We start from the raw sequence: 57,671 nt of genomic DNA on the forward strand, positions 1-57,671 counted from the left end.
CCGCAATGTGACGGACGGGCAGAAGGACTTCACGCGCGTCGTCTTCGACAATCTCACGACGACCGGCGTGACCGAGCGGGTGCTGGTTGTCCCGCTGCTCATGGGCGTGAACAAGAACCCCTCCAATTTCAACGGGTTCATCGTGGCGGCCTACGGCGACAGCAACGCCGTGGATGACCTCTCGATGGGGTACTACGTGCCGCAGATGAGTGACAATTTCGATCATTATCAGTCTGGCGTCGCCATGGACAGTCAGGCTGTTCCGCAGCTGGTGTGGAAGGGTCCGGCCTCCGGCGGGCCGGGGCAGCTCACGGCTTCTGCGCCGTACGGTACAGGCAACACCTCGACGCTCGCGGTTCGTCCGACGGGGGCGAGCGCGGCCAGCGCCTGGTGGGAGACCGAGCTGACCGACCACGACGCGAGCGACCTGACGGTTTATTCCGGCCAGCTGTACGGCACCACAGGTGTTTACTTCGCTCCTGTCAACACGGTCGCCAGCGCGAGCAACGGCCTCACCCCGAACAACTACGTCGGGTTCCTTGTGCAGTTCGAGCAGGGGCAGCTGCGCCTCCGGGGGTCGCGGGACAGCGGCGAGCTGTACAAGGCGACCAACTTCGCGCCGGCTTCGGGCAAGTGGTATGAACTTCAGGTGCAGGTCGACCCGAGCCGCGACATCGACGGCGTCGCGGGCGGTGACTTCGGCGCTGCGCGTGTCTGGGTGAAGAACCTGACGGACAACACCGCTCCGGTCCTCGTCGATTTTGACAAGATGTCCACGACCGGCGTCGTGGAGTCATTGCTGGAGGTGCCGCTGTTCTTGAACGCGACGACCCGGAACCCGTCCAAGTGGAACGGGTGGGAGGTCGGCGGTATCAACTCGAGTGTTCAGGTGGATAACCTGCGTTCGGCGTTGTACCCGTATCTCGATTTCGTTGGTCGAAACCAGTATATCGCCGATTGAGGGCCCGTCAGGGCGGCCCGGAGCGCCGTGAGCCCTAGGCGCTCGCGCGGGCCCCTCCCTGGCCCGGGCGCCCTCCGCTCAGCCGCTGTCCGAGGAGGTGCTTCGCGCGCTCCGCGAGCCGCAGCTCCTCCTGCCGGACCTCGCTGAAGAAGGAGGCGAGCTCTTGATCCCCCTCCTTCTTCGCATCCTGGATGTACTGTGAGTGGGTCTCCGCGCCCTTGAGCACATGGTAGAGCACGCTGACCAGGTTGTAGTCCTTGTCGGGGACCACGGTGCTCTCGCTGCGGCCCTCCTGTAGGCCAGCGCCCTGCTGCCCCTGTGCGCCCATTCCCTGCTTCTGCTCGGTCGCCATATCGAACCTCCTCGACTCCCCCCACCGGGGCCGGGCAATGCAAGCGGGAGACCGCGCAGCGGGGAGCCCCTGTGTCGAGGGTTCCGCGCCAGCAGCGTGGTCGTTCCACCCCGCCTGTCGCGTCCTGCTACAGCAGGCAGACGCTCGCGCAGGATCGCACCACCCTGCGCGAGCGCGGCCCGTCGCGCGGAGAAGGCCGCGGGCGCGCTCGACGCAGCCCGCGCCAGGCGATCGCAACAGGCACGGCTCAGCTCGCAGGACACGCTCCCCGGGGCGCCTGCCGGGCTGATCCTGGCGAGCTCACAGAAGGCTCCTCCTCTCCCGCATTCCCCTCGCGACCGCGCGTCGCCAGCGTTGTTCTCTCCGCTCTGGTCGGATCTTCCGGCGTGTCGGCGGCTGCCGAGACTGCCCATCGTGGACATGTGGTGATCGCCCCCACGGCAGCGAGAACTCGGGCGGCCCCAGGCCGGGACGAGCTGATACGCTGCGCCTCACGCACCAGCTCGTCCCTCTGAGCCCTCGCCCCCTCCTTCCATGAAATCACTGTCTCGCGGCTTTCCTCTCCCTCTTCACACCCTCGCTCCGGCGCTCGCGTGCTTCGCGCTCGCGGCCGCGGCGTGCGGCACGGACGCCACCGGGCCGAGCGAGCCGCGGGACACCGGCGTTCATCCGCGGCTCCTCGCGCGCCCGGAGCACCGCGACCTCCTGCGCTCGCGCGTCGATCGCGAGCCCTACGCCTCGATCCTCGCCACCCTGAAGCGCCGCGCCGACCGCCCCTACGAGGAAGAGCCCGACCCCGCTTCATGGGACCACAAGACGAACGGCAACAACGCCTCGACCGCGCAGGCGAATGCCCTCCTCGCCTGGGCCTTCGAGGACCGGGCGGCGGCCGACAAGGCGCGCGAGTTCCTGCGCCGCCTGGAGACCCACTGGGACACGAACACGGTCCTCGACATGAACATCCGGATGGCGAAGATCCTCATGGGGTACACGAACACGTGGGACCTCCTGAGCGCCACGCCGTGGTTCCCCGACGAGGAGTCCGCCCAGGCCGAGAGGAAGATCACCGACATCACCGGTCAGTTTTTCGCCAAGTACCTCGAGCAGGATTTCTATCGAGATCTCCTGCTGCGCCCCGCGCAGAACAACCACCCGATCCGGACCGCCGACGCGCTCGGTTATGTGGCGCTCGCGTTCCCCGAGCACCCGGCCGCCGCGACCTGGTGGAGCTGGTCGATCTCGGAGCTCGATTACCTCTGGGGCCCGGACGGCCAGTACGTGCAGCCCGACGGCGGGGCGTCCGAGGGCCCGTATTACTCCGGCTTCGCCTGGGGCCCCACGGCGGCGTTCTTCATCGCCCTCGACAACGCGCTCGAGGGCGAGGTGGCCTTCACCCGCGACTGCCGTACCCGCTCCGACGAGGACCCGTGGGCCGGACATGGCTGCGTCGACGGCGAGCAGGGCGCGCTCAAGGTCCCGCTGCGCGGCGGGCTCTTCACGAAGGCCGTCGACTGGTCGCTCTCGCTGCGCCTCCCCTGGGGCAGCCGGCCCCCCGTCGACGACGGGGTCTTCACCCCGTTCAACGGGAGCCCGCTGCTCACGTCCTTCGGCGGAAGCGGGGAGTACCTGTGGGACTGGGAGCAGAACCGCGACCCCCAGGCCATGGAGTTCGGCGCCGACCTCATCGCCCATCACCTGCTCTACGTCGACGACGCAGTGGCCCCCGAGGCGCCGCGCTTCCTCACGCGCTTCTTCCCCGACACCGGCCACGCGGTGTTCCGCTCGGACTGGGGCGACGACGCGCGCTGGCTCCTGCTCCTCGCGGAGCACGGCTCGGCGCGCAAGGCGATCCACGACCACGTGGACGGCACGTCGTTCTCCCTCGCGGCCTACGGAGAGTACCTGTTGATCGACGCCGGCTACTACAAGCCCGATTCGCTCGACAACGCCAAGACCAGCCAGTCGCCGTCGCACAACGTGGTCCTCATCGACGGCCGATCCGCGCCCGACAAGGGGCTCTTCAACGATTTCGGCGACGCGGACGCCTTCCTCCGGAACACCCACGACGGCGACGCCGTCGACTACGCGGAGGCGCACCAGGACTACCAGGACACGCACGTCGAGCGATCGGTGGCCTTCATCGACGGCCGCTACTTCGTGGTCGGCGACCGCCTCTCGACGTCGCACCCGGCGGCCCGCGCCCACGCGTGGCGGCTGCACGGCTACGCGGGGCTGACGTCCGGAGGCACCTTCGAGCTCCTCCCCGACGGCGGCCGATGGGAGCGGGCGCGGGCGGGCGTCGAGGCGCGCGTGTTGTCGACGTCGCCGGGGCTCGCCGTCGTGGAGCCGCCGTACACGCCGCTCACCGCGCCCCACGTCCACGAGTTCGAGGAGGACCGCAAGGCCGCCGACCACGCCGTCATCGACGCAGCCGTGCAAGCCGAGGCGCCGGGGTTCCTGGCGGTGCTCCTGCCCTACAAGGTCGGCGTGGACGCGGGCCCCGACGCGCCGCTCCAGGCGGCGCCGATCGCGGCGGAGCCCGGCGTCGTCGCGTGGCAGATCGAGAGCGAAGGAGGGACCGACGTCGCGGTGCTGCGGAGCAAGGGAGCCCCGGAGGCGCTGGCGCTGCCTGGGGGGCGGGTCCTCGAGACCGACGCGGAGCTCGTCGTGCTGCGGATCGAGGGCGACCGGCCGTTCGCGCTGATGGCGCGGGGTACCAGGGTGCTCCTCGACGGGAGCCCCCTCGTCACCGCGCCCGACGCCACCGGCCTCGCCGTGGAGGAGTGAGATGCCCCGTCGCGAACGTGGATCGCGCCTCCGCGCGTTGCTCGTCGCTGCCGCCGCGTGCGCCGCGGCGGCCAGCGGGTGCTCGGGGGACCCGAACGCCGGGCCGCCGGGCACCTCCGGGGCGGAGTGCATGCCGACGTCACCGTCGGCGGAGGACGCGTTCGCGCGCGAGCGCGCACCCGACTCCGAGAGCATCACGCTGGCGCGCGCCATCGCCGACCGCTGGATCACCGAGCACCCGGCGGAGTCGCTGCCGTGGGACTGGGGCGAGGGCACGGTCATGCTCTCGCTGGTCGAGCTGTACCGCGTCACGCAGCACTCCCCGTACCGGGACTACTACCGGCGCACCATCGACCGCCACATCGAGTACGGCTACGAGATCACGACCAGCGACCGCTGCCCGCCGGCCATGGCCGCGCTCGCGCTCCACGAGGAAACGTGCGCGGCTCCCTATGCGAAGGTCGTCGACGACGTGCTCCGCTACCTCTACGAGGAAGCGCGCCGGACGGAGCAGGGCGGCATCAACCACCTCGGCGTGTCGCCGCTGTTCGAGCCCACCCTCTGGGTCGACTCGCTGTTCATGTTCGGCAACGTGCTCGTCCGCGCCGGCGAGCGCTCGGGCGAGGCGCGTCCGCTCGACGAATTCTCGAATCAATTCCAGATCTTCGCCTCGCTCCTCCAGGACGAGCCCGGGCTGTTCCGGCACGCGTACAACTGGGCGGCGCCGCAGGATCCGGACGTGTACTGGGCGCGCGGCAACGCCTGGATCACGGCGGCCGGCTACGAGTACCTCCGCGTGCGCGCGGCGCGCGGCGAGCGCGACGACGCCGTGGCCGGGGCGCTCGAGCGGCAGGTCGCGGCGGTCCTGGGCGCGCAGGACCAGGACAGCGGCCTGTGGTGGACGATCATGAACCGCCCCGGCGAGATCTACCTGGAGACGAGCGCGACGGCCCTCTTCGCCGTCGGGCTCGCGCGCGGGTTGCGCCACGGCTTCCTCGACGCCTCGGTGCGCCCCGCGATCGACCGCGCCATGGCGGGCGTGCGCTCGCGCATCGAGGAGGACGACTCCGGGCGGCCGGTGGTGACCGGAATCTCCGGGCCCACGACGGTCGGCAAGCTCGAGGATTACGCGGCGGTCGAGCTCCGCGACGACCTCTCGTACGGCGTCGGAGCCGTGGTCCTGGCGCTCGTCGAAACGTCCGGGCTGTAGCTCTGCCAGCGCCACGCTCGCCGCGGCCTCGGCGCGCGACCGCCGCGCTCCTGCGCCGCGGTTGCCTTGCTGCTGCGCTTCGCCTACGCCTCAGCGCGTCCGCCGGCCTTCGCAGCGCGATGGCCGGAGCGACGAGAGCGGCGCACCCTGGTGCGTCACGCGCGGGTCAGGTGAACCGGGCTCGCGCGCGCCGCGGCCGTCCCTGGGGACGGCGCGCAGGCCACCGCCGAGGACCCTCATGTCTGCACTCGTGAAGCTCGACGCGATCACCAAGGTCTACTGGATGGGCGAGGTGGAGGTGCAGGCGCTCCGCGGCGTCTCGCTGGAGCTCTCGCGGGGCGAGATGGTCGCCATCATGGGCGCCTCGGGGTCGGGCAAATCGACGACCCTGAACGTCATCGGCACGCTCGACCGCCCCACCGGCGGCCGTTACCTCCTCGACGACGAGCCGGTCGAGGAGCTCGACGAGGTCGAGCTGGCCCAGCTCCGCAACCGCAAGATCGGGTTCGTTTTCCAGTCGTTCAACCTCCTTCCGCGCGACACCGCCCTCGCGAACGTCGAGCTGCCCATGGTCTACGCCGGCGTCCGGCCGGCCGACCGGCGGGCGCGGGCCGCGCGGGCGCTCGCGCGCGTCGGCCTCGAGGACCGGGCGCACCACCTGCCGAACCAGCTGTCCGGCGGCCAGCAGCAGCGCGTGGCGATCGCCCGCGCCATCGTCAACGAGCCGCCGCTCCTCCTCGCGGACGAGCCGACCGGCGCGCTCGACTCCGCCACCACCGGGCAGGTCATGGAGCTCTTCTGCGCGCTGCACGCGCAGGGGATGACGGTCGTCGTCGTGACCCACGACCGCTCGATCGCCGACTACGCCACCCGCGTCGTCACCTTCAGGGACGGCGCCATCGTCGAGGACACCGGCCCTCGCGGCCGGCGCGTTGACGTCTCGTCGCCGGTTCCTGGACCGTCGTCATCGGTTCCAGGACCAGCGTCGCCGGTTCCAGGACCAGCGTCGTCCCCTCCCGGAGGCCTCTCGTGAGCGCCCGGCGTCGGCGGCGCCTCTGGCCGTGGCTCGTCGGGGCGCTGGCGCTCGCCGGGGGCGGCGCCGCCGTCCTCGCGAAGGCCGGCGCCGGCCCCGCGCCCATCGACCCCGCGCTCGTCGTGACCGCGAAGCGCGGCGACCTCGCCGTCGAGATCCTCGAGACCGGGCGCATCGAGGCCCGCGAGCAGGTCGAGCTCAAGTCCAAGGTCGCGGGCCAGGTCGCCGAGGTGCTCGCGGACGAGGGCGCCCGGGTCCAGAAGGACCAGCTGCTGCTCGTGCTCGACCCGACCGACTACGAGCGCGAGGTCGCCCGCGCCGAGGCCGAGCTCGCCCGGGCCAGGGCCGCCGCGGGCTTCGCCAAGCGCGTGGTCGCGCAGCGGACCGCCGGCGTCGAGGCCAGCGTCGTCCCCGCGCAGGAGCTCGACACGGCCAAGCACGACCTCACCGAGAAGACCGTCGCCATCCGGCTCGCCGAGGTCGCGCTCAGCGCCGCCAGGGACCAGCTCCGGTACACGAAGATCTCCTCGCCCCTCGACGGCACCGTCATCCAGCGCAACATCGAGCCCGGCGAGGTCGTCACGCCGGGCGTGCAGTCGACCTTCAACGGCAAGGCGCTGCTCACCGTGGCCGACCTCTCGACGCTCGTGGTCAAGGTGGACCTCAACCAGATCGACGTGGCCAAGGTCGCGCTCGGCCAGACGGCGACCCTGACGCTCGACGCCCTGCCCGGCAAGACGTACGCGGCCAGGGTCACCAAGATCGCGCCCGCCTCGGTGAAGCTCGAGGGCCGCGAGGTCGACGTCTTCCCGGTCGAGGCCGAGCTCACCCAGATCGACGGCCTCATCAAGCCCGGCATGACCGCCGACGTGCGCATCCGGCTCGACAGCAGGCCAGGCGTGGTCTCCCTGCCCATCGAGGCCGTCGCCGACGAGGGCGGCAAGCAGCTCGTCACGCGCGTCGTCGACGGCCCCGACGGCAAGCAGACGACCGAGAAGGTCGAGGTCGCGCTCGGCGCGCGCAACGATCGCGACGTCGAGATCGTGAACGGCGTCCCGGAGGGGGCCCGCGTGCTCATCAACCCGCCCTCGGCGGCCGCGAACGAGACGAAGATGTGAGGTGGTCCGCCTACCTCGCGATCGCCGCGAAGGCCCTCTCGGCGCACAAGCTGCGGTCGCTCCTGACCGTCCTCAGCATCACCCTGGGCGCCTTCGCCATCGTGCTCATGACCTCGCTCGCGGAGGGCGGCCTGCTCACGCTGGGCCGCGGCATCGAGCAGCTCGGCGGGGCGCGGCTCATCCTCGTCGTCCCGAAGGAGCCGGAGCGCGCCGAGCGGAAGAAGACGATGTACGTCACCGGCTTCACCCGCCGGGATCGCGATCGGCTCGCGCGCGGCGTCCCCCACGTCGCCGAGCACACCATGTACGCCATGCTCGGCTCGCGCGACGTCACCTCCGACGAGGGCAAGGAGGATCGCACCGACTTCATCGCGGCCGACAGCGGCTTCCTCGACGCCTTCCGGATGCCCGTCGCGCGCGGCCGGACGTTCTCCGACGAGGAGGACCGCCGCCGGGCCCGGGTCTGCGTCGCCGGCCCGAAGCTCGCGGCGCGGCTCTGGCGCGGCGACCCGATCGGCCGGTGGGTGACGGTCGGGGCCCTGCGCTGCCGCGTGATCGGCGTGCTGGCCGACGCCGATCGGATGGGCGTCAACTTCGGCTTCAGCTGGGTCGACCTGCTCGTCGCCCCGCTCGACACGGCGGCGGACGTCGAGAAGGCGGTGAGCACCTCGGCGCTGCTCGTCATCAAGACCGACGACGTCCGCAACAACGACCCGGTGAAGCGCATCATCAACGCGCTCCTCGTCGACCGCCACCACGGCGTCGACGACTTCACCCTCCTCGATTTCAGCAGCATCATGCAGAAATTCGAGGCCATGTTCACCACGATGAAGGCGATCGTCGGCCTCATCGCGGGCGTCGCGCTGCTCATCGGCGGCGTGGGCGTGATGAACATGATGCTCGTCAGCGTGTCCGAGCGCGTGCGTGAGATCGGCATCCGCAAGGCGCTCGGGGCGTCGCCGCGCGACATCAGCGCGCAGTTCCTGGCCGAGGCGGCGCTGCTCTCGGGCTTCGGCGGCCTGCTCGGGGTCGCCGGCGGCGCCGCCGCGGCCGAGCTCGCCTCGGCGGTCATCCGCCGCTTCACGCCGAGCTGGATCGGCGCGGTCTCCACGCCGGCCGTGATCGCGGCGCTGCTCGTCTCCTCCGGCGTGGGCGTGGTCTTCGGGTGGCTGCCGGCCCAGCGCGCGGGCCGGCTCGACCCCGTGGCGGCGATGCGGCGATGAGGCTCGACGATCTCCTCCACTCGACGCGCGCCGTGGTCGCCGACCGGACCCGCGCCGCGCTCACGCTGCTCGGCATCATCATCGGCACCGGCTCGATCGTGCTGCTCGCCTCGCTGCTCGCGGGCGGCGAGGAGGCGCTCCTCCGGGCGAGCCAGCAGGCCGTGGAGGCCGACCTCATCCAGGTCCACCCCGCGGAGGTGAGCGTCGGCGATCGGCGCCGCACCCGGCGCGATCTCTCGCGGGACGACGCCCGCGCGCTCGCCGCCTCGCGCGCCCTCGGCGGCGCCTCTGCCCTGAGCGAGTCGGTGCGCCCGACCGAGGCCCGCGCCGGCGGCAAGAAGAAGCGGATCTCCCTCGTCAGCGCCGTGCCGGCGGCGCCGGCCCTCTACGACCTGGAGCTCGCGGCGGGCCGTTTCCTCGTCGAGGCGGATCTCGCGGCGCGGCGGCGCGTGTGCGTGGTCGGCCACGAGGTCTGGGCCGAGCTCTTCGGCGGCCCTCCTGCGCGGGCCGCGCAGGCCGAGCCGCTGCACATGACGGCCGACGGCCACGTGTGGACGGTGGTCGGCGTGCTCCGGGACCGGCCGATCCTCGGCTCCACGGACGACACGAACATCTGGAACCGCAAGGTCCTCGTCCCGGAGACCACCTACGACGCGCTCTATGCGCCGTCGCACAGGACCGACCGCCTGTACGTCCGGCAGGATCCGCTCGTCACCGTCCGGACGCCGCTCGCCGCGCTCCGCGGCGTCATCGACGCGACGCTCCAGCGCCGCCATCACGGGGTCAAGAACTTCAGGATCGAGGACGAGGACAGCCACGGCCAGGAGAAGCTCGTCCTCGACATCATCAAGATGCTGCTGCTCAGCACCGGCGTTGTCGCGCTGATCGTGGGGGGCATCAACATCATGAACATCATGCTGGTCACCGTGACCGAGCGGACGCGGGAGATCGGCATCCGCCGCGCGGTCGGGGCCTCGCCGCGCGCGATCCTGCTGCAGTTCCTGTGCGAGGCGGCGGCCGTCTCGCTGCTCGGCGGCGTGCTCGGCGTGCTCTCGGGGCTCGCCCTCTCCTGGCTCGCCAGCGCGCTGCTCGCGCAGATGGTCGGCCGCTGGGCGTTCCAGGTCGAGCCCTGGTCGCTCTTCCTCGGCCTCGGCCTCTCGGTCACGATCGGCGTGGTCTTCGGCTTCTACCCGGCCTGGCGCGCCTCGCGGCTCGACCCGATCGAGGCCCTCCGCTCGGAGTAGCGCGGCTCCCGAGGACGCTCACGTCGTCGCGGCGGCCTCGTCCGCTCCGCCGCCGTCCGCGCTCTGCTCGGGATCTCGCTTCGCGTGCGGGAAGCGGTCCATGCGGCTGAGCACGGGGAAGCCGAGGGCCCACAGCGCGGCGACCACGAGGGTGGCGCTGCCGCCGAGGAGGATGGCGGGCAGCAGGCCGAGCCAGCTGGCGGTGAGGCCGGACTCGAACTCGCCGAGCTCGTTGGAGGCGCCGATGAACACCGCGTTGACCGCGCTCACCCGCCCTCGGATGGAGTCCGGCGTCTCGAACTGCACGAGGATGTGACGGATATAGACGCTCACCATGTCGCCTGCGCCGACGAGGAACAGGGCGATGAGCGCGACGGTGAAGCTCCGGGTCTGCCCGAGGGCGATGGTGGCGAGCCCGAACACGGCGACGCCGCCGAACATCCAGCGGCCCACCTGGCGCGTGATCGGCCGGAAGGCGAGGACGCCGGCGGTGATCGCGGCGCCCGCGGCCGGCGCCGTGCGGAGCAGGCCGAGGCCGGTCGGGCCGGCGTGGAGCACGTCGCGCGCAACCGCGGGCAGGAGCGCGACCGCCCCGCCGAACAGCACCGCGAACAGGTCGAGCGAGATGGCGCCGAGCACCGCCGGCTTCGACCAGACGAAGCGAAGCCCCTCCAGCACCGCGCTCCACGACGTCGGCTCGGCGCGCCTCGCCTGCCGGGCCGCGCGCACGAGGCTCATGAGCACGAGCGAGACGAGGAGCAGCGCCGCGACGATCGAATACACGATCGTCGACCCGGCGAGGTAAAGGAGCCCGCCGAGCGTCGGCCCGACGATGACCGCGACATGGAAGCTCGATGAGCTGAGCGCGACCGCCTTGCTGAAGCTGTCCTGCGGCACCAGGTTCATCAGGATCGCCTGCTGCGCCGGCATCATGAAGGCGCGCGCGCTGCCGAACAGCACCAGCACCGCGAACACGGGCCACACCACCGTCAGGCCCGACACCGTGAACGCGAGCAGCAGGAGGGAGCAGAGCAGCTCCACGCCGAGGCCGACCGTGATGATGCGGCGCCGGTCGAACCGATCCGCCGCCTGGCCGGCGAAGAGGATCAGCGCGAAGAAGGGCGCGAACTGGGCGAGGCCGATGAGGCCCAGATCGAAGACATCGCCGGTCAGCGCGTAGACCTGCCAGCCGATCGCGACGCTCTGCATCTGCACCGCGACCGCGGAGAGCAGCCTGGCCGCGAGGTAGAACGCGAAGCTCCGGTGGCGCAGCACGCCGAGCCCGGTGAGGTTGTTGGAAGACATCTCGGCGCCTGCGGCGGCCCTGGTGGGGCGTTGTGGACTCTCGCTCAACCACGATGAGCAGTAGGGCATGTCGCGACCGAGTCCAGGAGTCGCGACGCCGTTATCAGCCCACGCGGCGTGTGTGATGGGCGATTCGCAATCCGCCATTTGCCATGAATCGCAACATCCGTACCAAGATCCCCGCGCCCGCGGTGGTCGTCTGGACGGCGCGCCTCGGGCGTGATCAGGCCAAGAGCGCGCCGAGGGGTCGCGGCCGCTGCTGCTCCAGCAGCAGCCGGTGGTGCTCGGCTGCGCCGCCACGAGCAATGCCCGTGGCGAGCGCGTCAGCCCTGCGCGAGCCGGGCGAGCGCCTCGCCGGTGAGGCGGTGGACGGTCCACTCGTCCATGGGCTTGGCGCCGAGCTTCCGGTAAAAGCCGAGCGCCGGCTCGTTCCAGTCGAGAACGGACCACTCGAAGCGCCCGCAGCCGCGCTCCACCGCGAGCTTCGCGAGGTGCACGAGCAGGGCCTTGCCGTGGCCTCCTCCGCGGTGCTCCGGGAGCACGAAGAGGTCTTCGAGGTAGATCCCGGGCTTGCCGAGGAAGGTGGAGAAGCTCTGGAAGAAGAGCGCGAATCCCACCGGGATCCCCTCCGCTTCGGCCAGGACGACCTCGGCTGCCGGCCTCGGGCCGAAGAGGTGCGCTTCGAGCTCTCGCTCGTCGAAGGTGACCTCGTGCGCGAGACGCTCGTACTCGGCGAGCATCCGGATGAGGCGGGCGATGATGGGGATGTCGGCGGCGGTGGCGGGGCGGATCATGGCGTCTCTCCCGCGGGTCATACCGCATCGTCGCGCCGCGGTGGAGGGAGTAGGCTCCCCGCCTGCATGACCATGACGACGCCGCCCTCCGCCGCCGGCCCGCGCTGGCTGTACCTGCACGGCTTCGCCTCGGGCCCGAGCTCCACCAAGGGCGTCCGGATCGCCGCGCACTTCGAGGGGCGCGGGGTCGCCGTCGAGCGGCTCAACCTGCGGGTGCCCTCGTTCGAGCGCCTGCGCCTGAGCGTGATGATCGGCGCCGTGAAGCAGGCGATCGGCGGAGAGCGCGACCGGGCGGTGGTGATGGGATCGAGCCTCGGCGGCCTCACCGCGAGCCGCGTCGCCGAGGAGGACGCGCGGGTGTGCGCGCTGGTGCTGCTCGCGCCCGCGTTCCGGATCATGGAGCGATGGCGGCTGCGGCTGGGTGAGGAGGACTTCCGGGCGTGGGAGGAGCGGGGGTGGCTCGAGGTCGACGACTACGCGGAGAGGAAGCGAGCCCGGGTGGACTTCGGCTTCGCCGCCGACGCGGCCGAGGTGGATGAGCGCTCGGGGGGCTGGCCGGACGTGCGTGTACCCACGCTGATCGTCCATGGCCGGAACGACGAGGTGGTGGACATCGAGCTCTCGCGGACGTTCGCCGCAGGGAAGCGGCATGTCCGGCTCATCGAGGTGGACGACGGCCACGAGCTCGTCGCCTCGATCCCACGCATCCTCCGCGAGGTGGACGATTTCCTGCGCCACTTCCTCGTCGGCTGACGAACACGCGTTGTCGTCAGGACCGCGGACGCTGAGCGTCTGTTCAGCGCGTTCAGCTCGATACGCCGGTTGGCCGTCCCCTCACCAGCCGACTGGCATTCTATGCGAGAAGGTCACAGCTATCAAGAGCGAAGAGCGCCGCTTACAGATCGTGTGCGACCGGCCGCGGATCGGCCGCGGTCGAGCGATCGGAGGAGCAAATGGCGACAGCGACGGCCACCGGGCGCACCGCGCCCGTCAACGACATCGAGATGTACTACGAGCTCCGCGGCGAAGGGCCGCCGCTCGTGCTGCTCCACGGCTTCACCGGAGCGGGCGGGGACTGGGCTCAGGTGTTCGACCTCGCGGAGCTCGGGTGTGGACACACGGTCATCGCCCCCGACCTGCGCGGCCACGGCCGCTCGACCAACCCGGCTGGCTCGCTGACGATCCGTCAGTGCGCCTCCGACGTGTTCGCCCTCCTCGACCACCTGGGGGTGAAGGCGTTCCGGGCCGTCGGCCTCAGCTTCGGCGCCAAGTGCCTCCTGCACCTGGCCACGCAGCAGCCGGACCGCGTCGCGTCGATGGTCCTCGTGTCCGCGACACCCTACTTCCCCGAGCAGGCCAGGGCGATCATGCGCCTCGTCTCCGACGAGGGCCGCTCGGAGGAGGAATGGCGGGACATGAGGAGCCGCCACGCGCTCGGCGACGCGCAGATCCGAGCGCTGTGGAATCAGCCGCGCCGCTTCGCGGCCAGCCACGACGACATGAGCTTCACGCCCCCCCACCTGTCGACCATCACGGCGCGCACGATGATCGTGAGCGGCGACCGCGATCCCCTCTACCCGGCCGAGATCGCTCTGGAGCTGTACCGCGCCATCCCGCGCTCCTGCCTGTGGATCCTGCCGAACGGCGGACACGGCCCCATCTTCGGCGAGTGGAAGGAGCCGTTCGCCCGCGCGGCGCTGGCGTTCCTGCGCGGTGATCCGGGCGAGCCGGTGGAGATCCGGGCGTAACGGGAGACGCGCGGCGCGCGGCGTCACTGCGCGCCCTCGGCGCGCTCCTCCACCGGCGCTTGCGCGCCGAGCTTCGGAAGCCGGACGCTCAGCGTCTTCATCTCTCCCGGCTCCACGTTGACCATCAGCGTCCTGGAGGCATGCCCAGGGGCGGACAGCACGAAGCGGTGTCCCTCGCCCACCGTGAGCCCCTCGATCCTCGTGCGATTGCCCTTCCATAGCTTCCCGTCGACGACGACGTTGGCCGGCGGATCGACCCAGAGCACCACCGTCGCCGTGAGCCTGTCCAGCTCGGCCACGATCTCCTTGAAGCGCGCCTCGTCGCTCAGCTTCACGGCCGTGCGGTACGGCTTGTATCCGTCTCTCGTGAGCTTGATGTGGAGCTCACGCCCGAGCGGAAGCCCGTGGAGCTTGGCCGGCGTGGCGACGGGGTGACGCTCGCCGTTCACCCATAACGTGCAGCCCTCCGGCTTGCTCGTGATCTCCAGCGAGCCCTTCGCCTCGACCTGCGCGGGCGGCTCCTGGCGGCTCGCCTGGGCGTCGTGGACCATCGTCATGAACTCGGCGTGCCGCTCCGAGAGCTGCCCCTGCATGTAGAGGAACCCAGGCACGAGCGCGAGCGCGCTGGCGGCCGGGATGAACGCCGCGACACCTCCCTTGCCCGCGAGCGGCGGCGGGCTGCTCAAGGTCGTCGGGCTCGTGCTCGTCGGGACGCCGCTCTGGGAGGCGGTCGCGCCGCCGCTCATCTCCAGCGACCAGCGCTGCTGCTGCGCCGCGATCACGTCGATGAGCTGCCTGACGCCGAGGAGCGCCTCCTTGTGGCGAGCGAGCTTGTCCCGGAAGAGCGACTCCATCCATGCCGTGAGGCCCATCGGCGAGGCGGGGATGCGCTCGTCGCGGATGAGCTCCTCGAGCGCGGCGTGCATCTCCCGGGCAGACTGGTAGCGATCCTCGCGCCGCTTCTCGAGCGCGCGCAGGACGATCTTCTCCAGCCCCTTCGGGTAGCCGGGCTTGATCGCGCTCGGGAGGGGGTACTCCGAGCCGTGGATCTGGAGGAGCGTCCGCATCTGGGTACCGCCCTTGAACAGACGTCTGCCCGTCGTCATCTCGAACAGGACCACGCCGGCGGCGAAGATGTCCGCGCGATGGTCGATGCGATCCCCCGCCACGTGCTCCGGGGCCATGTAGGCGAACTTGCCCATCAGCACGTTCTCTCTCTGCTCTTCGACGTCGCCGAGCTCGCTCCGCGCGATGCCGAAGTCGACGATCTTCACGTCCCCCGTGTAGCTCACGACCACGTTGCGCGGCGAGATGTCCCTGTGGACGATGCCGAGCGGCGCACCGTCGAGGCCGCGCTTGTCGTGGATGTACGCGAGCCCCGCGCAGACGCCGAGGATGATGCTGAGCGCGTGCTCGAGCGGGATCCCTCCCGGGTCGCGCTCCGCCGCCTCGCGCACGATCGAGCCGACGTCCTCGCCGTGGATGTGCTCCATCGCGATGAAATACGTCCTGTCCACCTGCCCGGCGTCGAACGTCTGGACGATGTTGGGATGCGAGAGCGTCGCCGCGATGCGCGCCTCGTGGAGCAGCATGTCGATGAGCGACGGATCCTGGTTCATCGAGGGCAGGATGCGCTTGATCACCACGAGCTTCTCGAAGCCGAAGGACGAGCGATGCAGCGCGAGGAAGATCTCCGCCATGCCCCCCGCCGACAGCTTCGACAGGAGCGTGTATTTGCCGAACTGTTTCGGCAAGAGCTCAGGTGCGTTTCCGGCCGTGCTCGGCGGCGCGCCGCCCGCGGCCAACGCGGTACGCTCTTGCATGAGACATTCTCCTGGTTCCAGTGGACGCTACTGCAAGGCCAGCGCAAAGGGGCCTCGCGATGAGCGCTCTCGGGCGAGTCTTACCATGGAGCGGTCATGAGAAGTCAGCTTTTTTTGAATGCGTCCGCCTGAAATGGCGGAGCGCGGGGCAGCGCGCGCAAAGCAATCTGTGGAAACATGAGCGATACATGTTCGTTCCGATGCGCGGGTAATGTCTCCCTCCTCGCCCATGGAGAGAGAACAATGGCGCAGGTTTCCTCTGAGCTCCTGGCACCGACCCGCCGGTTGACGCGCCTGTACGTCAGCGCGCTCGGCGCCGTGGCGCTCTTGTCGGTCGTGGCGCAGCTCCTCGTGCAGCACGCGTTGAACCAGCAGACGAGCGACGCCCACGTCGTCAACGTGGCCGGGCGCCAGCGAATGCTCAGCCAGCGGCTCAGCAAGGCCGCGCTCACGTTCCAGGTGACCACCGACCCCGCCGAGCGCAAGGGCCGCGCCGACGAGCTGGCGCAGGCGATGGCGCTCTGGGAGCGGTCGCATCGCGCGCTCCAGCACGGCGATCCGGCGATGGGATTGCCGGGGAAGAACACGCCGGAGGTGACCCGCATGTTCCAGGCGATCGAGCCGCTGCACCAGAGCATGCTCCGGGACGGGAAAAATCTCCTCGCCGCGGTCGGCGCCGGCGGCGAAAAGCCGGTGGAGGCGGCCGCCATCCAGCCGATCGTCGCCGCGATCCTCGCCGCGGAGCCGGGCTTCCTGAGCGGGATGGACCGGGTCGTCTCTCAGGTTGCCCACGAGGCGACGGCGCGGATCGAGCGGCTCCGGCTCGTCGAGCTGATCCTGCTGTGTGTGACCCTGGGGGTCCTCTTTCTCGAAGGGCTCTATATCTTCCGCCCGGCGGTGCGCGAGATCCGAAGGACGATCAGCCACCTCGTCCAGGCCAGGGGGCACCTCGACAACACGGTCCAGGCGCTCCGGGCGATCGCGGGTATCGGACAGCCATGATGCACATCGGCTCTCCGTGACCGCCTGTCGATCCCCCCTCGCGGGATGAAGGGAGCGCGCCCCCCGCCCCCACCTCCGCCGAGCGGCGTTCAGAGGGGGAAGGCGGCGGTCACAGCCAGCCGCAGCCGCCGTCGAAGTCGAAGGGGGGCGTGGGCTCCGTGGACGACTGCGATTCACGACAGGCATCCTCGATGTTCTGTCGCAACATCAACATCAGGTTGTTGTCGTCCTGGATGTCCGTGTCCGAGTACTTCCCGAGCCACCCCCCGACCGACGGCTTCATCATCTCGATGACCCCGAGCGAGCGCCGGCAGTCGCCCGCCTGGTAGAAGTCGAGCGCGCCGCGCAGCGCCAGGTACATGTTCAGCATCATGTACGGCTTGCCCGAGCCGCCGTCGGAGATGTTCCACCACCTCGAGTCGGGGTTCTGCCCGGGAGGCAGCGCGTTGAGCAGCGTGGTGTCGACGTCCTGCGCGGCTCCGTCCTTCGCCGAGGTCCAGCCTGCCGTCACCTGGAAGGCCGCCTTGTCCGGCCCGATGTCGTCGGCGAGGGACGCGTCGGCGAGGAGCTCCACGAACAGACCCCCACCGCCGCCGCGGCGGCTGCCGCCCACGTCGGTCGCGCCGTCGCGCTGGCCGATGAACAGCGCCGGCATCTCCAGGGTCGCCCCCGCGGCGCTGGCGGTCGCCCGCTTCGTCCCGTAGATGCGCCCCACCTTGTAGCCGGCGGACGGGGTCACCTCCAGGTTGAAGTCCGTTGCCAGCGGGAAGAGCGTGGTCTTCCCCTCCTCCGAGAGCAGGCCGCCGAGGTCGCCCGAGCTCAGCGCGTAGGCGTACGTGCCCGCGCCCATCGAGCCCAGCGCCGATGGGATCTTCACCAGGAAGCTCTCGCCCACGCCGATCACGCCGAACGCCGTGCCCTTCTCCACAAGCGCCTCGCCCAGACCGAGGATGCGGTCGGGATCGGTGATACCGCTGGTCGCGTGCCCGCTCGTGAGCAGGAGCACGCGGTGCGCGCCCTCGAAGCCGGCCGCGTCGCCCTCCTCGAACGCGTTCTCGGCGGCGGCGATCCCCTCGTAGAGGCCGACGAGCTCGCCGGCGCCGTCGCCGAGGCGCTCGTCGGCGATGAGGCGCGTGAGCTCCGCCGACTCCGGCGCTTCGAGGAAGGCGCGGCGCTCGACCCTCTCGCCATAGCGGATGACGCTGACGCGGTCCTCGGGACGGAGGCTTTCGAGCAGCCCTCCCATTCCCGCGTCCAGCGCGCTCTCATCGATGCCGGCGAAGCGGCTGTTCTCGACGGCGATCGCCAGGTGAACCGGCGGCCTGTCCAGAATCGAAGGGTCGACCGCGGTGTTCATCGCGACGAAGGCCATTGTCCAGTTCCCCTCGTTGAAGCGCGGCGCCACCGCGAGGAACGGGTGAATGCAGACGTCCTTGCCGCAGTCGGCGTCGGGCAGGTCGATCGCGTGCTCGGCGAAGAACCCGATCGGATCCAGCGTGTCGAGCGCGGGCACCTTCCCCGCCTTCACGATCGCGCGGAACTGGGAAATGTCCTGCGCCCCGCCCTGGGCCACGTTGACCGAGCCTGTGGGGACGTCGCTGCCCGCGCCGTCGCTGCTGTCGGTGCCGCAACCGACGGCGGCGGCGCAGAGGCCGAGTGAGACCAGCTTCATCTTCGACGACATATGACCTCTCCTCATTCGTGAACAATCAACAGGTCCGCGGACGCGCTGGGCGTCTGGTACCCCGCGTCGCACTCGTCACGCCCGGCGAGCACGCGCTCGGCGCGGCCGACACGCACGCGGAAATCCGGCCCTTCGAGGGCGTCTCCAGGGCCCAGCAGGGTCTTCTCGCCGCCGCTCTGCACCGCCATCACCGCGTCGGTGACGTAGGCGCCGCAGCCCAGCCGGTCGCCCTCGCACCCGGTCGCCTCGATCGAGGCAGCGAGGCCTCCGAGCTGGAGTTCGACGACGTTGGGATAGACCTCGAGCCGCTTCGCCGAGTCGATGGCCGAGACCTCGAGGTGGTCGCCCTCGTCGAACCATTGCACCGTTTCGCCCGCCGAGAACGGGAAGTCTTCGATCGGAATGCACAGGTAGTGAGTCTGACGGGTGAAGCTCGGGTCCGGCTCGCCGCCGTCCTCGCCGCCGGTGCCCATTCCACCTTCGCCGCCGGTGCCGCCGGCACCCGCGCCGCCAGCGCCTCCAACGTCGGCGCCGCCAGCACCCGCGCCGCCAGCGCCGCTGCCGCCGGCCCCGCCAGCACCCGCGCCGCCAGCGCCACTGCCCCCGGCTCCTCCGGCAGCCGCGCCGCCAGCGCCTCCAACGTCGGCTCCGCCGGCACCGGCGCCGCCTGTGCCCACGCCGCCAGCGCCGCCCGAGCCATTGCCGGGGCCGAGCCGCGGGTAGTTCATGGTCAATTCGATGCAGCCATCCGACAGTGCATCGATGTTCGCGATCTCGCCGACCACCTGCTTCGACCAGGGGCCCGCCCACTGGAAGGACGATTGAGGCGCGCCAGCGCACACCGAGGGCACGACGTTCGTCTGCAGCGCGCCCGTCTTCACCTGTCCGGGCGCCACCACCGTGAGCGGCTTCAGCGCGACGCGCCCCGCCAACATCTCCGTGTCCTCCCAGAAATCCCTGTTGTCGTTCACGTTCTGCGGAATCAGGACGAATTGCAGGCCGGACCACCATGCCATCACAGGCCGCATTCCATCCGTCTCGAGCAGCACCACCTCGCAAGGCTCTTCCGAGGCCGGCACCGTCTCCTCGAAGTTGCCTGCGGCGAGGTGGGCCACGGCCCGGTTGAGCGGGAGCGTGTCCTGCGGGTCCAGCCGATACGTGATCCCGAGGTTGAACGCGCTCGGCCCGAACATGCGTGTCGGATCGCCGGAGGTGACAGCAGAGCAATCGAGCGACGCGTCCACCCAGCGCACGCGAACGTCCACGATCCCGGACGTGGCATTGATGAGATAGGCGTCCGTGGAATAGCCCTCGGGTGCGGGGGTGCCGGTCGCGACGCAGGCGACGGCGGACGCCCCCAGGATCGCGCGCTCGAGCACCCAGGCTGTGCGCGGGCCTTCCTCGGCGCTCCGGGCCGAGAGCTCCCGGATGGAAGCCGCGCGCGCCGAGAGGCGCCATGCCGGGACGAGGACCACCAGCGCGGCCAGATCCGTCGGATCTTGCCAGATACGCCACGTGATCCCCGCGAGCCCCACGAGCCCCACGAGGAGCTGCGCGGCAGCGGCCGAGAGCTTGATCGCCGCGAACGGCGCGACCACCGCCGCGAACGCCAGCGCCCGCCCGCGCGACGTGCGCGCGTCCACGAGCGCCGCTGCGAGGACGGGGGCGACCACGAGGCCGGCGAGGTCGCTGAGCTTGCCGGTGAGGGCGCCTGGCAAGAGCCCGGCGCCTTTCAGGAGGTGGTCGTTGACCACCAGGAGCGCCAGGGCGCCAAGGAAGAGGGGGTGGCGGAGGACCGCGAATCGAGGCGACACAGATTGTCGTGACCGCGACACCAACGTCAGAGCACCTGCGGGGCCGCCGGCGTTTCGCCGTGATGAGTTCAGCATCGCCGCGAGCCGATAGCAGCGCGCGTGCCACTCGGACGCGCTTTGCTCGCCGAGGTTGCTCCGGACCCGGCGTGCTACAGCTCGCCCTCGCCGTCGCCCTCGCGCCTCTGCGAGCCGGCGTCTCTCCTGTCCGGCTCGTCCCGGCGTTTTTCGGAGCTCTGCGCGCGCAATGCGATCCTGCCTTTTACCGTCCGCCTTCTCTTTTCTCGCGTCCCTCTCCGGGTGTGGCCCTGTCGACCGTGAGCCGTCGATCCCCGCGGAAGCCAGCGATTGTCCCGCGCTGTTCGGCGAGGACTTCACCGAGACCCGCGCCGTCGACATCGGCGACGCGTCGTCCGGGACGTTCGTGCCCTACGCCGACGGCGCCAGCGTGCAACTGATCCTTGGCAACCAGGGCTCGATGATGATCACGCCCTGGGTCCAGGTGGAGGCCCTGCCCGGCGACGCAGAGGAGACGTGCCATGTGGTGCGCCTCGCGAACGAGTTCGAGGGTCCGCTCGCCGACGATCCCCGCGGGCTCGCCGCCGCGCAGTTCAACGTCCAGTTCATCAAGACCGGTTCTTTCCTGGTCTCGGACGGCGCGTTCTACCACCCGTTCGCGTGGGACCGCAAGACGCTCGAAGGTCAGAAGCTGGGGCTCACGGTGACCGTGCGCGGCGACGGGTACGAGGGCACGAAGAGCGTGAGCGTCGCGCTGGAGTGAAGAACCCTGCCAAGGGTCGTTTTGGAGGCGGCGTGAAGGTGGCGACCTGGCGGAAGGGTCGTTTTGGAGGTGGCGTGAAGGTGGCGACCTGGCGGGAGGGTCGTTTTGGAGGCGGCGTGAAGGTGGCGACCTGGCGGGAGGGTCGTTTTGGAGGCGGCGTGGAGGTGGCGACCTGGCGGGAGGGTCGTTTCGGAGGCGGCGCGGAGGTCGGGACCTGGCGGGAGGGTCGTTTTGGAGGCGGCGCGGAGGTCGCGACCTGTCCAAGCCGTCGTTTTTTGACCAGCGCCCAGGTCGCGATCTCTCCAGGATCCTGCTTGGGAGGCGAGGTCCAGGTCAGGACCTGGGCGCTCCTGCAAAATTACGCCGGATTCTCTGTCGCGACGTCCGTTCTGACGTTTCACGAGCGCGGGCCGCGGAGGTGACCTTTCGAGACGAAGCGCTCAAGCTTGCTCGCACGCCCCTCCGGCGGCACCGGCAGCCCGCGCAGCCCGTCCAATCGCCGTGAATTCTTTCTCCGGCGGCGCGGTGCTACCGCGCGGCGCACCGGGGCGCGACGTAGCGGCCGTTCGGGTCGTCGTCGACGAACACGGGACCCACGTCGGAGAGCTCGAAGCTGACCGATCTTGCGTCGACCGCCGTGATGGTGAGCCTGCCGAATCCCGCGTCGCCGCCGCCGGTGACGGCCCCCGTGCTGCTGCAGTCCGCGCGAGAGGACGTCCCGAAGATCGTGAGATCTCCGCTCGCCGTGTTCACCTCGCCCACGGCGAGCATCGACTCGGGCATGCGCAGCTCCAGGTCCCACCAGTCGCTGCAGGGCTCGTACGTGGGGTTCGCGTCGGGATCGCTGCAGGACAGGGCCAGGGTGGCGACACGGAGCGTCACGCTCGACGAGTCGCCGAAGACGATCGCGCTCACCCGGCGCCCACCGCCGCCCGAGGTCGTCGGCGACGGCGCGACCGAGCTCGTCGTCGAGACCGGGCCATCCGGGCCATCCGGGCCATCCGGGCTGCCCTGGCCGCTCGTGCTGCCCTGGCCGGTCGTGCTGCCCGCGCCGCCGGCCCCGCCTCCTCCGCCGTCCATGATCACCGCGCCGCCGCACGCGCTTTGAACGAGCAGCGCGAGCGAGCCTACCGCCATTGAGATGCATCGAGGTGAGCGCTTCATCGTCGCATCGTATCGCCCTCCGGCCCGCGATCGCAGACGAGGGCACGCCTCCGTCGATGGACCGGCCCGGGGGCACCTGTGCTACCGTCGACCACAGCAGGCTCGGATGGCGGCGCGCCCCGTGGCCGGGCGTGAAGCACGGAGCTCTCATGAAGCCACCTGTCGTCGAAGGAGACGTCATCGCCGGCAAGTACCGGGTCGATCGCGTCGTGGGCCGAGGCGGCATGGGCATCGTGGTCGCGGCGAGCCACCTGTTCCTTCCGCAGCGTGTCGCGATCAAGCTCCTTCTCAGCACGGAGAGCCCGGCGCTCGTGCAGCGGTTTCTCCGCGAGGCGCGCGCGGTGGTCCGCCTCAAGGGCGAGCACGTCGTGCGGGTGTTCGACGTCGGCGAGCTCGGCTCGGGCATCCCTTACATCGTGATGGAGTACCTGGAGGGCGAAGATCTCTCCGATGTGCTCCGCGCCCGCGGCACGCTCAGCGTCGTGGACGCGGCCGACTACGTCCTGCAGGCCTGCCTGGCGATGGCCGAGGCGCACGCCGCGGGCATCGTGCACCGCGATCTCAAGCCGGCGAACCTCTTCCTCACGACGACGCCCGGCGGGGCGACGCTCATCAAGGTCCTCGACTTCGGGATCTCGAAGGAGGTTCCGGGCAGCACCGAGGGCGTCGGCGCATCGTTGACGCAGACGCGGGAGATGCTCGGCTCGCCCATCTACATGTCCCCGGAGCAGATGCGGTCGTCGCGCTCGGTCGACGCCCGCTCGGACGTGTGGGCGCTCGGCGCGCTGCTCTACCGCCTCCTGGTAGGGCAGCCGCCGTTCGAGGCCCCGGCGCTCGCCGAGCTCGTGCTGCAGGTCGCGAGCGCCGAGCCGATCCCGCCCACCGCGCTCAGGAGCGACATCCCACCGGGGCTCGAGGCCGCGATCCTCCATTGCCTCCAGAAGGATCCGGCCCGGCGGCCGCAGACCGTGGCCGACCTGGCGCGCGCGCTGGTGCCCTTCGCGACGGCGGGCGGGCAGGAGCGCGCGGAGCGCGCCGCGAGGATCCTCGGGGCGGGGGCGCAGGCGACGCCGCCGCCGACCGGTTCTGTGCCGCCGCCGCGGCTCGTGACGGCCAGCGGCCCTCCGAGCGCCCCGTCCGGCGCGATGGCGAGCCTCCTGCCCACGACGCGGGGGCTCACGCGGACGTCCGCGCGGCCCGGGTCGCGCAGGATCCTCGGGGCGGCGCTCGGGGCGGTCGCGCTCGCCGTGCTCGCGCTCGCCCTCTGGGGCGCGGTCGCGTTGCCCGGCAGAGCGCCGGAGGCGGCGGCGCTGCAGGCCGCGGCGGCCTCGCGAGACGACACGGCGCCGCGGCGCGCGCGGCAGGACACCGCGGCGCGCGGCGCGGACCCGCTGATCGCGCCGGAGCCGCCGCCGGCGGTCCGTGACGCCTCGCCGCCACAGCCGCCGTCGGTCTCCCCGGTCGTCGCGCCGGCCAACGACGCGGCGCCCTCCGGGGCGGCGCTCGAGGGCCGGCGCGCGCCCCCGGCGACGAGCGCGTCGGCGACGCTGAAGGCGCCGTCGGCGCCCGGAGGGACGAATCCCTTGGAACTACCGATCAAATGAGACAGGAACCTCCGGCCTCCGACCGGCGGCACCCCGCATTCCAGCCGGATACAGGCGAGGCGCCGGTGCGTTCGCGCCGCCCGGCGACGGGGCTCGCGCCAGCGGTCGCCATCGTGGTGTTGACCACGGCCGGCGGCGCGGCCGCGCAGCAACCCCAGCCCGCCCCTGCGGCGGCTCCTGCGCCGGCCGCTCCCGCGCCGGCGGCGGCTCCTGCACCGGCCGCTCCCGCGCCGGCCCCTTCCGCGCCGGGCGAGGCTGCTTCTGCGCCCGCCCGCGAGCGGCTGAGCGGTGAGGCCAGGGCCGATTACGAGTCCGGCAAGGCGCTCTTTCGCAACGGCGACTTCGCCAGCGCCTTCCTCAAGTTCCAGAGCGCCTACGGGAGCTCGAAGGACGCGCGCCTCCTCTGGAACATGATCGCCTGCACCTCCAAGATGCACCGGTACAGCCAGCTCCTTGCGCTGGTGGAGAGGTTGAAGCAGGAGGACCGCGGCGTCCTGCTCCCGGAGGACTGGGCGACGATCGCCGAGGTCGAGCGGAACGCCAGCGCCCTCGTCGGTCACCTGGACATCGCCGCGAGCGAGCGGGACGCGGAGGTGACGATCGACGGCGAGCTGATCGGGAAGACGCCGCTCCCGGGCAAGGTGATCGTCGACGCCGGCACCAGGCGAATCCGTGTCTTCAAGCCGGGGTTCAAGGAGCACCTCCGCGTGGAGAGCGTGTCCCCTGGCGCGCAGCTGGCGCTCGACGTCCGGCTGGCGCGGCCGATGAACGGCGGCAGGCTCTCGATCCTTGCCTCTCCGGGCGATCGCCTCGCGCTCGACGGCGAGTTCCTGGGTGAAGGGCAGTGGGAGGGCATCGTGCCGAGCGGCCGTCACGTGGTGAGGGTGACGGCGCCGGGGAAGGTGCCCTACCAGGCTCAGATACGGATTCAAGACGAGGCGCTGAGCAGCGTCCGCGTCGGCCTGGTGCCGGCCGAGAAGCGCGGCGGGACGCCGTCGTGGGTATGGATCGCCGGCGCCGGGGCGGTCGTCGCCGCGGCCTTGTCGGCCGGCCTCCTCCTCGCGCACGACCCCCATCCCGAGCAGGTAGGGGCGGGCCAGGGAGCCCCCAGCGAGGGCCGCCCGACCGGATTCGGTGGCCGGTTTTGAGGGGGCCGCCGCGGTCGACGGCGGCGCTCGCCCACGAACCTGCGCCTCGCGCTGGCGAGCGCGGCCGGCAGGCCGCCGTCAGATCATCCCTACCAGCGGTCCTGTGCAGAAGTCCGGGTCGCCGAACGTGTCGGCCTCGATGCCCATCGCGTGGAGCAGCGACAGGAGCAGGTCGTTGTGCGCGACCTCCTTCTGCTGGACGACGTATCGGCCCGTCTTGAATTGACCTCCCGCGCTCCCGGCGACGACATAAGGGATGTTCTTGCGCAGGTGATTGCCGTCCGCGTGCTCGTTGGTCCAGAAGATCACCGTGTTGTCGAAGACCGTGCCGTCGCCCTCCGGCATGCTCTTCAGCCTGGCGATCAGGTACGCGAGCTGCTCGGCGTAGAAGCGGCTGATCCTGGTGAGCCGCTCGCGGTTCACCTGATCGGCGTAGCCGTTGTGCGCCATCGGGTGGTGGCCCTCGGTGATGTCCGGCCCGAGGAAGCTCAGCACCTTGGTCGTCGCGGAGTTCGTGAAGTGCAGGCTCGCGACCCGCGTCAGATCGCAGGCGAGGGACATCGCGATGAGATCCAGCTGGAGCCGGCAGAGCTCCGGCATGCTGGCGACCTTGTCGACGTCGAGGTCCGGCGTCAGCGCCGGCGCGGCGCACGCCGGCGAGGTCGGCGCCGAGCCGCGATCGAGGCGCGACGCGATGTCCTCCACCGACGCGAGGTGCCCGTCGAGCTTCAGCCGATCCGCGGCGCCCAGGCGCTTGCGCAGCCGGTCGTAGTCCGAGGCCACCTTGCCGAGCACCGCCCTGCGCTGCTCGGTCTTCCGCGTCGCGTCGGCGGGCGCGACCGACAGGTCGGAGAAGAGCCGGTCGAACGCGGCGTACGGGCTGTTCTCCGGCGGCAGCGGCTGCGCCGGCCCGCGGTACGCGAGGCGCGCGCCCACGGTCGCCCCGTAGACGAGCACGCCGAGCTCGAGCGAGAGGAACTTGGTCTTCGTGCCGATGTGGTTCGCGATCTCCTGGTCGAGCGAGATGCCGTCGGCCCAGCCGCACGACAGCCCGGCGTCGCCGGGGAAGTCGCCCTCCTGCATCGCGCGCGCGGTCAGGCACTGCCCCGTGCCCTTCTGGTGCGCGTCGCCCGGCCCCGTCAGCGCCGACAGCGCGCTCACGTTGCCGAGGACCAGCAGATCCCTGTTGTGGTCCTTGAGCGGCGCCAGGATGGGCGACAGCTCCTCGCCGTCCTGGAACGTCGAGGACGACGGCCAGAAGTCCGGCGGGACGGTCCCGTTCGGCGTGTAGAGCACGATGAAGCGCTTCGGGAACTCGAGCCCGAACGCGGCCCGCCCCGTCTGCTCCGACGCCGGCGCGAGCCGCTTCGAGCAGCCCATGGCCTCGAGGAACGGCAGCGCGAGCGCCGCGCCGCCGAGGCCCCTGAGCACGGCGCGGCGGCTGAGTCGGTACGGCTTCATCACGGCTCTCCTCCCGGGGCGCTCTCCGCGGCGCCCCCTGCGTCGTCTCCCACGTTGATCTCGCGCCGGTAGCGGAACGCGTCGGTCTGGGTGAGCGCCACGAGCAGCGCCCTGACGTTGTACCGGGACGCCTCGAACGCCTCCGTCGCCTGCGAGAGGCTGCAGGCGTCCTCGCGCTGCTCGGCGCGGCCATAACCGAAGCGGAACCACTGCTTCACGACGCACGCGCGCACCTGCTCGCTCTCCGCGAGCCGGTGCGCGAGCTCGACCGCCCCGTCGAACGGCCCGTCGATGTCGGTCTGCGTGAGCTCGCCGCTGGCGTCGACAGGGATGCCGTTCTCGGCGTCCCGCCAGCGGCCGAGCGCGTCGTAGTGCTCGAAGCCGAACCCGATCGGGTCGAGCAGCGTGTGGCAGCTCCTGCAGCCCGGGTCGGACACGTGCTGCGAGAACTGCTCGCGCGTCGTCTTCGTCCGGTCGACCATCGGCGGCTCCGGGACCACGTCCGGCGGCGGCGGCGGGATCTGGCAGAGCAGGCTCTGGCGCACGAACCGGCCGCGGTGCACCGGCGAGGACCGGTTCGGCTTCGCGTAGAGCGAGAGCAGCCCGGCGTGCGTCAGGAAGCCGGCGCGCTGCGACGGATCGAGCTCCACCCGCTCGAACGCCTCGCCCTTCGGGCCTCCCTCGACGCCGTAGAGCTCGGCGAGCTCCCGGTTCATCATCGAATAGGACGCCGTGAACAGCGTGCTCACGCTCGCGTCCTCCTCGAAGATCGCGTGATCCAGGAACGCCTCGGTCTCGGCCTGGAAGAGCGGCAGGAGCTCGTCCCGGTACTCGGGGTAGAGCTCCGGATCCCTCCCGCCCGCGGCGATCTCGTCGATCTTCGAGAGCCCGAGCCACTGGCGGTGGAAGTTCTTCGCGGCCTCGCGCGCCCGCGGATCGTCCAGCATGCGCCGCGCCTGCGCCGTGATCTCCGCGGCGGTGCCGAGCGCCCCCTCCTCGGCGGCCGCGAAGAGCGCGTCGTCGGGCATCGTGCCCCAGAGCAGGTACGAGAGCCGCGAGGCGATCTCGTACGAGGTGAGCGGCACGACGTCGCCCTCCACCGGATCCGGCATGCCGAGCTCGACGCGGTAGAGGAAGTGCGGCGACTGGAGCATCGCCTGGACGACGAGCGAGAGGCCGGTCGACGCGTCGTCGGGCGTGTCCCCGAGGCCGAGCCCGCGGTCGAAGAGCGCCGCGAGCTCGGCGATCTCGTCCTCGGCGAGGGGCCGGCGGAACGCCCGCTTGCCGAGCGACGCGATGAGCGCCGTGATCTCGCCGCGGCACGAGGCGCCCGCCGCGGCCCCGCGGCACGAGGGCGCCTCGCCGAGCAGCTTGCCCGCCGCGCGCGCCGCGATGCCCTCGGCGGCGGTCATGTACTGCTCCGCGAGCAGCGGGCTCACCACGAGCGCCGCCGCCTGGTTGTTGAAGCCGAGCGACTCCTCCTCGGGCACGAAGCCCCTCGCAGGGCGGCTGTCGTCGCCGAGGAGATCGAGTATCGTATTGTCGTACTCCACCCGTGTCATGCGGCGGAGCGGCGACTCGCCTGGCTCGATGGAGGCGCAGAGCGGTGCCGTCGCCTCGCCGTCGTCGTCGTCGTTCGCGGGGAGATCGCCGAACTGCCCTGAGCAGGAGGCGAGGAGGAGCAGGCCGATGGGCCAGCGGAGAGCTCTTGGTTCAGCCATGGTGCCTCGTCGGCGAGCGCGAGCAGGGCACGGCGCGTTCCCCTCCGTGCAGCGCGCGCGGCGCGGCCGTGTGCGTGGCGCGCCATCTCGCCATCTTCAAGGAGCGTATGGCAAACCGTCGCTCCCGGATAGCAGCCGCGCTCGGAGCGGCCGAATCAAGTGGGAGCACGGGGCCGATCCGATCATCCCGTGTGCGCGTGTCTTACGGCGTTGCCGCGGACTCCGGCCTTCGAAGGCGGCTCGACCTGCGGTGTACGGAGCGACTATGCTCGCGCCCAATGCAAAGGCGAACGCTCGCCTGTCCTGTCTCTCGTCTCTCTCCTCGGGCGCCGCGGCGCCGCGCGCGCCGCTCTTCTGCGGCCGCGCCGCTCGGCGCGGCGCTCTCGGCGCTGTCGATGCTCCTGGCGCTCCTTTCGCCAGGCTCGGCGCTCGCCGATCCCAGCGCGGCGTCCAGCGCCGATCGCGCCGAGCGCGATGAAGGCGCCCGCCCGCCCGCCGCGGGGACCGCGCTCTTCAGCGCGGGTGTCGATCTCGAGATCGCGGGTCGTACGCTGTCCTATAGCGATCTGCTCTCCGACAACCTCCGCACCTACGAGGTGCTGGGCGTGCCCATGCCGTCCCTCCGGGGCGAGCTGTACCCGTTCGCGCGAAGCGCCGTCCCGGTGCTCCGCGACCTCGGCGTCGAGCTCTCGTACGCTCGCGCCCTCGGCCTCGACTCGGAGGGCGCCGGCGGAGCGAGCGTATCGACCTCGTGGAGCCGGCTCCACGCCGGCCTCCGGGGCCGTTACCGCCTCGCCGGGCAGGACGGGCCTGTCCTGTTCGCGGGCGGCGGACTCCGCTGGACCGACTTCGATATCGAGTCGACGGGCGACCCGTCGCGCGACGCCGCGTCGGTGTCTTACGTCGCCTTGCGCGTGGGGGTGGACGGGCGATTGCCGGTCGGCCCGGTCGCGCTGGAGGCCGGGGGAGGGGTCCAGGCGCCCCTCTCGATGGGAGCCCTCGCGTCTCATTTCCGCGCGCCGAGCGCTGGAGGCGTCGATCTCCGCGTCGCGGTCGCCGCCCCGTTCGCGCCGGGGCTCGAGGCGCGCGCCGGCGCGTCGTACGCGCGGTTCTTCTACGACTTCGACTCCGAGCCAGAGGACACGTACATCGCTGGCGGGGCGCTCGACCAGCTCTTCAGCGTTCACCTGGGGGTGGCTTATCATGGGGAGTGAGGTGCGCTCAGCGCGCGCGGCGCGCGCCGGGTCTGCCCGTCGCGGCGGGCGCTTCACGGCGGCGACGGCGGCGACGGCGGCGGCGCTCGTCGCTCCGGCCTTGCCGCTGCTCGCGGGGTGTCCGGGGACGATCGACGATCAGGAGCGGTTCGACCGGCGGCACGGCGGCGGCGGTCCGCAGGCCGCGTGCGCCGACGTGCCCGCGGTGTTCGCCGAGCGGTGCGGCGGCGCGAGCTGCCACGGGCCGGGCGAGCCCGCGGCCGGCCTCGACCTCGTCACGCTCGGCGTCGGCGATCGCGTCGCCGGCCGCCCGGCCACGAGCTGCGCCGGCGTGCTCGCCGACCCCGATCGGCCGGAGGAGAGCGCGCTCTACGTGCGGCTCACCGACGCGCCCTCGTGCGGCGCGCGCATGCCGCTCGGGGGGGCCCCGTATTCGTCCGAGGAGATCGCGTGTGTCGCCGCCTGGATCGCGGAGCTCACGCCGGCCGCGTGCAGCGGCCTCGACTGCGGCTGTCCCGGCTGCGTGTGCACGCCCAGCGCGCAGGAGGCGTGTTACACGGGCCCGGGGGGGACGGACGGCGTCGGGCGCTGCGTGGCCGGCACGCGCGTCTGCAACGCGGAGGGCACGTCGTGGGGCCCGTGCATGGGGGAGGTCCTGCCCGCGTTCGACGCGTGCGACACGCCCGACGACGAGGACTGCGACGGCGCGACGCCCGCCTGCGAGGACGTGTGGAGCCGCGGCTTCGGCGACGCGACCGGCCAGTACGCCCGATCCGTCGCGTTCGACGCGGACGGCAACGTGATCGTGGCCGGCCAGCTGGAGGGGACCGTCGATCTCGGCGGCGGCCCGCTCACGGCCACCGGCACGGACGCCTTCGTGGCGAAGTTCGACAGGTTCGGCGCGCACGTCTGGAGCAAGCTGTTCCCGGGCGACGGCAACCAGTTCGCGATGGCGCTCGCTGTCGACGCGGCGGGCAGCGTCCTCGTGGCGGGCCGCGCCTTCGGCCGCGTCGATCTCGGCGGCGGCGAGCTCGCGTCGCACGGGAGCGACGACGTCTTCGTCGTCAAGCTGGGCGGCGGCGGCGAGCACATCTGGAGCAGGATCTTCGGCGGATCCGGCGCGGATCGCTGCGACCGCATCGCCGTCGACGCGGCGGGCAACGTCCTCGTGGCGGGCGGCTACCACGGCGCCGTCGACTTCGGCGCCGGCGAGCTCACGAGCGCGGGCATGCGCGACGCCTTCGTGCTGCGCCTCGCCTCGGACGACGGCCGGACGCTCCTCGCCCTGCGCGCCGGCGGCGAAGGCGACGACTACGCCCACGGGATCGCGGTCGACGCCGACGGCAACCTGCTCGTCGCGGGGTATTTCGAGGGATCCATCGACCTGGGCGGCGCGCAGCTCGTGAGCGCCGGCCTCTCCGACATCTTCCTCGCCAAGCTCCGTCCTTCCGGCGACCACGTCTGGAGCGCCCGGTTCGGCGGCGCCGAGGCGGACGAGGCCCACGACGTCGCGGTCCACCAGGCGACGGGCGACGTGGCGCTCACGGGCACGTTCGCGTCGACCATCGACCTCGGCGGCGAGCCGATGGTGAGCGCCGGCGGGCGGGATCTGTTCGTCGCCAGGCTCTCCGGCGCCGGCGCGCACCTCATGAGCCGGCGCTTCGGCGACGACGAGGACCAGCTGCTCACCGATTTCGAGACCGGGGCGCGCGCGAGCGTTGCGGTGGACTCCGCCGGCAATCTCCTGCTCGCGGGGCCGCTGTTCGGCTCAGCGGACTTCGGCGGAGGGCCGCTGACGAGCCGAGGCAAGACCGATGTCTACCTGGTCAAGCTCGGCGCCTCGAACGATCACGTGTTCAGCAAGCTGTTCGGCGACGTCCAGACGCAGGTCGGACTCGACGTGGCGGCGGGCTCAGGCGCGAGCGTGCTGATCGCCGGCCGTTTTTACGGCGCCATCAACTTCGGTCAAGGGGTGCTCTCGAGCGCAGGCCAGGGCGACGCGTTCGTCGCGAAGCTCTCTTTATAAATACCGTTCTCATTGCAATCGTCGCGCTCGCTCGCTAGCGCTGCGCGCTGTTTGCCCACCTCTTCTGCCAAGGTCACCTACGGCGCGTGGCAATTTGCCTCGCTGGGGCAGCATGGCTGTTCGCTCATCGCTCGTCTGGGCACGTTGCTCCCATTCCTTGCCTCGTTTCCAGCTTTCTCGCAGTGGCATGTTCTCTGCTCGACACCGCTCGACCGCGCGGCGAGATGCTCCGCTGATCGGAGGATTTTCGTCGAGCCGAGCGGGCGAGTTCGAAGGAGCAGAGGTATGCGCGTCCTGCTTATCACCAAGATCTTCCCGAACGCGACGAACCCGGGACAGGCGCCGTTCAACCGGCGTCAGTTCGCCGCGCTCTCGAGGTATTGCGACATCGACGTCTTCGCGACGATCCCCTGGTTTCCGGGGGCTTCCAGGTTCTCCCGGTGGTCCATGTCGAGCGACGCGCCTCGCGAGGACGTGATCGAGGGGTTGCCGGTGCGCCACCCGCGATTCCTCTATGTGCCCAAGGTGGCGCCGTATCTCAATGGCCCGCTCTATGCGGCGTCCATGCTCTTCGAGCTGGCGCGCCACCGTCCTGCGCCGGACGTCATCGTGGGCTCGTTCGCCTATCCGGACGGATTCGCCGCGGTGTGCCTCGCGGAGCTGCTCGGCGTCCCGGCGGTCGTCAAGGTGCATGGCTCGGACGTCGACGTGCTCTCGCAGCAACCGGCGGTCAGGCCCTCGCTCGAGTGGGGTCTCCGGCGCGCGACCCGCGTCGTCGCCGTGAGCAAGCAGCTGGCCGAGGGGGTCCACGCGCTCGGCGTCCGTCGCGACCGCATCGATGTCGTCATGAACGGCGTCGATCGCGGCCTGTTCTACCCGCGCGACCGGGGCGAGGCCCGCGCCGCCCTGGGCCGCCCCGCGGAGCGCCGGCTGCTGCTCTACGTCGGCCACCTGCTCCGCGACAAGGGCGCGCTCGACGCGATCGCCGCGTTCGAGAGCATCGCCGCCGCGCACCCCGACATCGACCTCGCGCTGGTCGGGAGCGGCGCGGACGAGCAGGCCTGCAGGTCGGCGGCGGCGCGGCTCGACGGGCGCGTCCTGATGACCGGTCGCCTGCCGCACCACGAGGTGGCGCGCTGGGTCGCCGCCTGCGATGCGCTCGTCCTGCCGAGCCATCACGAGGGCACGCCCAACGTCGTGATCGAGTCGCTCGCGTCGGGCCGCCGGGTGGTCGCGACGCGGGTCGGGGGCATCCCCGACGTGATCACTGGCCCCGAGCTCGGCGAGCTCGTCTCGCCCGGCGATCTCCCCGCCCTGGCCGGCGCCATGGCGCGCGCGGCGCACGCGCCCTACGATCCCGAGCGGATCTCGGCGCTCGCCGGGTGCAAGGGGTGGGACGAGAGCGCTCGCGCGCTCCACGACACGCTCGTCCTGGCGCGGAGCGAGCGGCGCTCGCCAGCGCCCGCGCCCGCGCCGCTGCGCGTGCCCGTGATCGACAACGGCCCCGCGCTCCAGGCGGACGCGCAACCCCCTGCGTCCGTGCGACGGGCGCCGCCCCCCTCGCGGCGGTTCCCCGACGGCGCGCAGCTCGGGGTCGGCCAGGCCTGAAGGGCCCTGGCCCCGCCTCAGGCCACGGGCACGGCCTTTTCTGGCCGCAGGCGAACGGTGGGGCCGGGATCCGGGGGCGGCGGCTCGGCGCGCGGCATCGCGGCGCGCGCCGTCCAGAAGCTCCTTGCGTCGTCCGGCGTCCACGCCGGCGCCGGCTCGCATGCGTCGAGCGCGGCGAGCAGCTCGCGCGCGCTCTGGTAACGGTCGCCTGGCCGCTTGGCGAGGCACCGCATCACCACCTCTTCCAGCTCCGACGACAGCGGCCAGGGCGCGCGCAGCGACGGCGGGATCGGCGGCATCGTCAGGTGCGAGTAGACGAGCTTGCCGAAGCTCCGGCCGTCGAAGGGGGCCACGCCCGTCAGCAGGTAATAGAGCGTGACCCCGAGCGAGTAGATGTCGCTCCGGGCGTCCACGGCGCCGGCCGAGATCATCTCCGGGGACATGTACGTCGGCGTTCCCTTGATCACGCCGACGTCCGTCATGCTCGCGTCTCCCTCCAGGCTCACCTGCTTCGCGATCCCGAAGTCGAGCACCTTGAGCACGTCCTGCTCGTCCCCCACGCGCGTGATGTAGAGGTTGTGGGGCTTGATGTCGCGGTGGATGACGCCCGCGTCGTGCGCCTCCGCCAGCGAGAGGCAGGCCTGCCGCGCGAAATGGACGACCCGGGAGGGCGGCATCGGGCCGTGATCGCGCACCAGGGTGGCCAGGTCGGCGCCGGCCAGGTGCTCCATCGCGATGTAGAAGATGCCGTCGCTGCTCGCCCCGAAATCGAAGATCCGGATCGTGTGCGGCGACGTGAGCCGGCTCGTCGCGCGCGCCTCGCGCTCGAAGCTGCGCACGTCACCCTCGGACTTGCTCTCGCTGCGGAGCAGCTTCAGCGCCACGTCGCGGCGGAGCGACTCGTCCCAGGCGAGCCACACCTCGTTCTGCCCGCCCCGACCGACCGGCGCCACGAGCCGGTAGCGGCCGAGCTTGCGGGCCTCGTAGACCTGCTGGCGCGCCGACCAGAGGCCGTGGCTCGCCGCCGACACCAGGATCGCGGTGGCGAGCACGAAGATGTAGTTGCAGGCGAAGATCACGAGCGACCGCGGCGACGTCCACTGCGCAGCCAGCGCCGGGTCGAGGGACGCCCCCGCGCCCATGATGATGGGGAAGCTGAGCGCCACAGGGATCGTCATCCGGAGCGATCGCGAGAAGTGCGTGGGCAGGATCGTCGCGTCGACGAGCATCACGATCGACAGCCCGTGCATGTAGTTCCAGGTCAGATCCCCGAACTCCAGCGCCATCACGGAGATGAGCCCCCCCGTGCTCCACACCGCGAAGACGTGCGCCGCGTCGAGGAGCTCGGCCGAGGTCTGCTCGCGCCGGGCGAGGAGGTACAGCCAGAGCAGGATGACCTCGCCGAGCAGCCGGTAGAGCAGCAGCCGGGTGACCGAGGCGCTCGGAAACACGGCGAGCACCACGAACACGTCGAGCGCCGCGAACGTGGGCCAGGTCACGAGCGCCGTGGGGAGGCCCCGCGCCATCGCGCGGCGCTCGTCCGCCGAGCTGACGCCTCGAGGTCCCTGGGATCCCGTCGAATGGAAGCTGCTCGAGGCGGTCATGGTGCGGCGCGGGCCGTATCGCAGGCCATTGGAGCCCTGCGCTGGCGCGGAGTCAAAGCGCACGTCGCCCGTCGGGAGGAGCGAGAAATGACGCATCGCACGTGTCGCACGCAACGTACGTGGGGCGCGCATCGCGCGCATCACACACGTCGTACGCGTTGCCCACGTCGTACGCACCACGCGGGCGCCGCCCGGGCGCGGCGCGGCGAGCGCGCCTCCGGGGTTCCGCCGGCGGGGCGTTCGTTGTAGAGGCGCTCCGCGCTCGCTCCGAGACCGCCGCCATGGCGGCGATCTCGGCGGCGCTCCGCGGGGAAATGGGATGAAGCAGAGACGTGCGCTCATGATCATCGCGGTCCGCAATGGCGTGCTCGCCGGCGCGGCCCCCGCGCGGGCGGCCAGGGGCCCGCGCGCGATCCTGGGACGGGCCCTCTCTCTCGCGCGCGGCTGCTGCGGCGCGCCGGTGCGCTGACGGCCCGTGGCGAAGATCGGCTACTACGTCCACGGGCGCGGGCGCGGGCACGCGAGCCGCGCGCTCCCGATCGTGGGAGCCCTCCGCGAGCGCGGCCACGAGCTCCGGATCTACGGCGGCGGCCAGGCGGCGGACCTGCTCGGCGCGCTCCCGGAGCACCGCCTCGTGCGGCCGATCCACCGCGGGCTCGCGGGCGTGATCGAGCTCCCGCGCCGCCTGGCGAAGGAGATCGTCGAGCAGGCGGGCTTCCGGCCCGACGCCATCGTGAGCGACGGCGACGTCCCGTCGCTGCTCGCCGCGCGCGCGCTCGGGATCCCCGCCGTCGCGCTCGGCCACGATCTCGTCTTCTCGCGCTGCCGCCTGCCCGAGGGGCTGCCGAGGCTGCGGGTGCTCGCGTGCCGGCGCACGACCTGGGCCTCCAGCCGGGCGCGCCGCGCGGTCGCCGTCCACTTCCTGCCGATCGAGCCGGAGACGCCGGGCACCCTCGTCGCGCGGCCCGAGCGCCGGCTCGCCCCCGCGCGCGCCGGCGAGCCCGGGGCCGTCGTCTGCTACTTCAGCGAGTGCGACGCGCGCCGCGTGCTCGATCTCGTCGCGCGCGACGGCCGGCGCGTCATCGCGTTCGGCGACCCGGGCCTCGACATGCCCGGCGTCGAGGCGCGCCCCTTCGATCCGGGCGCGTTCCTCGGTCACCTCGAGGGCGCGTCGGCGGTCGTGACCACCGCCGGCAGCAACGTCCTCGCCGAGTGCGTGCTCGCCGGCAAGCCCGTGCTCGCGCTCTACGACGACCGCCACAACGAGCAGACGCTCAACGCGCTCCTCGCCGAGCGGGCCGGCGTCGCCGTCGCGAGCTCGCTCGCGGCGCTCTCGCCGGACGTCGTGGCGCGCTTCTTCGATCGCTGCCGCGCCGCCGACTTCGCTCGCATCGACCTGGAGCGCGCGCTGCCGAGCGCGCCTTCCGCCGTGCTCACCCTGCTGGAGGAGGCGTGCGCGGGCGCCTCGTGACGAGGTGCATCGCGACGTTCGCACCTCGCACCGTGGCCGAAGTCGACACAAGCGGCATGAGCTTTGCTAATTACGCCCACTGCCGACAGGCCGATTGGCCGACGAGGAATGGCTGCTGTGCCGAGCAGCAGGCAGCGCTCGCGGCCGCAGCGTGACACGGCTGTCGCGGGCGCGACACGAGCGCCCTACCGCCCGTCACGCTGCGCGCCTCGGTCGGCCATCGACCACGGTTCGCGCCGCTTCTCCAGGAGCAACGAAGATGACGATGGATGCAATTCTGCCGCTCAGCGACCACCGGAGCGATCGCGCGCCGCACGAGGCGATCGCGCCGGCGCGTCCCACGCCGTCGACGGGACCCGCGCGGGGAGGGCTCTCCTCCGTCAGGGTGCAAGCGGCCATTCCAGAGAATCCCTTCGCTGCCCTCTCCGGCGCCAACGGGCGGCCGCTCAAGGTCGCCATCCTCAGCGATTTCACGCGCATTCCTTACGCGAATGGCGCGGTCTTCCAGACGCGGGCCCTGTATCGCGCGCTCAACACCTGTGGTCACCAGGCAACACTGATCGGACCTCGGGATCCGGATGCCTCGGCCGACGAGATCCCTCCCGGCACCGTCGCCTTGCCCAGCCTGCCGCTGCGCACCTACCCGGGGGTGCACCTGCCCATCCCCGTGGGATCCTCGGTGCTCGATCCGATGCGGTGGGATTTTGACATCTGCTTTGCGCAGACCACGACCCTGCTCGTCGAGTTCGGCATCTGGCTGCGCAAGATGCGCGGCATCCCGCTGCTCTGCGTGAACACGACGCACCTCGCGGCCGCGTACGACGTGCTCCTGCCGGAGCGGGTCTCCCGGATCGGCGCGGTCCACACGGTGCTCCACAAGACGCTCCGCGCGCCGATGGAGCGGCTCTTCGTGGACCTGTACAACCAGGGAGACGGCCTCGTCGTGCTGAGCGAGGGCCTTCGCGATTACTGGCGCGAACGGGGCGTGACGGTGCCCATCCACGTCATCCCGCGGATGGTCCCCGAGGACGTGTTCGAGCGCCCGCTCGGCCCCGACCCCTACGTGCAGCTGCTCGAGGAGCGCGGGCTCGACCCGCGCGGCCCCCGCCTCGTCTGCGCGGGCCGCCACACCCGGGAGAAGTCGCAGCACCGGCTGATCCGCATCTTCGCCGAGCACATCGCCCCGCACGAGCCGCAGGCGACGCTCACGCTCGTCGGCGACGGGCCGGACAGCGTGGCGTACGCGGCGCTCGCGCGCGAGCTGGGCGTCGCGCGCCGGGTCATCTTCACGGGCGAGGTGCCGTACAGCCAGATCTCGGACTACTACCGGCACGCGAACCTCTTCCTGCACGCCTCGCTGAGCGAGACGTTCGGAAACGTGCTCAGCGAGGCGCTCTGGTGCGGCTCCCCGACGGTCGCGTTCGCCGACGGCATGGGCGTGAGCTCGCAGATCCAGAGCGGCCACAACGGCCTGCTGATCGACCCGGGCCGCGGGCCGATCGCCGAGGAGAGCGCGAACGCCGCGTACGGCAAGGCCGTGCTCGCGCTCACGCGCGACCCGCTCGCCGCCGCGCGGCTCGGAAACGCGGCCGCGCAGCGGGCGCGCGAGCGGTCCTCGCCCCTCGTCGTGCAGCGCATGCTCGCGAACGCGTTCGCGCACGCGCGCGAGCACGCGAGGCAATCCAACCTGCGCCCGCTCGTCGACGGGCCGAAGGCGCTCCAGTGGCTGGAGACTTTCCGGCACTTCCGCACCTGGATGGGCTTCACCGGCGGCCTCTTCGCGTTCGGCCACCTGCGCCCCGCGGCGGCGCCGCGGCCCAAGGGAATCCAGCCGTCGTTCTGCGCCTAGCGCGCGTGGTAAGACCGGCCCGAAGACGGCCCGCACGCGGCCGCTTCGAGGTGTTCCCGGTTTCGAGGTGTCCTTCGAATGCTCCTCAGGATGATCGGTGCGCTCGTCGATATCAGCGGGCGCCGTCCCTGGCTCGTCATCGCGCTCGCCCTCCTCTCCATGGCAGGGCTATGGGGGTACGCGTCGCGGCTCGAGCTGCGCACGGAGCTCCGCGAGCTCCTGCCGAGCGACAGCCCGGCGTTCCAGGCCTACGAGCGTCAGGCCCAGCGCGTGGACGGTGGAGCGCAGCTCATCGTCATCGCCGAGTCGCCGGATCGCGGCGCGAACGAGCGGTTCATCGACGCGCTCGCGGAGCAGCTGAACGAGCCGCTCCGGAAGCGCGCGGCCTGCGCCGCGGCGTGCGGCGACGACGCCTGCCGGGCGGCGTGCGGGCCGCCGGCGCTCATCCGCTACGTGGAGTCCGGCACGAAGGAGGTCCGCAGCTTCTTCGACGCGAACAAGTGGCTCTACGCGAGCGTCCGCGAGCTCGAGGCGGCGGACGAGGCGATCGAGCTGGAGCTCGCGCTGCGGAGCGGCCTCATCGAGGATCTGGAGGCTTCCGGGGCGCCCGGCGGTGACGCGGGCGCGGCGGCGACGCCGGCGCCGGCCCAGAAGGGGCTGTCGCTCGACGAGACCTGGCAGGAGCTCCAGCGGCGCCTGAAGAAGATCGACGAGTTCCCGAGCGGCTACTTCGCCACGCCCGACGGGCGCATGGTCGCGCTCCGCATCGTCTCGCGCAGCGCCGGGATGGGCGATCGCCGCGCGGCGGAGCTCCTCGACCAGGTGACCGCGCTCGTCTCGCGCCTCGATCCTGCGGCGTTCCACCCGGCCATGCAGGTCGGGTACGCGGGCGACATCCCGAACGCCATCGCCGAGCAGAAGTCGCTCGTGAGCGAGGCGGTGTGGGCCACCGCCATCGCGCTCGTGCTGATCGTCGGCGGCGTGATGATCTACTACCGCTCGCCCTGGTCGCTCGTGGTGATCCTGCTCCCCACGGCCCTCGGCGCCAGCGCGGGGTACGCGTTCGCGACCCTGACCTACGGCTACGTCAACACGGTCGGCGCCTTCCTCGGGGCGATCATCGTCGGCAACGGGGTCAATTACCCGATCGTGCTCCTGTCGAGGTACCGCGACTTCCGCGCGCGCGGCATGCCCGCGGACGAGGCGCGGCGCGAGGCGGTCATCAACGCGTTCCGCGCCGAGCTCGTCGGGGCGAGCGTGGCGGCGATCGCCTACGGATCGCTCACGATCACGCACTTCCGCGGGTTCAGCCAGTTCGGCACGATCGGCTTCGTCGGGATGTTCATGGTGTGGGCGTCCATCGTGCCGCTCGTGCCCGCGACGCTCGTCGCGATCGAGCGCATCCAGGCGAGGCTCCCGCGCTGGATGCGCGATCCGGCGCCGCGCGTCTCGGACGAGGGCACCGCGGGGCCCAGCGCGCGGGCGCTCGCGCGCGTGACGTCGCGGTGGCCGCTCGCGTTCCTCGCGGTCGCGCCGGTCATCGTCGCGCTCGCGGCGTGGAAGCTCCCCGCGTACATCCGGGATCCCTGGGAGTACAACTTCGCGCGCCTCGGCTCGAAGAGCTCGCGGGAGAAGGGCGCGGGGAGCTGGTCGCTCAAGGCGTCCGAGGTCTTCGGCGGGAAGATGAACGTCGCCGGCGCGATGATGCTCGCGGACACCCCCGAGCAGGTGCCGGCCATCAAGGCGCAGATCCTGGCGAACGACGCGAAGGATCCGCAGGGCCAGCTCGTGGCCGACGTCGCGACGATCGCCGACGCCCTCCCCGGCACGGCCGAGGAGCAGCAGCGGAAGATCGAGATCCTGGAGCGCATCCGGGACCGGCTGACCCCGCGGGTGCTGAAAGCGCTGAGCCCCGAGGAGCGCGAGCGCGTCCTCAGCATGAAGCCGCCGGAGGCGCTGCGCGTCATCGGCCCGAAGGACCTGCCCGACCTCATCCGCCGCAGGTTCGAGGAGAACAACGGCGTCGTGGGGACGGTGTTCTACGTGAAGTACAAGAACAACGTCTCGTTCTCGAACGGCAGGAACCTCCTGCGGATGGCCGACACGACCGGCGACGTGGTCCTCCCTGACGGGACCCACGTCGTCACGGCGAGCAGGCCGACGGTCTTCGCCGAGATGATCCGGTCGATGGAGCGCGACGGTCCGCTGGCGACGGCGGCCTCGCTCCTCGCGGTCACGGCCGTCGTGGTGCTCGCGACGGGCAGCATCGCGGGCGCGCTCGCGGTCCTCCTGGCCCTCGTGCTCGGCGTGCTCGCGACGGCCACCGCCATGGCGGCGCTCGACGTCAAGATCAACTTCCTGAACTTCATCGCGCTCCCGATCACGTTCGGCATCGGCTGCGAGTACCCCTTCAACGTCTTCGATCGCGCGCGGCTGCTCGGCGGCGACGTGTCGCTCGCGCTCAAGCGCTCGGCCGGCCCCGTGGCCCTCTGCAGCTACACGACCGTGCTGGGCTACGGGTCGCTCATCTTCGCCGACAACCAGGCGCTGAACTCGTTCGGCTGGGTCGCGGTCAGCGGCGAGTTGGCGTGCGTCGCGTGCGCGCTCCTGTTCCTCCCGGCGCTGCTCCACGTCATGAACCGCTCGGCGCGGATGCGGCGCTCGTGGAAGGGCGGCCTCCTCCTGCGCGGGAGCAACCATTCGTGAAGATCCTCGACGTCGCGGAGTTCTTCTCGTCCCGCGGGGGCGGCGTGCGGTCGTACCTGGAGGAGCTCGTGCGCCAGGGGAGCCGGCGCGGCCACGAGATCGTCGTCGTGGCGCCCGGGCCGCGCGACGAGGTGGTGCCGCTCGAGGGGGGCCGCGTCGTGCGGGTGGCCGGCCCGCCGATGCCGTACGACCCGACCTACCACGCGCTCCTCCGGCTCGGCGCGGCGCGGGCGATCATCCGCCGCGAGGCGCCGGACGTGGTGCAGGCGAGCGCGCCGTACACGGCCGCGCTCGTCGCGGCGAGCGCCCGCGAGGTCCCGCTCCGCACGCTCGTGTACCACTCGGATCAGATCAGCACCTACGCGGCGCCGCTGCTCGACCGGGTGCGCCCGCGCGCGGTCGCCCGGGCGCTCGAGGGCGCGCTGTTCGCCTGGCCGCGCGCGCTGTCGCGGCGGTTCGACGCGACGATCGCCCCCGGGGCGTTCATCGCGGAGCAGCTCCGCAGCCACGGCTGCGAGCGCGTCCACCGCGTCACCTTCGGCGTGAAGCGCGGCGACTTCGACCCCTCCCGCGCGGACGCGGCGCTGCGCCGCAGCCTGCTCGGCCGGTTCGCGGACGAGCCCTCGGCCGCGCTGCTCCTCGTCGCGTGCCGGCTGGCCGTCGAGAAGCGGGTCGCGCTCGTGATCGACGCCGCGCGGGAGCTCGCGGCGCGGCGCCCGGTCGCCCTCGCGGTGCTGGGCGACGGGCCCGAGCGGGCGCGGCTCGAGCGCCGCGCGGCCGCCCTTCCGCAGGTGACCTTCCTCGGCTTCGCCAAGGACCGCGCCACCTACGCCGCGCTGCACGCCAGCGCCGACGTCTTCGTCCACGGGGGCGCCGCCGAGACGTTCGGCTTCGTGCTGGGCGAGGCGCTGTGCTCGGGCCTGCCGCTCGTCGTCCCGGCCGCCGGCGCCGCGCTGGATTTCGTGCAGCCCGGCGCCGCCGAGGTGTACGCGCCGCGCGCCTCGCCGGGCGAGGTGGCCGCCGCGATCGAGCGGGTGCTCGCGCGCCCGCGGGAGGAGCGCGTCGCGGCGGCGCGGGCCGCGGGGGAGCGGCTGCCCACGAGCGACGAGCACTTCAAAGCGCTGTTCGCGCTCTACGCGGACCTGCTCGAGCGCGGCGTGCGCGGCGAGGGCTGACGTCGTGGACGCCAGCTTGCCCGCGAGACGACGCGAGAGGACGCGAGAGGATCGATCGTGCGCCCCTTCCTGCTGATCTCCCCCGCCTTCGCGCCCCAGACGAGCGTCGGCGCCTTCCGCTGGGTGAAGCTCGCGCGGCACCTGCCGCGCCACGGCTTCCGCGTCGCCGTCCTGTCGGGGACCTTCCCCGAGGATCCGCGCGACGACGGGTTGCTCGCCGCGCTGCCGCCCGAGGTCGAGGTCTTCGACGAGTACCTCGATCCGGCCGTCCTCGCCGCGGGCGCCGCGCTGCGCGCCCTCCGCGCGCGGGCGCCGCTCCCCGCGGGGCGCGCGGGGCCGCTCGTCGGGCTCCGCCCGTTCCAGGCGATCACCGACCGCTGGATCGCGCACGCGCCGCGCGGGGCGCGCGCGGCCGTGGCCCTGGCCCGCCGCACCGGCGCGCGGGCCGTCGTGGTGAGCGCCGGGCCGTACTCGGCCTGCCCGGTCGGCCTCCACGTGAAGCGGACGCTCGGCGTGCCGCTCGTCCTCGACATGCGCGACCCGTACTCGCTGCACGAGACGGGGAGCGGGCCGCCGTCCGGCCTGGCCGAGCGGGCGCGGCGCGCCATCGTCCCGCGCCTGGAGCGTCGCTGGCTCGAGGGCGCCGACCACGTGATCTTCAACACGCGGGCCGCGCTCGAGGTCTACCGCGCGCGCTTCCCCGAGCTCTCGTCGAAGTCCTCGTTCGTGCGCAACCACTTCGATCTCGCGCTGTACGCGCCGCCGCCCGTGCCGGAGCCGCCCCGCCGCTTCGTCGTGCTCCACCTCGGCACGATCCGCGAGGAGGCCTCGGCGGACCAGATAGGCGCCGCGCTGCGGCGGTTCATCGACCGCGAGCGGCTCGCGCCCGAGGACGTCGTCCTCCGGCAGATCGGCCGGATGTCCGACCACGATCGCGCCTGCTTCGAGCGCATGGGGCTCACGCCGTACATCGAGGCGCTCCCCCCGGTCCCGCAGCGCGACGTGCTCGGCGAGCTCAGGCGGGCGCACGTGCTGCTCGCGATGCTCAGCCCCCACGTCGTGCTGCGCGTCTCGGCCAAGACCTACGACTACGCCGCGTCGGGGATGCCCGTCGTCAGCGTGACCGCGAACCGCGAGGTCGAAGAGCTCCTCTCGTACCGGAGCGACAACGCGCGCGTCGCGCCGGACGACGCGGACGGCATCGCCGCCGCGCTCGCGCGCCACCTCGCGCGCTTCCGGGAGACGGGCGCGCTGCCGGTCCCGGCGCCTCCGCCCGCGGAGCTGTCGTCCGAGGCGGCCGCCGCCAGCGTCGCCGCGATCCTGGACCGCGTCATCACCGACGCGACCGCGCGTAGCGCCCGCCAGCCTGCTTGAACAGGGTAGCCCGGCGGGGAGGGGGCCGTCGCGCAACCAGCGCCGACCCCGCCCTGCCGTCAGGCACTAGACTGGCGCGCGCCGCGCCGCCTTCACGGCGCCATCCCCCTTCCTCGGAGCTGTGCATGCGCTTTCTCCACCCCGAGCATGACGAGAGCCTGGAGCTCGCGCTCGAAGACGTGTTCCTGACCCCCGGGTACTTCGCCGGTGGCTCCCGCCTCGAGACCGACCTGCGCCCGGCGGACTTCCCTGGCGGCTCGCACCCGATCGTCTCGGCGAACATGAACGCGGTCACCGGCAAGCGGATGGCGGAGACGATGGCCCGCTTCGGCGGCCTCGGCGTGCTCCCGCAGGACATGGATCTCGACACGGTCGAGCGCATCGTCCGCCACATCAAGCGCGCCGACCCGCGCTACGACACGCCCCTCTCGGTCTCCCCGCGGGCGACGCTCCGCGACGTGCACGGCATCATCCGCAAGCGATCGCACGATATGGTGGTCGTGGTCGACGACGAGCGGCGGCCGATCGGCATCGTCACCCACGCCGACCTGCGCGACCGGGATCAGTACACGCCCGCGTCCGCGCTCATGTCGCCGCGCCTCATCACCATCCCGGCCGGCACGCCGAACCGGACGGCCTTCCTGCTGATGGAGGACGCCCGCGTGAAGGCGGTCCCCGTGCTCGACGGGGACGGGCGGCTCCACGGCGTGCTGACGCGCGACGACGCCGTGCGGCTCGAGCTGCTCAAGCCGACGCTCGACGGCGGCGGCGAGCTCATGGTCGCGGCGGCGATCGGGATCTCCGCGCAGGCGGCCCAGAGCGCCGCGCGCCTGCTCGAGATCGGCGTCTCTGCGATCGTGCTCGACACCGCGCACGGCCACCAGCGCCGGATGATCGAGGCGATCCGCGCCGTGCGGGGCGCCGTCGGCGACGCCGTCCCGCTCGTGGCCGGCAACGTCTGCACGGCGGAGGGCACGCGGGCTCTCATCGAGGCGGGCGCCGGCATCGTGAAGGTGAACGTCGGCCCCGGCGCGATGTGCACGACGCGCATGCAGACCGGCGCCGGCCGCCCGACGTTCTCCTCGGTGCTCGCGTGCGCCCGCGAGGCGCGCCGCCACGGCAAGCGCGTCTGGGCCGACGGCGGCGTCCGTCACCCGCGCGACGTGGCGCTCTACCTCGCCGCCGGCGCCTCGCGCGTCATGGTCGGGACGACGCTCGCCGGCACGTACGAGAGCCCGGGCGACGTCATGGAGGACCGCGACGGGCTGCTCTACAAGGAGAACTACGGCATGGCGAGCGCCCGCGCGGTCAGCGAGCGCACCGCGGACCTCGACGCGTTCGAGCGCGCCAAGAAGGCCTTCTTCCGCGAGGGCATCTCGACGTCGCGCATCTACATCCACGAGGGGCGCGAGAGCGTCGGCGCCATCCTGATCGAGATGATCACCGGCGTGCAGTCGGCGTGCACCTACGCCGGCGCGGCGAACCTCGACGAGCTCCACGACAAGGCCGTCATCGGGGTGCAGACGCTGGCGGGCTACGGCGAGGGCAAGCCGCATGGAATCGAGCGGCGTTGAGCGAGCTGCGTCGATCGAACGGCGCTGATCGCGCGGCGTTGACGTCGCGCGACGCAGCGCGCGACGCGCTCATCGCGCCATGCTTCCCATGCGCGCGAGCCGCGGCGCGGGATGACGGAAAGGTGACGTGACTTCCACCCGGGCAGCGACGAACCTCCGGCTGCTTACCGTCGAGGTCCTCCATGCCGAACGCACCCGCTCCACGTTTTTCCGCCGCGCGCCGCGCCGTTCGCCGGTTCGTCGGCCGCACCTGGTTGTCCGTGTTCGGCTGGCGCGTGGAGGGCATGGCGGAGCTCCCGTCGAAGGCGGTGATCATCGCGGCGCCCCACACCTCGAACTGGGATTTCCCGTTCACGCTCGCGGTCAGCTACGTGCTCGACCTCGAGTTCTCCTGGCTCGGCAAGCACACGCTCTTCGAGCCGCCGTTCGGCTTCTTCTTCAAGTGGCTCGGCGGCGTCCCCGTCGACCGCCGCGACCGGAACAACCTCGTCGCGGCCGTGGTCGACGTGCTGAAGGAGCGCGACGAGCTCATCCTGATCATCGCGCCCGAGGGCACGCGCTCGCGCACGAAGCGCTGGAAGACGGGCTTCTACTACGTCGCGCTCGGCGCCGGCGTCCCGATCCTCCTCGGATACCTCGACTTCCCCCGCAAGCGGGGCGGGATCCTCCACGTGTTCCACCCGACGGGCGACATCGAGGCCGACATGGCGGCGATCCGCCGCCTCTACGAGGGTATCGAAGGAAAGCACCCGGAGCGGATGAGCGAGATCACGCTCGGCGCCAGGGGTGCTCCGGCGAACGGGGCCGTGCAGCACCCCTGAGCTCGGGTCGGCAGCGCGCGAGCCGCGTGCGCGCCGCCGGGTGCGCTCGTCAGCGCAGGGACGGCGCGCGAACCGACGAGGCGGGCCCCGCCGTGATCCTCGTCGTCAGCACGCCCGCGAGCGCCCATTCGAACGCGGAGCGGTCGGTGTACACGTTGAAGCGGCCGCCCGTGGCGAGGTTGGCGACCGTGACGCCCATGGCCACGAGCCCCGGCCGCACGAGGATATGGACCTCCTTCAGCTTGCCGGGGTTCCGCAGGTGCCACGCCGTGAGCCTGGCCCGGACGTCGCTGTCATAGCCGGTGCCGAGCTCGAAATCGTCGAACACGACCGGGTGCACGCCCGCCTCGACGAGGGTCTCCAGGTGCCTGATCGCCGGCTCGATGAGATCGAGCGACGCGTACCCCTCGAGGCGCCTCGTCACGACGTCGGACGCCGGCGTTCGAACATCGAGGACTCCCCGCCCGGTCGACCAGCGATCGCCCCGAGCTCCGAGCCGTGTGTGTGCCAAATCCATCTCGATTTCGAGACTTTAGTCTATGGGCGGCGCTCCGCCACGCGATCCGTCCGATCCGCTCCGTTCCCCGACGCCGGGGGCGTGAGCTGCGCTCGCGGACGGCGCCTCGCCGGCCGGGCGCGCGAGGCGGCGGGGTTTCCGGCGCGTCGAGCACGTCCGGCGGGCCAGGCCGCCTCCTGCTGCGTCGAGCGCCGTCGGCGTGGCCGAAAGCGGCTATGATGCCGCGGCGGTTTCGGCCGCCGGCCGGTGCTGGCGGCTCGCGAGGCGTCTTCGCCCGCAGCAGAGAGACGAAGGAGGAGCTACCGAGATGAGAGGACATGTTTCCAGGGTGCTGCGGCTCGCTGTCGTGGCGTTTGCGTGCGCGCTGATGGCGGGCTGCGGCGGCCCGCTGCGCTACACGCCGCAGGGCATGGGGAAGGCGCCGGGCGCGGACGCCGTGATCATCGCCGACGTCAACTTCGACGCGGCCATGACCCGCCTCGACATCAACGTGAAGGACCTCCCGCCGCCCGATCGCCTCGACTCGAGCGGCACCGCCTACGTCGTCTGGGCGCGCCCGGACAGCGACTCGCCCTGGCAGCGGATCGGCGCGCTCACCTTCGACCCCGATGCCCGCACCGGCAAGCTCAAGGACGTGAGCGTGCCGCTCACCCGGTTCGAGCTCGTCATCAGCCTCGAGAAGACCGCCAATCCCGGGTCGCCGTCCTCGGAGCTCATCTTCAAGCAGGACGTCGAGTACTGACGCGGCGGCTCCGCCGGGGGTGCATCTTCGCAGTGCTGCTCGAGCCGCTCCCGGCGGGCGAGTCGCAGCCGTCTGGCGCGACCCGCGGCGCCAGCGACATCACCGTGACGCCCCCCGCCCCTCGTGATGCTGTCGAGGCGTGATGGTCGCCCGTCTCATCGAGGCGGGCGCCGGCCGTCGGACCCGGCGGCGACATGTCGGCGCCGCCCACCGTGCATCACGTGAATGCCCGCGAGCGCCGGTGCATCGAAGTGCGGTGAGTGAAGATTCTCCTCCTGTCGCAGTGGTATCACCCAGAGCCGATCGCGCGCCCCCATCTGCTCGCGGAGGCGCTGGCCGAGCGCGGGCACCAGGTGACGGTGGTGACCGCGTTCCCGAACTACCCGCATGGCCGCACCTATCCGGGGTACCGACAGCGCCTCTGGGACGTGGAGCACGCGAGCGGCACCAGGGTGATACGCCTCCCGACCTACCCTGATCACAGCCGATCGCGCGTGCGGCGGACGCTCAACTACGCGAGCTTCGCTGCCTCGACCGCGCTGCTCGGGACCGCCCTCTCCGGGCCGGCGGACGTCGCCTGGGTCCACAATCCCCCGCCGAGCCACGCCCTCGCCGCCTCCTGGCTCGCCGCGCTCCGCCGGATACCGTGGGTCTATGAGGTCCAGGATCTGTGGCCCGAGACCGCGGCGGCCTCGGGCATGCTCGACAACAGGCTTGTATTCGCTGGCATCGATCGCGTGAACCGCGCCCTCTTCCGGCGCGCTGCGGCGATCACCGTCATCAGCCCGGGGCTCGAGCGCGAGCTCTCCCGCAGAGGCGTCTCCACAGACAAGGTGCACCTGATCCCGAACTGGGCCGACGATCGGATCTACAGGCCGGTCGAGCCCGACCCGCAGCTCGCAGCGGAGCACGGGTTGTCAGGGCGGTTCGTCGTCCTCTTTGCCGGCAACATGGGCTCTGCCCAGGCCCTCTCCAGCGTGCTCGACGCGGCCGATCGGCTGCGCGACCTCCCCGACGTGCGGTTCGTGATGGTCGGGGACGGGAACGACGCGCTCAGGCTCCGGGGCGAAGCTGCGGCGCGGGCCCTCTCGAACGTCGTCTTCATCGGCCAGCAACCCCATGAGCGCATGCCGCATTTCTTCGCGCTGGCCGATGTGGTGCTCGCGCACCTCCGGCGCGATCCGCGCTTCGAGATCACGATTCCCTCGAAGATCCCGGCCTACATGGCCGCGGCCAGGCCGGTGCTCGTCGCGGCGGGCGGGGATCCAGCGGATCTGGTGCGGAGCAGCGGGGCGGGGCTCGCCTGCGAGCCCGAGGACCCGGCGGCGCTCGCGGACGCCGTGCGGCGGTTTCACGGCATGACGCCGGAGGCGCGGCGCGCGATGGGGGAGGCCGGCCGGCTCTATTTCCTTCGCTGGTTCACGCGCGAGCCGCTCGTGCGTCGTTATGAGGAGATCTTCGCGCGCGCAGCGGGTGAAGCATCGTCGTGAGGACGCCGGCGCCCTCGGGCGCCGGCGCGAGGCTGGGGGGACCGAAGGACGCAATGCACCGGGGCATTGCGGTGAGCATCGTTCCATGGGCGAGACGACAGGCACAGCGGTGGGCACCATGCAGGGTTACAAGGACCGGCGGATCATCGTGACCGGTGGGGCGGGCGCGATCGGCGGCTCGCTCACGGCGGCCCTGGCCGACGCGGGCGCGGAGGTGATCGTGGTGGACGACCTCTCCTCCTCCTCCCGCTGGGGCGTCCCGGCGCGGCGCAACGTGCGCTTCGTGGAGGGGAGCGTCGTTGATGACGGCTTGCTCGCGGCGGTGTTCCGGGAGCAGCCATCGCACGTCTTCCACCTCGCCGCGCTGTTCGCGAACCAGAACTCGGTGGACAACCCGGAGCGCGATCTCGAGGTCAACGGCCTCGGCACATTGCGGGTGCTGCAGCACGCGCGGCGCAGCGGGGCGCAGCGCGTCGTCTTCGCCTCGTCCGGGTGCGCGCCCTACGGCAGCGACCCGCCGCGGCCCGTCCACGAGGAGCACCTCGCGCTCGATGTCCACACGCCTTACCAGGCCACCAAGCTGCTCGGCGAGCTCTATTGCAATTATTTTTGCGGTCATCCGGCCGGCCACGAAGGGCTGAGCACCGTGCGGGTCCGCCCCTTCAACTCGTATGGTCCGGGCGAGGTCCCTGGCCGATACCGCAATGTGATCCCCAACTTCGTCTACTGGGCCCTGCGCGGCGAGCCGCTGCCGATCACCGGGACGGGAGAGGAGACCCGCTCGTTCACCTACGTGGGTGACATCGTCGATGGCTTTCTCCGCGCGGGCACCGCGGCGTCCGCCTCGGGCGAGGCGTTCAACCTGGCGTCGGGCGAGGAGATCGCCATCCTCGACGTCGCGAGAGCCATCAACGAGTTGACGGGCAACCGCGCCGGCGTCCGGTTCGTCGAGCGCCGGGCGTGGGATACGCAGCGCCGCCGGGTCGCGTCCACCGACAAGGCCCGTCGCGTCCTCGGCTTCGAGGCGCAGACGGGCCTGCGCGATGGGCTCGCGCGCACCGTGGCGTGGTTCCGCGAGCGCTGGGCCCAGATCGAGGCCGACGCGCGCTTCTAGGGACATGCGCGTCGCGCTCTGGGGCCCCCTCCCGCCGCCCGCCGGCGGAATCACGCGGTGGATGCGGAACTACCTCGACGCGGCGGCAGCGGCGGGCATCGAGGCGGACGTCATCGACACCTCGCCCCGAGCCGCCTCGACCGATCCGACGAGCAGGCTTCGCCCCGCGCGCGTGGTCCGCGCGGGCGAAGCGCTGGCTGCGCTTCACCGGCTGCTCGCGCGACGCCGGCTGGATGTCGTTCATCTGTGCACCACCCTGTTCTGGGCGACCGCGCGCGACGGCCTCGCGGTGGAGCTGTGCCGCCGCGCGGGTGTGCCGGCCGTGCTCCACCTGCGCCTGTCGCCGCAGATCATCGCCTGGCATCGGGCCCTGCCGTGGCCGGCTCGGCAGGCCGTGTGCGCCGTGCTGGGCCGCGCCGCAGCGGTCATCACGCTCTCGGAGGAGCTGCGGTGTTACGTGCAGGCCTTGGTTCCAGGGGGCCGCGTCCTCCGGATCGCGAACCCGGTCGACACCGGCGGCTTCCACCCCGCCGCCGCGCCGCGCTCGCCCGGCCAGCCGCTGCGGGTGCTCTTCGCGGGGCTCGTCACGCCGCAGAAGGGGGTCCTGGAGCTCGCGCGGGCCGTGCTGGCGGTCGAGGGCCTGACCCTCGCGCTGGCGGGGTCGCGCGACGCAGGCGGCGCTGCCGGCCCGTCCCGCCGCCTCGACGAGGCGCTCGCGGAGCTCGAGCGGCAGGGCCGCCTGAGCCTGCTCGGCGAGGTGCCCGAAGACGCGATGCCCGCTGTCTACCGCGACGCGGACGTCTTCTGCCTACCGAGCCATGGCGAGGGGCTGCCCAACGCGTTGCTGGAGGCGATGGCCAGCGGCCTGCCCTGCGTCGTCACGCCGGTCGGCGCGGTGCCGGAGGTCATCCAGGGCGAGGGCGGTCGGGTGGCCCTCCTGGCGGCGCCGAGAGACGAGGACGCGCTGCGGGGCGCGCTCCGCTCCCTGCGCGACGACCCTTCCCTGCGGGCGCAGCTCGGCGAGGCCGCGCGCCGGCGCGCCGTGCGCCGCTATGCGAGCCGGACGATCATGGCGGAGTACGCCGCGCTGTATGCGCAGCTCGCAACGGCCGACGCCTCGCGTCCCGAGCCCCGGGACGAACATCACGGCTGAGCGGGGCCGTAGACCGCGGTTCGAGGTCATGGCGGCGGCCGTCTCGGGTCGCAAGATCTTCCCGCCGCCGGTGCGCTGCACCCTCCCAGGGCGGCAGGCAGCGCGGAGAGAAGCAGGCCCGAAGCGACAGCAGAGACCGAAGCGCGGAGCAGTTTCATCATGATTGGCCGCATGGTTCCCTGGCCCCGGCTCCCTCATCGAGGGATTGCGTGGCCGCCGGAACACCTAGGTCGCAGACGCCGGCTGTTCGGTCGGAGAGTAGCGGATCACCATCACGGTGACGTCATCACGCAGCTGCTGCCCCGCCATGGGGCCCACGAGGCCCTTCACGATGGCGCTCGGCGACATCCCTTGCGCAGCGAGCGCGCGGAATCGCTCCGTCAGCCCCCGGGTCTCCAGCATTCCGCCGTCGGCGGTGACAGACTCGGTGAGCCCATCGGTGTACAGCAGCATCGTGTCCCCGACGCCGACCTCTATCACATCATCCCGGAGCAGCGCCGTGATGTCGTCTTCGATGCCGATCCACATCCCCCTGGTCTCCACCACCTCTACGGTGTTGGAGAGCGCCCTGTGGATCAAGATGTCCAGGTGAAGGCCCGCGTAGCGGACCGTGCCGCGGCCGAGCTCCAGCGCGACGATCGTCATGTACTGATCGGGGCTGACGCGGATCAAGTTCTCCCGGACCGCGCGGTTCGCCCGGCTCAGCACGACCGCCGGCGTGAGAGGCTCGCCGTCGCGCGGCGACGTCGTAAGGATGGTCCGTACGGCGGTCTGGACCATCATCATCGTCAGGCCGGCGGTGACGCCATGGCCGGACACATCGCCGATGAGGACCCAGCTGCTCCCGCCCGTCTGGACCACGTCGTAGTAGTCGCCGCCGACGCTCTCGGCCGGCGTCATCAGGGCGGCCATGTCGTAATCCTTCAGACGACTCTGCTGCGGCAGGAGCACCGTCTGTATCTTGCGCGCGAGATCCATCTCGCTCCACAGCTCCGCGACGAGGCGCCTGAGCTCGGCGGTGCGCTCGGCGACGAGCGCTTCGAGGTTCTCGTTCGCGCGCCTGAGGTCCTGGGATGCGGCCTCCAGCCGCCCGTAGAGCATCGCGTTCTCGAGGGACACGGCGGCTTGGGTCGCGAGAAATTGCAAGAGCCCGCACCGCGCAGGGCTGAACGCCTCCGCGGTGATGCTGTTCTCGAGGTACAGGACGCCGGTGAGCTTTCCGCCCTGGAGCATCGGAGCGCACATCACCGACTTGGGCCGAGCCTGAGTGAAATATCGGTCAGACGCGAAGCGCATGTCGCGGTGCGCGTCCGTGAGGACCGTCAGCTCGCGCGTGCGCGCCACGTAGCGCACGAGCGACTCCGGGACCTCCGAGCCGCCCCGCAGCGCACGGGCGTCCAGCGTTATCGTATCGGGATCGATGGTCATGCTCGCCTCCAGGGTGAGCACCCCGGCGCGATCGAGGATCAAGCATCCCCGTCGAGCTCCCGCGTTCTCGAGCAGCGTCCGCATCAGCCGCGCGAGCAGCCGATCGATGACGAGCTCCGTGGAAATCGCCTCGGTCGCGCGGATGGCCGCCGTGAGGTCGAGGCTCTCGCGTGATCGAAGCGTGCTGGAGGTCTGGCTGGTCGTCTGGCTGGTCGTCTGGCCAGTCGTCCGGCCGGTCGTTCTTTGCAAGCTCGCTGCCGTCTCGTCTGCTGGATTGAGCGGAGATGAGAGCGCCGCGTTGCTCCGGAGCACGTGAGCGTACTTCGACCTCAGCTCCTCGACCTTGCACGTCGCCCCCCAGCGCTGGTACGCGTAGATCGCCTCGGCCAGGTAGGCGCTCGCCACCCTGTTCCTGCGCTCGTCCAGGTGAAATCGGCCTGCCAGCTCGTTGCCGATGGCCTCGGCGTGCACGAAGCCATGCTCCTGGGCGAGGGCTATCGCGCGATCGTAGAGATCCAGCGCGCCCTCGATGCGCCGCTCGATCCGCGAGATCTCCGCCTGCGCGAGCGCAGCGCGGTGCGCGAAGTTGGCGGGCGAGGACAGCGCCCAAGCTTCGAGCGTGGCAGCGTCGGCACGCAGGCGATCCAGGAGTCCGGCGCGCTCTTCCGGGGCCGCGGTGCGGGTCAGCTCGGCCAGGATCAGAGCCCGATAGAAGACGTGGTCAGCGTGATAGAAGAAGCCAGGGACCAGCTTGCAGCTGTCGCTGGTGGCCAGGGCATCTCGGAAGCGGCCAGCGAGATACTGGGCGGTCGTCTTCGCGACCCCGTAGATCGCCAGCGTCGGCGGCGGCGTAGAGGCCATGAATGTGCTCTCCTCGAAATCCGCGCTCTCCAGGGTTGCGGGGTGTCGAGTCTGGCCAGTCAGCGCACGGATGGCCTGTTGGGCGACCTTGCAGATGCCCTGGTTGACGACGTCACCCGTCCTGTCCGCGAGGTCGCGGGCGGTCAAGAGGCTGTCCTCCAGGTCGTGCAAGCTCTCGCCGGCGTACATGCGATAGTACAGGATGAACGCAGCGCAGTAAGAGGCGTAGATCTGGTCGCCCATCTCGAGGCTGATTCTCAGCCCTGACCGCAACACCTCCAGGCTGTGCGATATGTGTTGACGCCAGTGGGCGATGAAGACCCCGAAGAGGAAATGAACCTGACCCTTGCTGGCTGGACTGCCGCCACGGGTAGCTAGCTCGAGGCCCAGCCGGCCGAAGCGAAACGCGTGCTCCCGGCTCCCCGTGATGGCGAGGTGGACGATCGCGTACTGCGCATAGAAGAAGCCCGCGAGCGGCGCCGTGCCCCGACGGAGCAGCTGGACTCCCTTGAGTACGAGCAGGAAATGAAGCTCTGGAATGGCCTGGAACGCTGCTGGAATGCTGGTGGCCAGGGTGTGGAGCACCGCTAGCTCGCGGGCGTCGCCCATCACCGACACCGTCTCCAGAGACTCGATCTCCGACCCCGCTATCGCAGATTGATACGCTCCGAACTCGGCGCCGATCGCGGCGCCGAGGGCCGCCTTGTCTGCCAGCGGAGGCAGCTCCACGTCCAGGAGTCGCAGCGCGTCGATGCCCTTCGCGCACGCGACGTCGAGCCTGCCCGTGTTGGTGAGCAGGAGCACCTCGAGGTTGCGCCCCATGACCCGATCCACCACCGACCGCGCGTTCCGCTCCACGACCTCGAGCAGCCTGAACGCGGAATCCAGGTTCCCGGTGAGGTACTCGCACTCCGCCATGGTCAGGTGAGCGGCGCAGACGACCTCGTACTCTTCAATCCACCCCGTCTCCCCGAGCACGTCGAGCGCCGCCCTCAGGTAATGCGCCGCCGCGTCGGGCGCCGCTCGAGCGCGCGCCTTGCGGCCGGCGTTCAGATTGAAGCGCGCGAGCCCGCGCCTCTCGGCGGGCTCGACGATCAGGCTCGCGCCACGGTTCAGGTGATCCACGATCGCGAACAGCTCACGATCGCCCGGATCTGCGCCGCCGCGCTCCCGCAGCAGCCGACCGATGCGCAGGTGGATGGCGTCCCGCTCCTCCGGGCCGAACAGCGAGTAGGCCGCCTGCTGGACGCGATCGTGCGAGAAGCGGAACGCGGCGTCGAGCGCGCCGTCGACGATCCCTGTCGCGTCGTGATGAGCGTCGGCCCTGTAGCGGTATTTGCCGTCCAGCGAGGCGATGAACCCCTGGCGCAGCGCTTCCCAGAGGTGGTCCGCCACATCGCTGTGAGAGCGCTGAGACACGGCGGCCAGCGTGGCCATGTCGAAGCTATGCCCCACGCAGGCGGCGAAGCGCAGCACGTCCTGGCTCGACTGCGGCAATCGCCGCAGCTCGGACACCATGAAATCGATCACGTTGTCCGTCGCCAGCCGTTCCCACACCCGCGCCGTGTCCCACCTCCAGGCGAGGTCCCCGTGGTCGAAGCGCAGCAGGCCGTCCCGGTGCAGCGCGATCAAGAACTGCGCGAGGAAGAAGGGGTTTCCGCGGGTCTTCTCGAACAAGGCAGCGCTGAGCCCGCCCACCGCCTCGGCGCCGCACCCGAGCGTGTCGCCGAGGAGGTCCGCGATGTGCGGCTGGCCGAGCGGGCCGAGCGTGATCTCATGCCTCCTGACGCCGGCCTGGCGCAGCTCCTGGAGCATCAGAGACAGCGGGTGCGCGGCGTCGATCTCGAGCTCTCGGTAAGCTCCGATCACGAGCACGTGGCGCGCGCCGGCGGCCGTCAGCACGTGCTGCAAGAGCCGGGTCGAGCTGGCGTCCGCCCACTGCAGGTCATCCAGGAAGAGCACCAGCGGGTGCTCTTCAGCCGCCAGCGCACGGAGAAAGCTCAAGAAGACATGTTCGAAGCGGCGCTGCGACTCGGTCGGACCGAGCGCTGGCACGGGGGGATGTTCGCCGACGACGTGCTTCAGCTCGGGGATCAGATCGGTGAGGAGAGCCGCGTTCGGGCCGACCGCTTCGAGGATTTCACGTCGCCGCTGCTCGAGCACGCCCGGGGGCTCCGCGAGCACGGACCGGACGAGAGCACGGCAAGCGCGGGCGATCGGGCCGTAGGGGACGCTCCGCGCCAGGGAGTCGAACTTTCCTGCGCCGAAGTACGCCCGGCCGAGGATGTGCTGGTGCAGCTCCTCGACGAGCGCGGATTTCCCGACGCCCGCCTGTCCGGACAGGAGGACGAGCTCGCTCCTGCCCTGCCTGGCGCGGCCGAAGCTCTCCAGGAGCGCTTCGAGGTCGCGCTCGCGGCCATAGAGCTTCTCGGGGATCGAGAGCTCATCGGATCTGTCGCGCTGGCCCAGACCGAAGACCTCCGCCGCGCCAGCCCCCTTGACCTGATCCAGAATTTGCTGCAGATCGTGCTGCAACCCAGCTGCGGTCTGGTATCGCTGCTCCACGGACTTGCTGAGCAGCTTGAGGATCACGTCCGACAGGACCGGCGGCAAGTCCGGCCTGGATGCCAGGGGCGCCCTGGGGCTGCGAGCGATGTGGCTGTGCACCAGCTCCAGCGGATCGCTGGCGTCGAAGGGCAGCGCGCCGGTGAAGAGCTCGTACAGGGTGACCCCGAGCGAATACAGGTCGGCTCGAAAGTCCACGCTCCGGTTCATCCGCCCCGTCTGCTCGGGCGCGATGTACGCCAGCGTGCCTTCCAGCTGCGTGACCCCCGAGAGCGCGTCGACTTTCTGGGAGAGGCGCGTCGCGATCCCGAAGTCGACGAGCACGATCGAGCTCGGGCCGCCGGTGACGAAGAAGTGATGGGGTTTGATGTCCTTGTGGATGACGTGCCTGCGGTGGACCGCCGCGAGCGTTCGCGCCATGGCCAGCGAAAGCTCGAGCGAGCGCAGCAGATCCAGGCGACCCGATCGAATCAGCTTGTCGACGGACACGTCTCCCGCGTCCTCCATGACCAGGGCCAGGCCGTGCCCGTGCCGCTCCAGTCCGATGGCCTTGACGACCTCGGGCATGTCGAGGCACGTCAACACTTCATATTCATGGCGGAGGCGTCCCACCTCGAGCGCGGTCGGGCGCTCGCTCCTGAGCAGCTTCACCAGCACCGATGCCCCGTCGACGACGCGATAGCCGCGGTACACCTCGGAGCTCTGGGTCTCGCGCACCTTCGCGTTCAGGGTGTAGCGGTCGGACAAGGTGATCATGGTGGATTCATGAGGATCGGTTTCGTTCCAAGATCTGAGCGGTGAGCGCGCCGATGGCCTTGTCGCTCCAGGTCATTGCACCTTTGTCTTCTTCAGGGTGCGCGCCAGAGCCGACATGCAGTTGCGGTGCGCTCGCTGCCAGTCGTTGTCGCGGAAGACGACGACCACGCCGAGGCTCGTCTGATCCAGCAATTTTATCAGGTCCACCAGGGGCTTCACCGTGGCCGAGTTCATGTACTCGAGCTTCGTCAGATCCACCGTGACGACCGTGTTCCTGGTCTTCCCGGTCCAGTCCTCGAAGAGGGGATTGAGGAACATGGCGGGGCTGCGGATGTCGCTGACGCCCGACCACTCGATTCGCGACGAATCGCCGGCCACGGAGATGCGTACCTTCAGCCCGTCGCGCTCAAACGTCGACTCGGTCATGGATTCTCCTGGTGGCTGTCACGGTGACCGTATCGTCTGCGTACGTTGCGTCGAGCGCAAAGCCGCCTTCCATCGCGATCCTGTAGATGCCCACGTTGGCGCCCTCGCGCGGGCTGACGAGCAGCTCCTCCAGCTGTTCGATGTAGAGCTCCGTCTTGTTCGGGGCGCTGCGCAGGGACTCTATCCGGCAGAGCAGTCGATTGACCGACCCTCGATCGGTGCAGCCGTTGATCGTGACGAGTTCGATCCTGTCCTCGGTCAGGCTGAGCGTGAAGCGAATGGCGCGCGCTGCGGGGACCTCCTCGCCGTACTTGATGGCGTTCTCCAGCAGCTCGCAGGCCGTCATCTCTGCCGCGTCCACGAGCGCGCTCGGGTACTGCGCGAGAGCATTGCGCACCGAGGCCCGGGTCGCGCGTAGATTGCTCCATACAGGGCGTAGCGAGGTGCTCAACAGTGGTTGCATCGCCTACGCCTGCATGGATCGAGTCCGGTGGTGGGCAGAAGAGCGCACAGGGGCTCCGCCAGCGGGAACAGCTCGGGGGAGAATCAAATCCAAAGCGGTTCGGAGGAGCAAGGTGGTATCCCGAACGGCCGCAGAAGAGGGAATGAAACCCAGAACGGCCTGGAGATGTCAAGCATCAGCCGGGCGCGTTGCTCGGCAGTGCGAGGGCTGCCTCACATCGGCATGCGGCGCGCCCGACCGCGCTCGCGGGCGGCTCCTCTCACGGTTCACGGTTCCCGGTTCCCGGTGGACGCTCGAGCTCACCCGGCGGCCGGGAGGCGTACGCGGCGGCGAGCTGGCCGCCGCCATGGCGTGGCCGAGGGCCCGGCGCGCTGCGAGCGCCGCGCGTCGCAATAGGGGCTCTCCCGATCCGTTTGGCTGCTGGCGTCCTCTCGATTCCATATCAGTCTAGTGCGCCGATGATCGACCGCCTGCGCGTCCGTCAGGCTCGGATCGAGCCTTGAAGGGACGTCGCCGTTCCCTCCAGAAGCAGAGGAATCGAGGTGTCAGTGCGAGCGGACCTCTTCAGAAGCGCTCCGTTCACGAAGGTTCTGTCGCCGCTCGTCATCGCTGCTGCTTTGACCGCGGTCGACTGCGATCGTCCCCGGCAGGCGCCGGGGCCGGAGGCCGGCGACGGCGGGAACGGCGGGAACGGCGGAGGCGGCGAGGACGGCGGGGGCGGAGGGGGCGGAGCGCCTTGCGTCACGGCCGCGGACTGCCC

43 protein-coding genes (2 of these 43 running past the window's edge) are annotated in these 57,671 nt (G+C 71.3%); 29 read left to right on the top strand and 14 right to left on the bottom strand.

The annotated features are described in order from the left end of the window. Positions 1 to 961: the final stretch of a hypothetical protein gene (locus tag WME82_RS05725; RefSeq protein ID WP_438041991.1), read on the top strand. The gene continues 1,604 nt to the left of window position 1, outside the view; 961 of the gene's 2,565 nt are visible here — the last part of the coding sequence; its start codon lies off the left edge, out of view; its stop codon occupies positions 959 to 961. 34 nt (positions 962 to 995) lie between these two features. On the opposite strand, the gene WME82_RS05730 is transcribed toward WME82_RS05725, so the two are convergent. After that, positions 996 to 1,313 carry a hypothetical protein gene (locus WME82_RS05730; RefSeq protein WP_437867286.1) on the bottom strand — a complete coding sequence of 106 codons (318 nt, stop codon included), beginning with the start codon at positions 1,311 to 1,313 and terminating at the stop codon, positions 996 to 998. A 534-nt stretch (positions 1,314 to 1,847) separates the two neighbouring features. On the opposite strand from WME82_RS05730, the gene WME82_RS05735 reads away from it, so the two are divergent. The 6 genes from WME82_RS05735 to WME82_RS05760 all read left to right on the top strand — a co-directional run bounded on the left by WME82_RS05735 (position 1,848) and on the right by WME82_RS05760 (position 9,928). After that, positions 1,848 to 4,100, top strand: coding sequence for a heparinase II/III domain-containing protein (locus WME82_RS05735; protein WP_438041992.1), 2,253 nt, complete (start codon positions 1,848 to 1,850; stop codon positions 4,098 to 4,100). 1 nt (position 4,101) lies between these two features. Continuing rightward, the gene (locus tag WME82_RS05740; protein ID WP_438041993.1) at positions 4,102 to 5,310 is read left to right on the top strand and encodes a glycoside hydrolase family 88/105 protein; all 1,209 of its coding nucleotides are present in this window, start codon (positions 4,102 to 4,104) and stop codon (positions 5,308 to 5,310) included. Between the two features lie 238 nt (positions 5,311 to 5,548). After that, positions 5,549 to 6,343, top strand: a complete 795-nt coding sequence (locus WME82_RS05745; RefSeq protein WP_438041994.1) for an ABC transporter ATP-binding protein — start codon at positions 5,549 to 5,551, stop codon at positions 6,341 to 6,343. After that, a complete protein-coding gene (locus WME82_RS05750; RefSeq protein ID WP_437744496.1) occupies positions 6,340 to 7,461 on the top strand; it encodes an efflux RND transporter periplasmic adaptor subunit in 1,122 nt (373 codons plus the stop codon). The genes WME82_RS05745 and WME82_RS05750 overlap by 4 nt, the downstream gene beginning before the upstream one ends. After that, on the top strand, positions 7,458 to 8,684 hold the full coding sequence (locus WME82_RS05755; protein WP_437915013.1) for an ABC transporter permease: 1,227 nt from the start codon (positions 7,458 to 7,460) through the stop codon (positions 8,682 to 8,684). Before WME82_RS05750 ends, WME82_RS05755 begins: the two co-directional genes overlap by 4 nt. Beyond that, positions 8,627 to 9,928 (top strand): ABC transporter permease, encoded by a 1,302-nt coding sequence (locus tag WME82_RS05760; RefSeq protein WP_438041995.1) that lies wholly within the window; start codon positions 8,627 to 8,629, stop codon positions 9,926 to 9,928. Before WME82_RS05755 ends, WME82_RS05760 begins: the two co-directional genes overlap by 58 nt. A gap of 18 nt (positions 9,929 to 9,946) precedes the next feature. On the opposite strand, the gene WME82_RS05765 is transcribed toward WME82_RS05760, so the two are convergent. Further along, entirely contained in the window at positions 9,947 to 11,233 is a 1,287-nt protein-coding gene (locus WME82_RS05765; protein WP_438041996.1) for an MFS transporter, read from the bottom strand. Positions 11,234 to 11,556: 323 nt separating this feature from the next. Further along, positions 11,557 to 12,048, bottom strand: coding sequence for an N-acetyltransferase family protein (locus WME82_RS05770; protein WP_438041997.1), 492 nt, complete (start codon positions 12,046 to 12,048; stop codon positions 11,557 to 11,559). A 45-nt stretch (positions 12,049 to 12,093) separates the two neighbouring features. Here WME82_RS05770 and WME82_RS05775 point away from each other — a divergent pair, with 45 nt between their 5' ends. Together WME82_RS05775 and WME82_RS05780 are read left to right on the top strand one after the other, a co-directional pair. Beyond that, positions 12,094 to 12,780 carry a YqiA/YcfP family alpha/beta fold hydrolase gene (locus tag WME82_RS05775; RefSeq protein ID WP_438041998.1) on the top strand — a complete coding sequence of 229 codons (687 nt, stop codon included), beginning with the start codon at positions 12,094 to 12,096 and terminating at the stop codon, positions 12,778 to 12,780. A gap of 200 nt (positions 12,781 to 12,980) precedes the next feature. Beyond that, positions 12,981 to 13,775 carry an alpha/beta fold hydrolase gene (locus WME82_RS05780; RefSeq protein ID WP_438041999.1) on the top strand — a complete coding sequence of 265 codons (795 nt, stop codon included), beginning with the start codon at positions 12,981 to 12,983 and terminating at the stop codon, positions 13,773 to 13,775. A 23-nt stretch (positions 13,776 to 13,798) separates the two neighbouring features. On the opposite strand, the gene WME82_RS05785 is transcribed toward WME82_RS05780, so the two are convergent. Then, on the bottom strand, positions 13,799 to 15,598 hold the full coding sequence (locus tag WME82_RS05785) for a protein kinase domain-containing protein (protein WP_438042000.1): 1,800 nt from the start codon (positions 15,596 to 15,598) through the stop codon (positions 13,799 to 13,801). Positions 15,599 to 15,775: 177 nt separating this feature from the next. Between WME82_RS05785 and WME82_RS05790 the strand changes: the two genes are divergently transcribed. Further along, the gene (locus tag WME82_RS05790; RefSeq protein WP_438042001.1) at positions 15,776 to 16,600 is read left to right on the top strand and encodes a type IV pili methyl-accepting chemotaxis transducer N-terminal domain-containing protein; all 825 of its coding nucleotides are present in this window, start codon (positions 15,776 to 15,778) and stop codon (positions 16,598 to 16,600) included. Positions 16,601 to 16,709: 109 nt separating this feature from the next. Here the strand turns inward: WME82_RS05790 and WME82_RS05795 are convergent, their stop codons facing one another. Together WME82_RS05795 and WME82_RS05800 are read right to left on the bottom strand one after the other, a co-directional pair. Then, positions 16,710 to 18,284, bottom strand: coding sequence for a hypothetical protein (locus WME82_RS05795; protein WP_438042002.1), 1,575 nt, complete (start codon positions 18,282 to 18,284; stop codon positions 16,710 to 16,712). Positions 18,285 to 18,295: 11 nt separating this feature from the next. Further along, a complete protein-coding gene (locus tag WME82_RS05800) occupies positions 18,296 to 20,098 on the bottom strand; it encodes a hypothetical protein (protein ID WP_438042003.1) in 1,803 nt (600 codons plus the stop codon). Between the two features lie 244 nt (positions 20,099 to 20,342). Between WME82_RS05800 and WME82_RS05805 the strand changes: the two genes are divergently transcribed. Further along, on the top strand, positions 20,343 to 20,876 hold the full coding sequence (locus tag WME82_RS05805; RefSeq protein ID WP_437744507.1) for a hypothetical protein: 534 nt from the start codon (positions 20,343 to 20,345) through the stop codon (positions 20,874 to 20,876). Between the two features lie 528 nt (positions 20,877 to 21,404). Here WME82_RS05805 and WME82_RS05810 read toward each other — a convergent pair. After that, positions 21,405 to 22,013 (bottom strand): hypothetical protein, encoded by a 609-nt coding sequence (locus WME82_RS05810; protein WP_438042004.1) that lies wholly within the window; start codon positions 22,011 to 22,013, stop codon positions 21,405 to 21,407. A gap of 176 nt (positions 22,014 to 22,189) precedes the next feature. Here WME82_RS05810 and WME82_RS05815 point away from each other — a divergent pair, with 176 nt between their 5' ends. Both WME82_RS05815 and WME82_RS05820 read left to right on the top strand, forming a co-directional pair. Further along, complete coding sequence (locus tag WME82_RS05815) at positions 22,190 to 23,644, top strand: serine/threonine-protein kinase (protein ID WP_438042005.1); 1,455 nt, start codon at positions 22,190 to 22,192, stop codon at positions 23,642 to 23,644. After that, entirely contained in the window at positions 23,641 to 24,792 is a 1,152-nt protein-coding gene (locus WME82_RS05820; protein WP_438042006.1) for a PEGA domain-containing protein, read from the top strand. Before WME82_RS05815 ends, WME82_RS05820 begins: the two co-directional genes overlap by 4 nt. Before the next feature lie 78 nt (positions 24,793 to 24,870). Here WME82_RS05820 and WME82_RS05825 read toward each other — a convergent pair whose 3' ends face one another. Together WME82_RS05825 and WME82_RS05830 are read right to left on the bottom strand one after the other, a co-directional pair. Then, positions 24,871 to 26,253, bottom strand: a complete 1,383-nt coding sequence (locus WME82_RS05825) for a DUF1552 domain-containing protein (RefSeq protein ID WP_437744511.1) — start codon at positions 26,251 to 26,253, stop codon at positions 24,871 to 24,873. Next, a complete protein-coding gene (locus WME82_RS05830; RefSeq protein WP_438042007.1) occupies positions 26,253 to 27,974 on the bottom strand; it encodes a DUF1592 domain-containing protein in 1,722 nt (573 codons plus the stop codon). The genes WME82_RS05825 and WME82_RS05830 overlap by 1 nt, the downstream gene beginning before the upstream one ends. 278 nt (positions 27,975 to 28,252) lie before the next feature. On the opposite strand from WME82_RS05830, the gene WME82_RS05835 reads away from it, so the two are divergent. The 3 genes from WME82_RS05835 (at position 28,253) to WME82_RS05845 (ending at position 32,822) form a co-directional block, all read left to right on the top strand. Next, entirely contained in the window at positions 28,253 to 29,188 is a 936-nt protein-coding gene (locus WME82_RS05835) for a hypothetical protein (protein WP_438042008.1), read from the top strand. Between the two features lies 1 nt (position 29,189). Beyond that, a complete protein-coding gene (locus tag WME82_RS05840) occupies positions 29,190 to 31,214 on the top strand; it encodes an SBBP repeat-containing protein (RefSeq protein ID WP_438042009.1) in 2,025 nt (674 codons plus the stop codon). A gap of 285 nt (positions 31,215 to 31,499) precedes the next feature. After that, entirely contained in the window at positions 31,500 to 32,822 is a 1,323-nt protein-coding gene (locus WME82_RS05845; RefSeq protein WP_438042010.1) for a glycosyltransferase family 4 protein, read from the top strand. A gap of 17 nt (positions 32,823 to 32,839) precedes the next feature. On the opposite strand, the gene WME82_RS05850 is transcribed toward WME82_RS05845, so the two are convergent. Beyond that, a complete protein-coding gene (locus tag WME82_RS05850) occupies positions 32,840 to 34,348 on the bottom strand; it encodes a serine/threonine-protein kinase (protein WP_437744516.1) in 1,509 nt (502 codons plus the stop codon). A 397-nt stretch (positions 34,349 to 34,745) separates the two neighbouring features. On the opposite strand from WME82_RS05850, the gene WME82_RS05855 reads away from it, so the two are divergent. The 8 genes from WME82_RS05855 to WME82_RS05890 all read left to right on the top strand — a co-directional run bounded on the left by WME82_RS05855 (position 34,746) and on the right by WME82_RS05890 (position 45,396). After that, positions 34,746 to 34,895 carry a hypothetical protein gene (locus tag WME82_RS05855; protein ID WP_438042011.1) on the top strand — a complete coding sequence of 50 codons (150 nt, stop codon included), beginning with the start codon at positions 34,746 to 34,748 and terminating at the stop codon, positions 34,893 to 34,895. A 6-nt stretch (positions 34,896 to 34,901) separates the two neighbouring features. Next, positions 34,902 to 35,897 carry a glycosyltransferase family protein gene (locus tag WME82_RS05860; protein WP_438042012.1) on the top strand — a complete coding sequence of 332 codons (996 nt, stop codon included), beginning with the start codon at positions 34,902 to 34,904 and terminating at the stop codon, positions 35,895 to 35,897. Between the two features lie 265 nt (positions 35,898 to 36,162). Then, positions 36,163 to 37,746 (top strand): glycosyltransferase, encoded by a 1,584-nt coding sequence (locus WME82_RS05865; RefSeq protein WP_438042013.1) that lies wholly within the window; start codon positions 36,163 to 36,165, stop codon positions 37,744 to 37,746. Between the two features lie 90 nt (positions 37,747 to 37,836). Further along, positions 37,837 to 40,452 (top strand): efflux RND transporter permease subunit, encoded by a 2,616-nt coding sequence (locus tag WME82_RS05870; RefSeq protein WP_438042014.1) that lies wholly within the window; start codon positions 37,837 to 37,839, stop codon positions 40,450 to 40,452. Beyond that, positions 40,449 to 41,627: a glycosyltransferase family 4 protein gene (locus tag WME82_RS05875; RefSeq protein WP_438042015.1), complete on the top strand. Its 1,179-nt coding sequence runs from the start codon at positions 40,449 to 40,451 to the stop codon at positions 41,625 to 41,627. The genes WME82_RS05870 and WME82_RS05875 overlap by 4 nt, the downstream gene beginning before the upstream one ends. A 57-nt stretch (positions 41,628 to 41,684) precedes the next feature. After that, positions 41,685 to 43,001, top strand: coding sequence for a glycosyltransferase (locus WME82_RS05880; RefSeq protein WP_438042016.1), 1,317 nt, complete (start codon positions 41,685 to 41,687; stop codon positions 42,999 to 43,001). Between the two features lie 125 nt (positions 43,002 to 43,126). Continuing rightward, complete coding sequence (locus tag WME82_RS05885) at positions 43,127 to 44,575, top strand: GuaB1 family IMP dehydrogenase-related protein (RefSeq protein ID WP_437744523.1); 1,449 nt, start codon at positions 43,127 to 43,129, stop codon at positions 44,573 to 44,575. A gap of 182 nt (positions 44,576 to 44,757) precedes the next feature. Beyond that, a complete protein-coding gene (locus tag WME82_RS05890; protein ID WP_437744524.1) occupies positions 44,758 to 45,396 on the top strand; it encodes a lysophospholipid acyltransferase family protein in 639 nt (212 codons plus the stop codon). 49 nt (positions 45,397 to 45,445) lie between these two features. On the opposite strand, the gene WME82_RS05895 is transcribed toward WME82_RS05890, so the two are convergent. After that, positions 45,446 to 45,913, bottom strand: a complete 468-nt coding sequence (locus WME82_RS05895) for a hypothetical protein (protein ID WP_437867452.1) — start codon at positions 45,911 to 45,913, stop codon at positions 45,446 to 45,448. A gap of 307 nt (positions 45,914 to 46,220) precedes the next feature. Between WME82_RS05895 and WME82_RS05900 the strand changes: the two genes are divergently transcribed. The 4 genes from WME82_RS05900 to WME82_RS05915 all read left to right on the top strand — a co-directional run bounded on the left by WME82_RS05900 (position 46,221) and on the right by WME82_RS05915 (position 50,412). Continuing rightward, positions 46,221 to 46,655 (top strand): hypothetical protein, encoded by a 435-nt coding sequence (locus WME82_RS05900; protein WP_438042017.1) that lies wholly within the window; start codon positions 46,221 to 46,223, stop codon positions 46,653 to 46,655. Positions 46,656 to 46,915: 260 nt separating this feature from the next. Beyond that, the gene (locus tag WME82_RS05905) at positions 46,916 to 48,145 is read left to right on the top strand and encodes a glycosyltransferase family 4 protein (RefSeq protein WP_438042018.1); all 1,230 of its coding nucleotides are present in this window, start codon (positions 46,916 to 46,918) and stop codon (positions 48,143 to 48,145) included. Between the two features lie 85 nt (positions 48,146 to 48,230). Beyond that, positions 48,231 to 49,259 carry an NAD-dependent epimerase/dehydratase family protein gene (locus WME82_RS05910; RefSeq protein WP_437867473.1) on the top strand — a complete coding sequence of 343 codons (1,029 nt, stop codon included), beginning with the start codon at positions 48,231 to 48,233 and terminating at the stop codon, positions 49,257 to 49,259. Between the two features lie 4 nt (positions 49,260 to 49,263). Continuing rightward, the gene (locus tag WME82_RS05915) at positions 49,264 to 50,412 is read left to right on the top strand and encodes a glycosyltransferase family 4 protein (RefSeq protein ID WP_438042019.1); all 1,149 of its coding nucleotides are present in this window, start codon (positions 49,264 to 49,266) and stop codon (positions 50,410 to 50,412) included. Positions 50,413 to 50,637: 225 nt separating this feature from the next. On the opposite strand, the gene WME82_RS05920 is transcribed toward WME82_RS05915, so the two are convergent. From WME82_RS05920 to WME82_RS05930, 3 genes are all read right to left on the bottom strand, one after another. Continuing rightward, the gene (locus WME82_RS05920; protein ID WP_438042020.1) at positions 50,638 to 56,022 is read right to left on the bottom strand and encodes an AAA family ATPase; all 5,385 of its coding nucleotides are present in this window, start codon (positions 56,020 to 56,022) and stop codon (positions 50,638 to 50,640) included. 72 nt (positions 56,023 to 56,094) lie between these two features. Further along, positions 56,095 to 56,448: a hypothetical protein gene (locus tag WME82_RS05925; protein ID WP_437744532.1), complete on the bottom strand. Its 354-nt coding sequence runs from the start codon at positions 56,446 to 56,448 to the stop codon at positions 56,095 to 56,097. Then, positions 56,429 to 56,794, bottom strand: coding sequence for a hypothetical protein (locus WME82_RS05930; RefSeq protein WP_438042021.1), 366 nt, complete (start codon positions 56,792 to 56,794; stop codon positions 56,429 to 56,431). Before WME82_RS05930 ends, WME82_RS05925 begins: the two co-directional genes overlap by 20 nt. Positions 56,795 to 57,453: 659 nt before the next feature. Here WME82_RS05930 and WME82_RS05935 point away from each other — a divergent pair. Further along, positions 57,454 to 57,671, top strand: partial view of a DUF4215 domain-containing protein gene (locus WME82_RS05935; protein WP_438042022.1) — the 5' end (the start) only. It continues 1,876 nt past the right edge of the window; the window shows 218 of its 2,094 coding nt (coding positions 1-218); it begins with the start codon at positions 57,454 to 57,456; its stop codon lies off the right edge, out of view.

Origin of the sequence: Sorangium sp. So ce128 (genome assembly GCF_051525245.1) — a bacterium.
GTDB classification, from domain to species: domain Bacteria; phylum Myxococcota_A; class Polyangia; order Polyangiales; family Polyangiaceae; genus Sorangium; species Sorangium cellulosum_B.

What these genes read in the sequence shown, in the direction of transcription:
- WME82_RS05925 (WP_437744532.1), bottom strand. Translation starts at nt 56,448, where the DNA reads ATGACCGAGTCGACGTTTGAGCGCGACGGGCTGAAGGTACGCATCTCC.
- WME82_RS05910 (WP_437867473.1), top strand. Translation starts at nt 48,231, where the DNA reads ATGGGCGAGACGACAGGCACAGCGGTGGGCACCATGCAGGGTTACAAG.
- WME82_RS05765 (WP_438041996.1), bottom strand. Translation starts at nt 11,233, where the DNA reads ATGTCTTCCAACAACCTCACCGGGCTCGGCGTGCTGCGCCACCGGAGC.
- WME82_RS05805 (WP_437744507.1), top strand. Translation starts at nt 20,343, where the DNA reads ATGCGATCCTGCCTTTTACCGTCCGCCTTCTCTTTTCTCGCGTCCCTC.
- WME82_RS05865 (WP_438042013.1), top strand. Translation starts at nt 36,163, where the DNA reads ATGGATGCAATTCTGCCGCTCAGCGACCACCGGAGCGATCGCGCGCCG.
- WME82_RS05740 (WP_438041993.1), top strand. Translation starts at nt 4,102, where the DNA reads ATGCCCCGTCGCGAACGTGGATCGCGCCTCCGCGCGTTGCTCGTCGCT.
- WME82_RS05825 (WP_437744511.1), bottom strand. Translation starts at nt 26,253, where the DNA reads ATGAAGCCGTACCGACTCAGCCGCCGCGCCGTGCTCAGGGGCCTCGGC.
- WME82_RS05810 (WP_438042004.1), bottom strand. Translation starts at nt 22,013, where the DNA reads ATGGCGGTAGGCTCGCTCGCGCTGCTCGTTCAAAGCGCGTGCGGCGGC.
- WME82_RS05900 (WP_438042017.1), top strand. Translation starts at nt 46,221, where the DNA reads ATGAGAGGACATGTTTCCAGGGTGCTGCGGCTCGCTGTCGTGGCGTTT.
- WME82_RS05795 (WP_438042002.1), bottom strand. Translation starts at nt 18,284, where the DNA reads ATGTCGTCGAAGATGAAGCTGGTCTCACTCGGCCTCTGCGCCGCCGCC.
- WME82_RS05730 (WP_437867286.1), bottom strand. Translation starts at nt 1,313, where the DNA reads ATGGCGACCGAGCAGAAGCAGGGAATGGGCGCACAGGGGCAGCAGGGC.
- WME82_RS05895 (WP_437867452.1), bottom strand. Translation starts at nt 45,913, where the DNA reads ATGGATTTGGCACACACACGGCTCGGAGCTCGGGGCGATCGCTGGTCG.
- WME82_RS05870 (WP_438042014.1), top strand. Translation starts at nt 37,837, where the DNA reads ATGATCGGTGCGCTCGTCGATATCAGCGGGCGCCGTCCCTGGCTCGTC.
- WME82_RS05820 (WP_438042006.1), top strand. Translation starts at nt 23,641, where the DNA reads ATGAGACAGGAACCTCCGGCCTCCGACCGGCGGCACCCCGCATTCCAG.
- WME82_RS05785 (WP_438042000.1), bottom strand. Translation starts at nt 15,598, where the DNA reads ATGCAAGAGCGTACCGCGTTGGCCGCGGGCGGCGCGCCGCCGAGCACG.
- WME82_RS05930 (WP_438042021.1), bottom strand. Translation starts at nt 56,794, where the DNA reads ATGACGGCCTGCGAGCTGCTGGAGAACGCCATCAAGTACGGCGAGGAG.
- WME82_RS05770 (WP_438041997.1), bottom strand. Translation starts at nt 12,048, where the DNA reads ATGACCCGCGGGAGAGACGCCATGATCCGCCCCGCCACCGCCGCCGAC.
- WME82_RS05890 (WP_437744524.1), top strand. Translation starts at nt 44,758, where the DNA reads ATGCCGAACGCACCCGCTCCACGTTTTTCCGCCGCGCGCCGCGCCGTT.
- WME82_RS05845 (WP_438042010.1), top strand. Translation starts at nt 31,500, where the DNA reads ATGCGCGTCCTGCTTATCACCAAGATCTTCCCGAACGCGACGAACCCG.
- WME82_RS05815 (WP_438042005.1), top strand. Translation starts at nt 22,190, where the DNA reads ATGAAGCCACCTGTCGTCGAAGGAGACGTCATCGCCGGCAAGTACCGG.
- WME82_RS05920 (WP_438042020.1), bottom strand. Translation starts at nt 56,022, where the DNA reads ATGATCACCTTGTCCGACCGCTACACCCTGAACGCGAAGGTGCGCGAG.
- WME82_RS05855 (WP_438042011.1), top strand. Translation starts at nt 34,746, where the DNA reads ATGAAGCAGAGACGTGCGCTCATGATCATCGCGGTCCGCAATGGCGTG.
- WME82_RS05790 (WP_438042001.1), top strand. Translation starts at nt 15,776, where the DNA reads ATGAGCGATACATGTTCGTTCCGATGCGCGGGTAATGTCTCCCTCCTC.
- WME82_RS05885 (WP_437744523.1), top strand. Translation starts at nt 43,127, where the DNA reads ATGCGCTTTCTCCACCCCGAGCATGACGAGAGCCTGGAGCTCGCGCTC.
- WME82_RS05775 (WP_438041998.1), top strand. Translation starts at nt 12,094, where the DNA reads ATGACCATGACGACGCCGCCCTCCGCCGCCGGCCCGCGCTGGCTGTAC.
- WME82_RS05735 (WP_438041992.1), top strand. Translation starts at nt 1,848, where the DNA reads ATGAAATCACTGTCTCGCGGCTTTCCTCTCCCTCTTCACACCCTCGCT.
- WME82_RS05835 (WP_438042008.1), top strand. Translation starts at nt 28,253, where the DNA reads ATGCAAAGGCGAACGCTCGCCTGTCCTGTCTCTCGTCTCTCTCCTCGG.
- WME82_RS05745 (WP_438041994.1), top strand. Translation starts at nt 5,549, where the DNA reads ATGTCTGCACTCGTGAAGCTCGACGCGATCACCAAGGTCTACTGGATG.
- WME82_RS05915 (WP_438042019.1), top strand. Translation starts at nt 49,264, where the DNA reads ATGCGCGTCGCGCTCTGGGGCCCCCTCCCGCCGCCCGCCGGCGGAATC.
- WME82_RS05780 (WP_438041999.1), top strand. Translation starts at nt 12,981, where the DNA reads ATGGCGACAGCGACGGCCACCGGGCGCACCGCGCCCGTCAACGACATC.
- WME82_RS05830 (WP_438042007.1), bottom strand. Translation starts at nt 27,974, where the DNA reads ATGGCTGAACCAAGAGCTCTCCGCTGGCCCATCGGCCTGCTCCTCCTC.
- WME82_RS05850 (WP_437744516.1), bottom strand. Translation starts at nt 34,348, where the DNA reads ATGGCGCGGGGCCTCCCCACGGCGCTCGTGACCTGGCCCACGTTCGCG.